The following is a 57,671-nucleotide window of genomic DNA, read 5'->3' on the forward strand; positions in this document are numbered from 1 at the left end:
AAATGTTAGCTACTTTTGATTAATCTTTTACTATGAAACTTAGGTTGTATCGTTTAAATATCCGTTAAGAAACTTCGTTGTTTGACCGTAAGGGAGTTTAAGAAGTTTTAGGATATTTAATAAGATATAATCTGTAGTTTTATTAAAAGATTAATTAAGTAGCGGTATTTCAATTATCTTCATTTTCGCTTAAACACCTTTTTTAAGAAATTAAGCCCTAACTAGTACAATAAATCAACTTATCATTTATGATTATGGACAAAAAAGAGATGTTAATTACTTGAAATTAACATCTCTTTGTCAACAGTCTGGGCACTCATTTTAATGAGTGCCATTTTTAACTTGATTACTAAATTCAGTTATCAACTATATTTCAAAAACTACTTTAAGAATCCTCTATAAGCCTTGAAAGTTTCATAGCAATCTACTTTACTTGCAAGTTCCATAGGTGCATGCATGCTTAAAAGAGCAACTCCGCAATCTACAACTTCTGCTCCGTAATTAGCTAGTATGTAGGCTATAGTTCCACCTCCACCTTGGTCTACCTTTCCAAGTTCTCCTACTTGCCATGTAACATCATTTCCATCAAAAGTATTTCTTATTTCAGATAAGAATTCTGCATTTGCATCATTACAACCAGATTTTCCTCTAGCTCCTGTATATTTAGCCACAACTACACCATGACCTATAAATGCTGCATTTCTCTTATCGACAACATCAGGGAAGTTTGGATCAAAACCACAAGTAACATCTGCAGATAATACCTTCGAATTAGCCAATGCTCTTCTTAATTTTAAATCATTATAATCTCCTTGAGCATTTATAATTTCTCCAACTACATTTTCAAAGAATCTAGATTGCATTCCTGTATTACCCATAGAACCAACCTCTTCTTTATCTACAAACAATCCAACAGCTGTATAATCAGGATTTTCAACTTCGAAAATACCTCTAAGCCCTGCGAATGTACAAACTCTATCATCATGTCCATAAGCTGCTATCATAGATCTATCAAGACCTACATCCCTTGACTTTCCAGCCGGAACTATTTCAATTTCAGCAGTTAAGAAATCTTCTTCCGTCATATTGTATTTCTCATTTAATAATTTTAATACATTCTTCTTAACAGCATCCTTTTCTTCATCTTTTAAAGGTATATGTCCTATTAAAACATTAAGCCCCTCACCCGTAATACCTTCAGCAAGTTTTTTACTCATTTGATCCTTAGCTAAATGTATTAAAAGATCACTTATGTATACTACAGGATCATTTTCATCATCACCAATGTTAACATCAACCTTATTTCCGTCCTTAGTATAAACAACACCATGCATACTTAAAGGAATAGATGTCCATTGGTACTTTTTGATTCCTCCATAGTAATGAGTCTTTAAGAGAGCTAAATTGCCATCTTCATAAAGTGGAAATGGTTTTAAATCTAGCCTTGGCGAATCTATATGAGATCCAACTATCTTCATACCCTTTTCTATTTCATTTTGTCCTATTACAAATAATGCTACACCTTTACCCTTGTTATTTGCATATATCTTAGCGCCTGCTTTAACATCATTAGATTTTAAAGCTTCTTCTAACGAAATATATCCTTGTTCTCTTGCCTTCTCAATTATATAATCTACACATCTTCTTTCAGTCTTTCCATTATCTAAAAAGTCCATATAATCTTTAGAGTAAGACATTACAGCTTCCATATCCCCATCTTTTAAATTTTTCCATGCATTTTTAAATTCATGAGTTAAATTCATATTTTCCACCTTCCATATAGTATAATTTTAACATATTATTTTTATTATATCACATTTTGTAACTCATTTTTCAGAAATATCAATTTATCAAACTTCTATATACTTATTCTATATGTCTTTAGTTTTTCCTATTAATAAATAAAAAATCGCATCTATAGATACGATTTTATAATTTTTTTATATTATTTTTATATGCAAATATAGCTGCTTGAGTTCTATCAGATACCTCAAGTTTTCTTAATATACTGGAAACATGATTTTTTACAGTTTTTTCACTTATATAAAGTTTTTCTGAAATTTCTTTATTGCTAAGACCATCCGCAATAAGAGACAATACTTCATATTCTCTTTTAGTCAAACTATCTAATCCCTCTTTAACAGCATTTCTATCTTTTCTTTTGTTTATCTCTCTTAATAATTCTCCTGCAAGATTTGGATGAACATAACTTCCACCATTATATACATTTATTATTGCAGCAACTAAACTTGATGATTCTGAATCTTTAAGCATATACCCATTAGCCCCAAGATTTAAAGTTTCTATAAGATACTCTCTTTCATCATATATAGTCAACATTATTACCTTACTAGATGAGTCCATGTCTTTCAATTTTCTTAAAGTCTCTATCCCATTCATATTAGGCATATTAATATCTAATAAAACTATGTCTATATCTTTCTTTCTATAATATTCCATAGCCTCATATCCATCGCAAGCTTTAGCTACAACCGTTATATCATCCTCAAGCTCTAATATTTTTGCAAGACCTTCTCTCATAAGAGAGTGATCATCCACTATCATAACTTTTATATTATCCCTCATCATTTACCTCCTTATTAGGAAAAGCAAATATAACCTTAGTTCCTTCCCCTATTTTACTGTCTATTTTTAATTGACCATCTAGTAAAGACGCTCTTTCTCTCATAAACCCTATTCCTAATGATCCTTTTATAATATTATCACAATCTACATTAAATCCTATTCCATCATCTAAAACAACACCAGCTACTCTTTTTTTATTTATATCTAATTTAATTCTAGCATTAGATGCTTTAGAGTGCTTACATATATTATTCAAAGATTCCTGTATAACTCTAAATGTAGTTATTCTAACCAAAGGATGCATTATTTTTGTATCATTGAGTACAATCAAATCTATATTTATATCATTTTCATACTCTATGTCTGATATAGCTCTTTCTATTGTTGGTATCAAACCTAAATCATCTAATGAAGTTGGACTTAAATCATACATAATTCTTCTTAACTCTCTAAGTGTAGTCCTAAGAATTTTCTTCATATTTTTTATTTCTTCTCTAGATAATTCTATATCTTTATCTAAAAGCTTATTCATTATTTCAGACTTTATTACTAAAGAAGCCATACTCTGTGCTGGACCATCGTGAATGTCTCTAACTATTCTTCTTCTTTCTTCTTCTTGTGATTTTATTATCTTCATTCCGATCTCAGCTTTAGCTTCCAACGAGGTCATCTTCTGAGATACATTTTGTAAATCTCCCATTAAAAAATCAACAACCGACTTCATCTTAGACATATATAGTTCGCCTTTTTCTAATATGTCATTCATCTTCTTAAGTCTTATCTCAAGATCATTTCTACTTTTTATTATGTTTTTTTCTTCTTCTCTTTTCAATGTCAGTTTTACCTGTATACTCTTAGCATCTTCATAAGCCTGTTTTATTCTCTCTTCTGTCTGATTGTGGAAATTCTTACTTATAAAAGCTAGTTTTTCTTTACTCTTTTTCTCCTCTTTTTCTAAGTATTCAACCTCATCTATTAAAAACTTAACTCTAATCCTGAAGTTTTCTAACTCTACTCTCATTTTTTCACATTCATTATGTACACTTTCATACATAGATAGAACTTCATCTTGACTATTCTTTATAGTGTCTATCACTTTATCGAATATTTCATTAAAATTGATGAACATATCTTCTCCATTCACAATAACTTACCTCTTTTTTTCATTTTTCGACAGCCTATTACATTATACTATATTTTTAGTCAATATAACACCTATTCAGCTCATATTCATATAAATTTTGCCATATTTATCATTTTCGATATCTACAAAAAATAAAAGATTACCATGTGGCAATCTTTATTTATAATCTAAAATTCAATAGTACTCATACTATTTTTTTCATTTTCATCAAGAATCTCTTCAAGATTTAATATTATTATCATTCTTGAATCAACTTTTCCAATACCTTCAATATATACTCTATCAAATCCTGCTACTATTTCTGGAGCCGGTTCTATATCCGTATCTTCCATAGATATCACCTGAGAAGCATCATCTACTAAAAAACCAAGCATTTTACCATTTATATTAGCTACAATTATTCTAGATACTTCACAAGATTCTATTTCTTCTGATAAGCCGAATCTCTTTTTTAAATTTATTATAGGAGTTACATCTCCCCTTATGTTTATAATTCCGTCTACAAAGTCAGGAGTATTTGGAACTTTAACAATTTCTTTAACCTCGCTGACTTCCTTAACCTTCATTATGTCTACTCCATACTCTTCATCGTTAAGCTTAAAAATAACATATTTCTTTTCAGCCATAAACATCCCCCTCTATTATATTAATCTACAACTTCTATACACTCTAACTTTTCTCTAAAATCTTTTCTGAAATTTTCTATATATTCTTTTCTTAAATCTTGTTGCTCTTTTTTTTCTTTTTCATTTAAACCGTCTGATTTAGCTTTTTTTGCTAAATAATTTATTCTATCAATCTTTTCTTTACATAACATATAAACACCTCTTTCTTACTAAAAGAATATTTTATTATTTTTAAAATCAATATTATTTTTATATTTCAATAAAAAATCATCTAAATTTTTATCTATTATATCTATTCCCTTTTCTATTTGTTCACAATTGGTAGATGCTATATTAATCCTAAAAAAACTATCTTCTATGGGATTATCAAAAAAATAATTTCCAGGCATAATAGAAACTCCATATGGTATCAAATAGTTTTTAAAATCAATTGAAGAGTATCCTTTTGGAAGAGACATAAAAAAGTTTATACCTCCTGTTGGCTTATTAAATTCTAATCTAGAAGATAACTTAGTCTCTACTAAATTAATCATACTATCAAACCTTATTTTATATGTTTGTTCTATATTTTTCAAATGATTTTTGAAATCATAATACTTCATATAATAGTACAGTGATTTCTGAACCAAGCTCGATGTAACTATATCACTTGAATATTTAGCCCATATTACCTTGTTCAAAATTCCTATAGGTATATCCATAAAACCGATTCTAAGACCTGGCATTAGTATTTTCGAAAAACTCTTAATATATATAACCCTATTATAATCGTCATACGATCTTAATGTATTGTTATCTTCTGAATAAAATTTAAAATCACTTAAAAAATCATCCTCTAATATATAAAAATCATATTCATTTGCAAGTTCTAAAAGTTTTTTCTTTTTCTGCTTAGAATATGATATTCCCGTTGGATTTTGATAATTTGGCATAACATATAATAACCTGGGTCTTATTTTTTCTAATTTCAACTTTAGAATACCAATATCAATTCCATCATCCAATAATGGAATTTGCATTACTTTTGCACCCTTGTTTTTAAATATTTCTAAAGCTCCACTGTACGTAGGCTCCTCGCAAAATATAACATCACCATAGTTAATGAGTGTTTTACAAATAATATCTATCCCTTGCTGTGCTCCAGATATTATTTGTATTGTAGATGAATCTGTATATATATTTAAACCTTTTAAATAATCGCATATCGAATTTCTAAGATTTAAATACCCAAGACCTTCATCATATTCAAATAAAGATGGACCTTCATTTTGAAGAGCCATATTTATAGCTTTTTTAAAATTATCAACAGGAAATATGTCTGTAGATGGGTTACCAACATCAAATCCTATAATTTTATCATCTACAATTGAAGATGTTTGATTATAATTTTTAATCTCTGTTGCATAACTTCCACTTCCTACTATTTTATATATATATCCTTCATTTTCTAATAGTTCATATGCTTTTACTACAGTAGACGTATTAATACCTAATAAATCTGAGATTTTCCTTATAGGTGGTAATTTTTCATTTTTTACTATTTTTTCACTCTCTATCATGTTTTTAATATTCCTATATATTTGAACATATTTTGGAATATTATTTATAATCATGTCGAACTTGTATTTTTCCATATATATCACCAATTTTATTATAACAAAAATTATTATATATGAATACTATAATTATGTGTGGCAAATTTTGAAGGCATGCATATATTACTATCATATACACTAACTAATTTAATAATATCAAAAAGTGTGTTGAATTACTTTTAATATTATTTATACTTTTTCATATTTAATTTACCAACCTAGCTATAAATATAGTATGGTTTGCCTTTAACAGCAGACTCCACAAGCATATTTATTAAGTTTATCTACTACTACAAAAAACATATTATACTTTAACTGGCTTTGTAAGAGACTTAATTATATTACAATCGGCATCTATTTCACTCATATTATTTTTATTATACATTCCTACTAAATAAGCTAAAACTAGACCATCACAAAAAAGTAAAACAAGTACAATTTGATGCACATACACAGTTTTTTCTTTAAAGTGCGAGTTAGAAAATAAACACTTTTTAATTGTATTTACAACCTTTGACCAAGGCTTAGTTTTTTTATGAAATAGTGTCATAACTAATTACATACATAGGTTTCCATTTTTGATTTAATTTAGATTAAATTAAATCTATTGATTTTACTATTTTTTTCATATGAATCATCTGTGATTTTATAGGATATAAATCAAATTTTAATTCATTTAGTATAATTAAGACCAAAAACAGTTATACATATCTCCTTGCATCTTTTGTGTATGACTTTAATTATAATTTTGATAAGAGGATATTTTAAATATAAACAGTATGATTAAAGTTACTGGTAATTGTAATTAAATACTAATTAATAGCATACTTTTTATGTCATAATCTAATATTAGCATTAATGAAATATTAAAAAATAAAAAAGGGGTACTTTTCATAAGAAAAGCTAACCCCTAGATAAAATTATACTATTTTTTACTTTTAAATCCACATTTAAATATGGAATTTATAAACATTTAATTATATATCTTCTATGGTGCTGGAATACGAACTTGGCGATCTTGTAATAATTTAAGTGTTATATATATAACCATTTTTTCTTCTATCTTGCAAAATTCTTTTTCTTCAAACGGAACTGTTCCACATTGTGGTTTATGACGCCCTATATATTCATCAAATTCTACTATTCTCGTTCTTATTAATTGGCAATAAGGTAAATTATTTAAATATTCAGAACTTTCTTGGTTGTATTCTGATAAATCTCCTGACAAAAGCTTATCTTTTTCTGCAAAATTATTTGGTAAATTATCTATTTTATGATATTCGAATTCCTCTAATTCACTAAATAGTACTGGTGCAGGTTCTATTCCATTAAATTCTACTTGTGTAGTACATTGGAAAGGTACATCTACTGTACAGTGCTTAATATCTCCACATATCCCTTCACTGTTTGAACAATTTCTAGTTGAATAATCAATATTCTTTCTAACAAAACCTTTTATAAATAATACATTTGTATTTTGAAGTAACATACATTGAGTTATTTTAACCTTTTTCTTGATATCTTTTATTTCTATTGCTTTTTCTGGAAGTTCTATATCAGACATAGCATTTATTTGTACTGTAAGTTCTGCTAAAATAACAGGAACCTTTGCAACTACATCTACTATAGGTGTTATTTCTGAAGGTATATTTGAACAACTTTCAACAGTTCCCCCGCAAACATCTACACAATATACATCTTTGCATTTATTTTTTTCCATCTATTAATTTCCCCCTATTTTTTATTATTTTATGAGGATTTCTTTTTCCTCAATACATAATATTAAGATTTCTAATTTATGTGATTATAATCGTTAAGAGGTATCAATACATCTCTTTCTTGTAAAATCTCTAATATAATATATACAACCATCTTTTCTTCCATTTTTTCAAATGAAATTTCATTTTTTCTTCTATATCGATTTATATATTCATCAATATTTACAACTCTTGCGCTTATCAAATTGCAATAAGATAGTCTGTTAAAACACTCTATGTTTTCTTGATTATATTTATATGAATAACTTGATATAAGACCGTCATTTTCAGTAAACGCGTTAGATATATCAGATACTTTGTGATATTCAAATTCATCCTTAATATTATAAATTATTTTTTTTGGTTCTATACCATTAAATTCTATAGAAGTATTACATTTAAAAGGTACATCTACTGTACAATGCTTAATGTCTCCGCATCCTCCTTCTTCATTTGAACAACATATAGTTGTATACTCTATATTTTTTCTAACATAACCACTTATAAATAACACGTTCGTTGTTTGAAGTAGCATGCACTGTGTTATCTTAATATTATTATCTATATTATTTATTTCCGCAGCATCATGTGGAAATTTAGTATCTGACATGATATTTATCTGCAATTCAAGTTGTGCTAGAACTACTGGCACTAAAGATATTGAGCCTTCTATTACATCTGTTTTTTCGTTTTTATACGGTTCTACATATGCTACACAAGATTCTACTCTTACGCAATTATTTTTATTTATTTTTATATCTATATAATCATAATTTGTCTCATCTTCTTTATCAACCGTTTCTTCAATATACTCATTTTGCATTTGTTCATTCTCTATATTATTATTATTTCTATTTAACTTTTCCTCCTCTTGTTTTTCTCCCTTTTCTACTTTTTCTTCAACATCATCATTATGTTCTTTATATTTATTTTGATATTCCTCAATATAATAGTCTAGTGAGTCTTTTCTATTTTTTGTATAAACTAACATAATCCGAGAAACCCCCTTTCATGAAGATTGAAAAACATACTAATATATTATATGTTTTTCAATCTTATTAAGTGAAGTTTTTGCCATATAACTGATACCATAAATTATTATATATTAGAAAAAATTCACACAATATATGAGTAAAGCATGCTAACTCTCTCCAATAAAGTTTTTTATGTAAAATTAAGAAATAAACATATAAAACATTACAAGATAAAAGACAAAAAATATATTAATGATTTAATAAATGATTATATATTTAGATATTGTAATCATAAATAACAACATGGTTCAAATAATAGATTAACGATATTTGAAAAGAGATGTTTATAAAAAATCGAATACGCATTCTAAAATACATACCCTTATGTTTTTAACAATGTCATATGCTCAGTTCTATAATATCAAAATAAAAGGACGGAATCCTTTAGAATATAGGATTCCGTCCTTAGATGCATATTAAATTTATATACCTAACTTTTAGTAGTTAGTTTATAAGAGTTACTTTATTTATCCTTCTTGAATAAATAATCTCTCATAAATCTCACAAGTTTCATTTGTGCATACATCTCCTACACAGTGAATGCATGTCACTGCTCTACACTTCTTCATCCCACTTTCATTTGTGTTATCTATTTCATTTATTTTAGTTTTAAATATATTTATATTCTCCATTTAACATACCCCCTTTATATCTTTGCAATTATATATTATCATTTTTTTAATTGTTTGTCAATTGAATCTTGCATTTTTTATTTTTCATTTTCAAGCTTTATTTGCTGTTTTATTTGTAATTTAAGAATAATTTCAAAGTATAACTTTCATTTTAATACCAACATAATTTTTTTATTAGGTCGCACACTCTTTGTGTCAACTGATATCAAGATAATACTGTGTAAATAAAAATTAAATTCATATACTTTTAAAATAAAATGGGTATAAACGTTAAATTTAAAGAATATATTTGAAGAGGAGGTGATAAATTGAAAGTCCCAAATCTCATATATTCAACAACTATACTTTTTATATCAAATTTTATAGTTAGAATAATAGGCTTTTTATATAAAATATTTCTATCAAAACAGATAGGTGCTAATGGTTTAGGTACTTTTCATATGATTTTTCATTTTTTGATGCTTTGTGTGTGCTTAACAACAACAGGTATACCAGTTGCACTAAATAGCCTTATTTCAAAAGAAAAAAAAATGAATAATAAACATAATATGAATTCACTTTTTATCTCTACACTATATCTGTCTTTTTTTATTTCTATATTAATATCATTAATAGTATTTTTTAATTCAAAATTTATAGGATTTAAATTATTACATTCTAACGATTCTCAAATGTTGATAATCTGTATACTGCCAGCTATATTGTTAATCACAGTATCAAATATACTAAGAAACTATTATTATGGCATAAAAAAAGTTCAAATTCCAGCCATAGGTCAAATATTAGAACAAGTAGGCAGAATATTATTTGTAATTATATTATTTTCATTTACAAAAAATAAATCTATTTATCCTCTTATAGCTCTAATAGGTATATCTGTGGGAGAATTAGTAAATATAATATTTATAATTGTAAACTTGTTTTTTGAACCCACGTTATCCAATACTTACTCTATCTCGCTTAATGATTTTAAAAATAGTATTAATAACATAACTAAGATGGCTATTCCTATAACGTTTAATAGGGTTTTTACAGTAGTAATTCAATCTATTAGTTCTATATTAATACCGAGCAGACTTGAACTAAGTGGTTTATCTCATTCTCAATCTCTATCTCTTTATGGGACTGTTACAGGTATGGTATTCCCTTTTTTATTTTTACCATTTACGTTAACATCAGCATTAGTTGTGAACCTGATTCCAAGTATTTCTCAAGAAATGCCGAATAAAAACTATAGCTTAATAAACAAAAAAATATTTTTTTCTATATTTTTGACTTCATGCATAGGATTTTCTTCAAGCCTAATATATTTTTTCTTTGGTGAGAAAATATGTATATTGATATTTGATAGTAAGCTTGCTGGAATATACTTAAAAGCTATCTCTATAAGTACTTTCTTCATGGTATTAAATCACACTCTATCAGGTATACTTCACTCTATTGAAAAAGAATACAATGCTACTATAAATAATATAATCGGATTATCTGTTCAGCTATTTTGTATATACTTTTTACTTCCTATTAACTCTATAAATGTATATGGATTTATATATGGATTTACCTTATCTGGAGTTATAATATTTATACTTCATGTAATTACACTTTATAAAACACAAAGAAGGTGGTACTAAAGCCACCTTCTTATTTATTTTGTTTTTATATTTTCAAAACCTACGAACGATATTCTAGGATAATTAAGCCCAAATGCATTATTTAGTTTGAAATTTTTCAATTCTTCTTTGTCATTACTAATAAATTTATATCTTATTATATCATTTTTAAAACTATTACTATCTATAATAGGTTCTCTCCATGTGTTTCCTCCATCAAATGAATTAGAGCTATATACTTTATTCATCTGAGCCCATACAGTCCATAATACATCCCGACATTTTATTATAGTTGGAAACGAGCAATTAGACTGTTCCGATAAAATAATTCCATTATTTTCTTCATTTATCCCTTTATTTAAATCCCTACTTGTATATCTAATAGTCAAATTCTCATTTATAAATTCGGACCATGTCATATGGTACAAGTTATTATCATCTTTTAATACATCTAAATATATTTTTTTGTTTTTTGTATTTGTTAATTTATGTGATTCAGTCCACTCTTTAGTGTTATAATTGAATTTATTATAAAATACTTCCTCTTTATCGTCTACTTTATTAAAATAGAAAATATTCAAATCATCTTTATATTTATTAACTATATAAGGATTTATAATTGGATATGATTTTATAAATTCAATATTAGAACTTCTCCATTCTTTTCCATTAAAGTAATGAGAAAGTATTGACCATATTCTATAATTTTTAACATCTCTTATATAATAAAAAACATGTATATCATCATCATTTTTTATTATATACGGATATTTAATAATATATTTTTCATTATCGTAATCAAATAATTTTTTATACTTTATATCTAGATTATTATCTGTATATAAATATAGTATTTCTCCATGCAAATTATTTGCTATTCCATAAATTTTATCATCTTTATCTACTTGGATATTAAATTGATTACTTATAATATCCGATACTATTTTTTTTAAGTCTAACCATCCTTTGTTATGTATAAATATTTTAACAACCAAATCGTTTTTATGAGTATAAAATACCAGCGTGTCCTTATTTGATTTTTTTATTATTGTCTCAACATGATTAATAAATGGCATACATACACCTCCTACTATTTATTATTAAAATTATATGTAGTTAGTCACTTATAATTTGTTAAATGCATATATTAAGTATGAAATAAAAACCATTTTAGGAAATATAGTAACGATGTAGATTCAAAATCATATACTAAAAGTAACAAGGTACTTATTTAGTTTTGTATACTTTTTAATAAAGAGGGGGTAAAAATAATATGTCATGTAAAACTTGTGGTACAAAAACTTATACTAAAGATGATCCTAAGGTACCAGTAGAAAAAACTTGTTGTTCAGCTAACACATCATGCACTACTCCATTTGAGTATGATCCAGAAAAAATAATATCAGAATGTATATTTGTAGAAAAAGTTTATGATTCAATAATAATAAATAAAGAAGTAGATGCAGTCCCAGCTACTATAACTTCTGATCCGATTACGATTCCTTCAGGATCAGAAATAGAAACACTTAATATAACTTGCTCTACTAGAGACGTTGTTGTAACTCCTATTGTTACAAAAATCAACGGAACAGATGTGTCCGCTTTTCCAACTCCAATACCAGGACCTGGCGGAATCGAGCAAATTGATTTATCTTTCATAGATACTTCAAAATGCGATTTAGAAAACAAAGGAACTCCTATTTATATAGCTCAAACATTAGATATAGCTGGACAAATAAACTTAGAAATAAATGGGGTAGTTAAATCTTGTTCTGAGCCAAGATTTTGTAAATTCAAAACTATAGCTTCTATAGATCTTGATCCTTTGTCAATATTAATAAATGCATTTGCTCAATTGTGTATTCCTTCAACAGCTTATGCTATGAAACCATCTTTAGCCGAATTTTGCTCAATTTCTTGTGAACTTGTTTTACCTAATGGATTAGATGATGTCTCTTTAATTCCAGTTCTAGGCTCTACAACTGAATTTACAGTTCAAATAGACGATGCATTTTTAATATTATGTATAACTTGTGAGAAGAAAATTAAAGTTCCTGTGCAACTTTGTGTTCTATCTACAGGATTCTGTGAGCCTCCAAAACAATTGGGATTATGTTCTGATTTCCCTCAACTATTTCCAGATCAAATCAATAAACCTATACTAGGTAGTAATGATAGTTATTCTGATTGTAACTGTAATCGCGACTAAGAAGAAGGCTTTCTAGCCTTCTTTTTTATTATAAATTAAAATATTTTTTCAAACTTTTTATAAATGATTCTTTTTCTTCTTCCTTATAATATGATCTAAAGTAATTGTTTTCAGCTATTTCTTTTTTTGTGATTTTTTCAACATCAAGTTGAGTTCCTGATTGTATACTTCCTTGTGTAATCTCTTGTTTTTCTTCTTCTATTATTTCTTTTTCATCACCTTTAGATATAACCCCTCTATCTATACATATAAATTTTATATCATTACTTTCTATAACCCCTAACGAATCTATATATTTATCTATATTCATATTTTTATATTTACTCCCTATATACTTTATATCTTGTATATCTGATAAGCTTATTCGTTTTTTCATATCCCATTTTAGTGTATCCATCATAGAATTTTGAATAGTTACTGTTTTATTTATATTCCATACTATAAATATAGTTTTATCAAATTCAAATATCTTAAAATCACATTTATGCTCAACTTTATCAAATGTATATTTTACCCAGCAAGAATTTTCTGAAATATTCTTAATATTTTTAGAGATATGATTTAATCTTTTTTTATCATTTTTAGACCTATATAATACATGAATATTATTTATCGAATCAACTAACATATTTTCAAATTCCATATCATCATTATTTGAATTTAGAATCAAAGGCTCTTGCCATTTTTTTAAGCTATTAGAATATACTCTTATATATGGTCTTTTTTCTAAGTTTTTGTATATTAAGAATATATCTCCTTTAGAATTGTAATCCACCATATAACTTAATCTATCATCGCGTGAAGCTTCTATATGAATATAATCTGTTTTCCATCTATTACCTTCCATATGACTATGAACTATTTTTGAATTTTTATCGCTTAGTTTTTCAAATGAATAAATCATATGCATTTTTCTTGCTATAATAAATAAATTAACTTTATTTATTTGATTTATCAAAGGTCTATAACTCTTCAAAATATTAATTTTAATTGTATTTCCAGAATAAATACAATGACATAATTTACCACAATTAGTGACGCCTAACAAATGAATATTGTCCTTAAAATCAATTGCTACATCATAAGCTTTTACATTTCTTAATATTTCCATATTATCTCGCGATTTTATATTCATTTTTTCACAATAAATATTCTCATTTTGTATATAAAATTTCAATAACTCTCCAGACTCTTTTCGTATTATATTTTTTTTACACATACTCAAATTCATCATCTTTCCCTCCCTTAAGATACCTATTATTATTAATATATATGCCTATTTAATATTATAAATACTAGTTAGAATCATAATTATTAATACAATAGAATAGAATATCATATAATATATAATAAATAAGGAGCGATTAATATGGCTGTGATAAGCGTTATTATTCCTACATTTAACTATTCAGAATTTATATGCGATGCAATAGAAAGCGTATTCAACCAAACATTCCAAGACATAGAAGTAATAGTTGTAGATGATGGTTCTACCGATAATACAAAAGATTTATTAATCAAATACAAGAATAAAATAAAGTATTACTACCAAAATCACAAAGGCCCTGCAAGTGCCAGAAATTTAGGTATTAAAAACTCTAACAGTTCATATATATGTTTTTTAGATTCAGATGATATTTTCATGCCTGACAAACTTCAGATTCAAATTGATACATTCAATTCTATTTCTAATAATAGTATAGCTCTTTTGTATTCCAATTTCACAGCTGTAAATAAAAAACTCAATCTAAACATACAACACTATCAATGTCCTAAATTCAAATCACATCAACATGAACTTAGACATCTAATAAATCACAACTTTATAAATACTTCTACTGTAATGATAAAAAAAGATTGCTTATATGAGGTTGGTTTATTTGATGAAAAATTTAAGTACTTAGAAGACTACGATTTATGGTTGAAGCTTGGATTTAAATATGAATTTTTCCATATACCCAAATATTTAGTTAAAACAAGATCTCACTCTAAAAATTACAGTAGACAAGTAAATAATCTAGTTAAGCTAGATTGTTTAAATGAAATAAGAAAAAAGGTTAATAAATATTAACCTTTTTTCTTATTTAACCATATACAACTTTTTATCTTTGAAATCAAATTAGTTTTTCCCTCCTTGCTTTTTATATCTTCATGTGCTTTTAAAAAATCATTAAATTTAGACTCGAGATTTTCATAATTTTCATTCATTTTGTCTAAAATTTCTATAAACTTAGTTTCCCTCTTTTTCATATACTCTATATCATTTTTAAGTCTTGTAATTTTATAAGAATAATGTTCTTTGTAATCACAAATAATAGATTCTTGATTATCAATAAATACTTCATCTATATTATTATTTAAATAATCTTTAATATCATTTGAATAATTTATTATACTATTTTTTATATTATTTATATCATCTATTCCTACAGCTTCTTCCTTTAAAGCATCTATGCTTTCGTATTTATAATTTATAGTTCTAAATAAATTCTTGTCTATCATCTTTTTCCGATTTATGCCTAATAGATCTACTTCTTCTTGTAAATACCTGTAGTACATATGTGTTTTAATACTTTTAAAATCTTTATATTTATTCCCGATATATATAATAGGTATTAATTTTTTATTATACTCTAAGTCTATATTATCTACAGAATACTCATCAATGTTTAATTTATAAAATTTATTATTTTGATTCCAAATTATTTTTATAACATCGTCAATTTGAATCAAGAATGCTTCAATTAACCCACCCAGTATTTTCTTTATACTTTCCCTTTTTTTAAATCCAAGTGTATATGTACGTCTTATATCCTTAACTAAATAATCAACTTTTATTCCATCAAACTCAAAGCTATATAAAGTTATATGAATACTACCTTTTGTATCACATAAAAGAGAAAATTCTTTTATAATCTCTTTATTATTGTTTATTTTCTCAGGTATACTCCAATTATTATATCTATTATTAAACATTTTATAAAATACATGATTTAGGTTATTTTTAGATCTATATACAAGATGAATATTTCCATTAATATCTATATCCGTTTCATAAAGTTTACCTTCATAATATTCGAAAAATTCCCCTACTTTGTATTTGTTTATTTTATTATCTATTATAAAATAATGTATAATCTCTAATACATCATTTTTATTAGTGTTCTTTTTTACAACTATTATATTTGTCATATCATCATGAACATAGATTCTTATATCCTTAAACTCTTTTATAGGAATATTGTATATATCTATCCTATTTTTTATATACATATCATTTTTATATCTTACATAGATTATTTCTCCAAAGAAATTTACAATTCCTATATTTATATTTCCTAAAGCATCCATACAAACAGAAAATTTGAATACATCATTAAAAAGTTCTTCAATATTATTATTAATTTTTTTATATAATATCCCCTTTTTCAAGTAAAAAAAGTTAAATACGTTATTAATACATGTCACATATTCATATTCTTTAGTAAAGAACATACCATAACCTCCTGACTCCTTCATTATATATATATTCAAAAAACTAAATTCAATTCTTTTAATTATTACTTATTGAAGTAATGTATCTCTTAATACATCTATATTATTTTCTTTACATAATATAACTCCACTATCAGTATTATTTGTTAATGAAATTTTAGATATTGATATAACTACTTTATAGATTACATTTTATATATCCTATAGCTTTTTTACAAAATTTGAAGAACACTATGAAATTGTTATGATATAATTTATAGAGGTGATTTATGTGAAAATATTAAGAAATGATTGGCAAAACTTATTAAAAGATGAGTTTGAAAAAGATTATTATTTGAAACTCAGAAGTTTTTTAATAAACGAATACAAAACAGAAACTATATATCCAGATATGTACGACATATTTAATGCCTTAAACTATACACAGTATAAAGATGTAAAAGTAGTAATACTTGGACAAGATCCATATCATGGTCCTAATCAAGCACACGGTCTAAGTTTTTCTGTAAAACCTGATGTAGCTATTCCACCATCACTTTTAAACATATATAAAGAGCTTAATAGTGATTTAGAATGTTATATTCCTAATAACGGATACTTAAAGAAATGGTCAGACCAAGGAGTTTTGCTTCTTAATGCTGTACTCACAGTCAAAGCAAATCAAGCAAATTCTCACAAGAATATAGGATGGGAATATTTTACTGATAAAATTATTAGTATCTTAAATAACAGAAAAAATCCTATTGTTTTCATATTGTGGGGAAAAAATGCTCAGTCCAAACTTAACATAATAAAAAATCCAAATCACTGCATAATAAAATCCGTTCACCCAAGTCCGCTATCTGCATATAGAGGTTTTTTTGGAAGTAAACCTTTCTCTAAGACTAATGATTTTCTTATATCAATAGGTGCTAACCCTATTAATTGGCAAATTGAAAATATATAGAACTTCATATTAAAATCAGTTGTGATATAACGGAAATTCTAAAAAATATAAATAAAAATCTCAATCGATCTATATGCTATGGATAAAAAAATAAATTCATTCATATAATATATTTATTTTTTTAATTACCATTTCAATTTTTAATTCCTTATATTTTTATTGTATTCAAAATAACCCAACAGTATATGATTTTTTACTTATCTATACTATTGGGTATTTTTATTTCAAACTATCAACATACTTTTTTAATTGTATAATTATATATATTTGTTATATATATTCTTTCTTATTCCATGTAACTTTATTTATTATTTTAAAGTAACTTTGTATTATCTTAACTACTTTATTAGATACATTTAAATCTTTATAATCAATTGGAACTATATCTTCATTCTCATTAAACATTTTAACAGTCATATCTATAGATGTAATTATTTCTTTATCCTGTATCCCTCCAAGCACTACACTTCCCTTATCCAAAACCTCTGGTCTTTCAGTACTAGTTCTTATTAAAACAGATGGAAACTTTAATATAGATGATTCCTCACTCAAAGTTCCACTATCTGATAATACACAGAATGCATTTTTTTGTAACTTACAGTAATCGAAAAATCCAAATGGCTTTAAATTTCTTACAAGAGGGTCAAATTTTATGTCTTTTTCTTCGATTTTTTTCCATGTTCTAGGATGTGTCGAAAATATTATAGGAATATTATATTTTTTTGCAACTTCATTAATTCCATTCATAAGTTTTAAAAAATTATCTTCTATATCTATATTTTCCTCTCTATGAGCACTTACTATAATGTATTTCTTCTGTTGTAGCTTTAGGTATTCTATTATATTTGATTGATCTATCTTTTCTTTATTTTTGTTCAAAACCTCAGACATAGGAGAACCTGTAACAAATATATGCTCTTTTTTAAAACCCTCGCTCAACAGATATCTTCTGCTATGCTCTGTATAAGTTAAATTGATATCACTTATATGATCTACTATTTTTCTATTTATCTCTTCTGGAACATTTTGATCAAAACATCTGTTTCCAGCCTCCATATGGAATATAGGTACTTTGAGTCTTTTTGCCGCTATTGAACTTAAAGCGCTATTTGTATCTCCAAGTATCAACAATGCATCGGGCTTTTCCTTTAATAACAGTTCATATGATTTAGCTATTATATTTCCTATAGTTTTTCCTAGATTATCTTCAACTGAATTCAAGTAATAATCCGGATTTCTTATATCTAAATTTTCAAAAAATATTTCATTTAGTGTATAATCCCAATTCTGACCTGTATGAACTAATATATGATTAAAATACTTATCACACTTTTTTATAACCTCTGACAATCTAATTATCTCCGGTCTAGTTCCTACTATTGTCATAACTTTTATTTTTTCCATTTTTACACCTCACAATAATAAGTATCTGGTTTTTTATTATCATATATTTGGCTAGCCCAAATAAGCAATATTAACTCATCATTTGATAAATTTTCTATACTGTGAGTGTAGCCTACAGGTATATCTACTACTTCAAACTTTTCATCACTTAGATAGTACTCTATTATTTCATCCGTATTTATATTTTTTAATTTTATTAATGCATATCCCTTTACAACACATATTTTTTCAACCTTAGTATTGTGATAGTGATTTCCTCTTATAAATTTTTGATTAGTAGTAGATACAGATATTTGACCAAACTGCTTTGACTTTATAAATTCACAAAATTTACCTCTATCATCTTTATGCTCTTTTAATTCGTATGAAAAATATTTAGAATCTAAAAAACTTATATAAGTAGCATAAAGCTTCTTCATAAAATCACTTTCCATATTTGGCATAATCAATGACTCTACATTTTTTCTTATTTTATATATACTATCTACAAGTTCTTTTATAGTTATTTTATACGTTGGTTTGACATTATAGTAAATATCATCACTTGATTCATATATATGCTTTAAAAACTCATCTACTACATCATCTATATATACAAGCTCAAGTTCTCTATTTTTATCAGATATGCTTATTTGCAAATCTTTGCTTATATTATTACAAAATGTTGCAACAGCAGAGTTATAGTTAGGTTTACTCCATTTACCAAATACATTACATAGCCTATATATATATACGTTTGCCCCTGTTTTTTCTCTATAATCTATAATAAGATTTTCTGCTTCTTTCTTGCTCATACCATATGGATTCTCCTGCGTAACTTGAATTGATGATGTTATAAGCATAGGTGTGTTCTTATTTAATTTTTTAAGAATTTCAATCATATTTTTAGTTAAATCTACATTCCCTGCTTGAAATTCTAATATATTTTTAGGTCTATTAATACCCGCTATATGATATATAAAGTCAGCTTTTTCAAGATATGCTTTTAACTTATCTTCAGCATCACCTTTCCCATATTTAAGTATATTTAAGCCCTTCGTCCTGTTCAGTGCTTCTAATAGATTTTTACCTATGAATCCGTTATACCCAGTTACTAAGATATTCTTCATAAAAACACCTCTTTAACCTTTTATTTGTTGCTTAATGTAATCAATCTTTAATAGAATCTGTTTAATTTGTTCAACATTCAACCTCATAGTATTTTCTGATGTATATTCTTTAACTTTCGATATATCTATTATATTATCCACTCTCATGTTCTTATCGTAATTTAAATCCCTACAATCTGCTGATATTTTAAAATAATCTTCTTTTTCCTGAGCTTTTAGCATCTCTTCTTTTCCTATTAATGTTTCATGTAATTTTTCTCCATGGCGTATACCTATAACTCTCAGGCTCACCCTAGAATTAAAAATCTGCTTAAGCGCTATAGCTAAATCATAAACTGTAGATGCAGGAGCTTTTTTAACTAATATATCTCCTTGTTCTCCATTTTCAAATGCATATAATACTAAATCAACAGCCTCATCAAGAGACATCAAAAACCTAGTCATATTAGGATCTGTTAAAGTCAAATCTTTATCTTGCTTTATATTATCTATAAAAAAAGGAATAACTGAGCCTCTTGATGCCATTACATTTCCATACCTAGTACAGCAAAATATAGTATTACCTTTACCTACCTCTCTAGCCTTTGCTGTTACCAATTTTTCCATCATACACTTTGATATCCCCATAGCATTTATAGGATACACCGCTTTATCAGTACTAAGTGCTATAACCTTTTTAACATTATTATTTATAGCTGCATTTAATACATTTTCAGCACCTAGTATATTTGTCCTTACAGCCTCTATAGGATTAAATTCGCAAGATGGAACTTGTTTAAGCGCTGCTGCATGAAATACATAATCCACATTTCTCATAGCAAAATCTATACTATCAAAATTTCTTATATCTCCAATAATAAATTTTATTTTATTATTTTTAAATTTTTTTCTCATATCATCTTGTTTTTTTTCATCTCTGCTAAATATTCTAATTTCTTTAATATCTGTATTCAAAAATCTATCTAAAACAGCATTCCCAAAAGAACCTGTACCACCTGTTATCAACAATATTTTGTTTGAAAACATATTTATCACCTTTCGTATGTTTGTCATTGAATAGATATAATATCTATAGTTTAAATTATGTAATGTCTGAGTTATCAGTTACAAAATAAAAACTCAAGTCACACTATTCTATAAATTTTCATGATATAATTTATTGAAGTTATATGTGCTCCAACATACAAAATGATTGAAACAGATTATTATTTAAAAAAGAAATATAACTAAAAATTTAAAATAAAATAATGAAATTAAAATATTCTTCACATAAATCATTTCACTTTTATAATATATGTTATAAAAGCATATAAGTTATAATGTAATCTAATAGATAGTTTTTATTTTTTAAAATTCTATTACCGTTTTAAAAAGGAGGTTTTTATGGCATCTATCACACTTAATCCATCTCAAGAAACATACGTAATATCTGCTTTTCCAGATACTAATTTCTCAAACAGTTCATCTTTTTATGTAGGTGTATTTCATACCAATGATAGTATACACAGAAGCTTATTACAATTCGATATAAGTTCTATTCCATTAATAAGCACTATAGCTTCATCTAAATTAAAATTATATGTATATAGAAACGATGTTCCTGAACTTTCAAAACCAATTCATATATTTAGACTTTTAAATTATTTTAATCAAAACACTGTGACTTATTCTAACCAGCCTTTAGTCCCATATGCATCAGAGGCTACGTTCACATTAACCTCAGGAACCGGATTTTATATAGAGTGGGATATAACAAATTTAGTGGCTGGTTGGCATAATGGTAGCATTCCAAATACAGGTATTATAATCAAAGGAGTAGAAGATACTCCTTCTCTAGTTGGATTTACGATCTCTAACTCTAGTGATTCTAGACAATGGCCTTTACTAGAAATAGAATATATTCCAGGAATTCTAAATACGTATGCAACAGAAACTGTGACTACCACAGATAATTTCACATACTCAATTCCTATATCTTTAATCTCAAGAATTGGATCATTTGGTATTAAAAATATAGGCTCTAATGATGCTGAAGTTGTCCTTCAACTTAGCCTAGATGGAATTACATGGTTTGATGATATATATCCATTTGTCAGTAATTCTGTTTTACCACCTGGAACTACTACTATTTTAACAACATCTGCTTATATGAATTATGCTAGAGTATCTTTTAAATCAAACTCAACAAATCAATCAACTCAACTAAATATATATCCCTCTACAAAGGAACCTTAAAAATGGTGTATAGACGAATCTATACACCATTTTTTATACTCTATTATTTATATTAATTTATTTCTTTATGCAGTATTTCAATACATTCAATATCTATTGTATCAAGCTGTTTTATTGATGTTAAAATATTATTTATAGCCATATCTTTAAATCCTTTTTTATAATAAAGTTTTGAAAGTTCTAGTAATATATTCTTTGATTGTATATAATTCAAAGAATTAATCAAAGATTCAAATAGATCAAACTCTTGAATAGTTAATATTTCACCTAATACATCTAATAATATTTTAAGTGCTTTTTCATGATTATCTTCATTTGACAATGAATTTTCTTGTATATTTATATATACGTTATATACTTGAGTATAAGTTTTTAATATCAATACATTATTAGCACGCTCTAACTTTTTTAATACATCACAACAATCTTTCTTTATAAGTTCAACTATAAAAATATATTTCAATGAATCTATATACATAACTGAATTCACACTGATATTTTCAAAGTATTCTCGTGCCTCTTCAAATTCTTTTCTATAAAACAATATTCTCCCTTTAAAATATAGCGCTTCATTATTATATACTTTAGAATTAATAATTTTATCTGAATACATATCAGCTTGGTCATACAATCCTTCTTTAAGTAAAATATCAGTTACCAATACAATATGAGATTCATTTTTTAAATCTAAATATTTTAATACATGAGATATAGCTTTTTCCTTATCTATATATAACTTATTAGTTATTTCTAATATTTTGTATAAAATATTGTGAAGGCTAGGATTTAATTCAAATGCTTTTTGAAAACAAATTAAAGCTCTATTAAAATCATCTAAAGTAAAATATATCTCCCCTAGTGCTTGATATGGTCTATATGTACCACATCCATCTAGAAATTCTAAATGAAACGGTGCATTTCCACATTCTATACATCTTGTAAAACTGTCAATACACAGAGTATACCTTTTGTATTTTAAATTTATCATACCTTTCATAAATTCAAGATCTGTAAATTTAGGGTATTTTTCCAATCCTTCATTTATACTCTTTAAAGCAAGTTCATCTCTTTTTAATTGATGTAAACACATTATGCGTCGGATTACAAGCTTAGATGCATATCCTGAGTTAAAGTCTAACTTTTTGTAAGCTGAATCAAATAATTCAAATGCCTTTTCATTATCCCCCATGGCAAAATATTCATTTCCTAGATTAAATAAATGAAAATTATTATTAGGGTTTTTCTCAAGTTCTTCTTTTATAATACCTATATTTCTCTGTCTCTTATTTTTATCTTTAGCTACATCATTTAAATACCCGTAATGAATAACTCTAATATCTTCTGATGAAAAATTTTTATATTCTATATCTCCACTAATACAGTCTATCTGCTCATGTATAGCACCAATAAACTTATATTTATTGATATTTTTAATCAATCTTAAATTCAAATTAGAAACTATATTTTCCCCTACTCGGTCACCAGCATAACTTAAAGTCTTAAAATAATGTCCATGTTTATTCGAAGTATTAACTATATCTATAAATTTCTCTTTATCATCACTTACAAACTCATCATCAGCATCCATCAATATAATCCAATCCTTAGTAGCATGGCTCAATGAAAAATTTCTAGCATTACTAAAATTATTATCCCACTCATAATGATATATTTTAGCACTGAATTCTTTAGCAATTCCTATTGTATTATCAATAGATCCTGTATCTACAATAATTATTTCATCAACTAAATCTTCAATACTAGATAAGCATCTATGTAAATATTTTTCTTCATTTTTCACAATCATACATAAGCTAATAGTTTTTTTTCTATCCATCTTAATTCCCCCCTTAGAAATTTGACTTTATTATATTAGTCTTATAATTTCCTATTCGTTATAAAAAAGTTCTTATTATATTTATCTACAATTTGAAAAGGAATATAATTTCCTATTCGTTATAAAAAATGGAGATAAAAATAATATTATTTTCATCTCCATGTTTTACTACAGTCTACACTCTCGCATTATAATGAGCTTCAAATGTACATGTAGCTCCACTAGTATCATAGTAAAGTCTTGTATATTTTAAATATTGTTGAGCTACAAGAACAGCTTTTTGCCCTGCTGCTACAGTTACAGTTCCAGATATATCATCTACAAAGTAAGTATCTGTGGTAGTAGGACTTATTTGTAGTTTTAAATCTATACTATTCGTTCCTGTATTTGTTACATAATAAGAATAAATGCCTTGTTCAGAAGTATCTTTTGCTAGAATAGCTGCTGCATCAGTAACTCCATCTATAGAAGTACTGTCTTCTGTAAATAAATAAGAAGATACTTTAACACTATCTGTTGCTCCTGATAAATCTCTTATATCCAAATCTGTTGCTGTTACTGTTACACTATCTGTTGTTCCTGATAATGCCCTTATATCAAACGCTGTTGCTGTTACTGTTACAACATCTGCTGATGTTAACGGTCTTATATCCAAATCTGTTGCTGTTACTGTTATACTATCTGTTGCTCCTGATAATGCTCTTATATCAAATGCTGTTGCTGTTACTGTTACAACATCTGCTGATGTTAACGGTCTTATATCCAAATCTGTTGCTGTTACTGTTATACTATCTGTTGCCCCTGATAATGCTCTTATATCAAACGCTGTCGCTGTTACCGTCACGCTATCTGTTGCCCCTGATAATGCTCTTATATCAAACGCTGTTGCTGTTACTGTTACACTATCTGTTGCCCCCGATAATGCTCTTATATCAAACGCTGTTGCTGTTACTGTTGCTTGAAGTTGAGATGCAACTCTATTAAATACCATATTATTAGCCATATTATCCCCCCTAATATATATATATTTCTTTTAACCTTTATTACTATATCATCCTATTCAATGATTTCTTTTTCTGTTACTTTTTATATACTTATAGTTTTTATATATTCATTCTCATCTATCAATTGAGCTCCCCTTAAAAAATTAAACCTATCAGTTGAATACATATTAATATCATTATAATTTATTCTATAATCTGGATTTTTTAAATAGTTTTTGATATCTTTAAAAAGTATATTAAATGCATTCTTTTTTATTATTGAGCAGTCACTATATAATATATCTATATATCTATTTTCCATATCATTATCTATAATACTGATTTCATTTTCTTCTAAATACATATAATGGGTTCTCTTTCCCACTATTTCTGCATTTGTATAATCAAAAGCATTCATCAAATCTCCTATAAACTCTTTAGCGTAATAATTTAAAAAATAGAATTTAGATATATAATTGTAATTTATGAAGTTAATATCAAAATCATTAATATAAATAAATCTTATATCAGTATAAAGCTTGAATTTACTCAAATCTACTTTTTTGTAAAAATCTATATTATTATAAACTACTATCAGTTCCTTTGTATCATAACTCTGTCTTAAATAATTATTTATCAATTTATCCAAATTAAAAGCAGAGTCTATATAACCTATAATAGATATCCCTCTATTATAAATTTTGTCATATTCAATATTTATCTTATCTAAAATATTACTTACTCTATGAGTATATGTATGATTATTAAAAACCTTCCTTTGTCCCTTAACAGATAATTTATCCCTATAATCTTTATTATTGAGTAATTTATTTAACCACTTCTTAGTTTCACTTTCATTACTTACTATATGAACTATATCATCTAACATCATTTTTAAACTTCTTGAATAAGTGCTTACTAAATTCACTCCACATGCTAATATTTCAAACACTCTCATAGAGTTCATAGTAGGGCTATCTCTTACAGTGTTTACATTTAATAATACATAATATTTTTTATACATTTTTATCATATCTTCATAACTAAGACTTGGTCTTATATATTTCACATACTCTTTAGGATATCTAAACTGCGAACTAAAACTTTTTTTGTAATTTCTATCGTATATATGAAGGTCATATTCAAATGCTGGTCTTAATATAGTCTTCATATCTTCTTTTCTTTGAGGAAATATATTTCCATACCACGCCCCGGCAAAAGCTACTTTTCCTATTTTTTCTTTATCTTTGTCTATAGGATTGTGTATCTTAATTTGAGCAGCATGTGGTAAAACAAACACCTTATCATTATTACACTTAATTTTGTAGTTTGGTATAGAATCAGAATCAGTCGTAAATATATAATCGAATAAATTAGCTGACCTTATAAAGCATTTAAAATTAACAGGATCTTCTTTGCTCCAAAATACAGTTGGGATACCTGCATCTTTACAAAATTTTGTTAATTTTCTAATTAAGTAGTTATTTTGAGTCAACTTTCCAGTCCACTGCCCTTTATTTCCCTCCCAAGCAGACTCTACTAACAATAAATCAGGTTTTTGGTTCTTTATAACTTTTTCATAATCATAAGTATTTATCAAAATAATATCAAATTCATACTTCAAGCATTCATAAGAAAAATCGTCTACTATACATGCTATTTTAAGATTTCTATTATCAATCTTAAACATATAACTCAACTCCTATCTACCATAGCTCACTTCATTTATCAGTATTATTTATCTTATCTAAGTATTTGCATAGCATAATATAATAAAAAGCAAACCTTATAATATTATATTAATTAAATTTGTTCACATTCATAAATTCACATATATCACACTAAAATAAATATATACATACTATATACAAAATAAAAAAATTCGCTTCATACAAAGAGAGGATGTTTCAAATGTCATATATTATATTGAACAAGAGAAAACCATCAAATTATACATTAATATTTGTAGATATACCTTCAGTTAAAACCGATATAATAAACGCTATGATAAATAGAACATATATTAACGACTATTTTGAAATACCATTTTCATATGATTTAAATCATGATTATATAGATAAAATAGAAGTAATAAGAGGTCATCATCATTTTGGAATGCATAAATATTTGAACAATAAAAATTACATGTATATAACAATGCTAACAGATCCCATAAAAAGAGTTATCTCTTCATACTATGATATTAAATCTAATAAAACATCTCCCTATTATTCTGATGTAAATAAAATAACACTCTACGATTATGTCTTAAATGATAAATTCAATGAAATTACATCTAATGTTCAAACAAAATATTTATGTGAAGATTATAGTGATAACTTAGAAAAAGCCAAGTACAATCTGCAAAATTATTTTTTAGCAGTAGGAACAGAAGATAGAATCCAGGAAATGATATCTATTTTGAAAACAAACTTAGGATGGAATGTTCCAAACAATAATTTTTATTCTCCTAAAAATTCTATCAATTATAATACTATTCCAAAGCGTATAATAGATATTATAAAAAGAAAAAATCAAAATGATATAGATTTATTTGAATTTGCAAAACAAATATCAAGTGAATATTCAAAAAAAAATAAAAATATAATAGTCAATATACCATTTAATATATCTAACTTAACTGATATGAATATGCCCTATCATAATTTTGGTATAAGAAAAGAATGTTTGACCAAAGAATGGATAGATTATAGAATAAACATATTTATGAATTACACATTAAAAAGTTTAAAAAATCAAACTAACCAAAATTTCAATGCATATATAAGATATGAGCCTTCAACAGAAGATTTAATAAAACAAGCTATTTCAAAATATCAACCATTACCAAATAATATACACTTCGTAACCACATACGAATACAATAATATGGTTTTTAAAATTATAAGAGGGTATAAATTTTTATATGAAATAACAATGTCAAGTGATGATATGTACCATAAGTCTTTTATACAACAAATGTTTGACTACACACCTAAACCTAATACAAAAATTTTGATATGTCAGAATGGCTATATATACGATTCTATTCAAAAAAGAATTGCACCTTATTTCAATCATTCTAGTTCATTTAACTGCTTAATATACTCTGTTATGGATTATTTGAATGGTAAAAGACATCCAATGGATGGATTTGAAAGTGCTATAAAACTTCCACACGAAATATTGAAAGACCCTAATTATATAAATCACTCTCATCAAAACAATGTAGCATTTGATTTTAATTTAGAAACTGAAATTTGGCCTAAAATAGATGGAGATGTATGGGTTAATAATAAGGGATATCTAGCATTGATGGGTCCTGAAATAAAAGATCAAGATAAGATTAATATGATACTCAAAGAATTTATAAAATACTAAAATCCCCTTTGTGAAAAAGGGGATTTTAGTATTTTATAAGTATTTGTATATACTATTCATAAATTCCTCAGCCCTATTATAATAAGTATGCTTTGAATAAACTTCCCTTTGACCCTCATTAGCTATATGATTTCTCTCTTTATCGTTGTTTAAATAGTATTTAACAATATCTAATGTTTCTTTTGCTGATTCACTCAAAGCCAGATGTTGTCTATCTTCAAATAAATTCAAAAGAGATTTTGTTCTAAAAGTCAAAAAGAAACTTGAACATCCCAAAACCTCAAAAGGTCTTCCTGTCGTTTTAGTACTTGATATATTATCCCATTCAAGTCCTAGCACTATCTTTGATGAACTATAAAGCAAAGGTATCTGCTCATATGGCAGATAGCCTTTTATATACTTAGAAGGAACTATTCCCTCCCATCCACTTCCCCAAATAGATATATTGTATCCGCTTTTTATAAGTGGAAGTACTATAGTATCTATACTTTTTCTTCTAAGCATTTCCTCTCCATCATTTTGTTTCCCCAAAACATTTTTCTTAGTATATTCATCATTAACAACTCCATCATGATAACTTGCCGCAATTGATATATCACTTATAAGCTTTTTATCAACTCCACAGTTTCTATGAATCATAGGATAACACCCATACCTAAGCAATGCTGCTCCCTTTCCTATTCTATTGTAATTTTGTATGCATTCTATAGCTGGCGTAAATATAAAGTCGAAATTTTTAGCCATTTTCATACTGTACTTTTGATGATAAGTTCTATCCTCAGTAGCCCAATATACGTTAAATATTCCCTTTAGATTACATATATCTCTTAAATCCTCTACATTAAGACCATTTATAATTTCTGGCCTTCCAACAGTAAAAATTACATCTGGTTTAACCTTATCTATCATATCTATCATAACTTTATATCTACCATCAGGCTTTATATTGTTCAAATCACAAACGCTAACATAATTGCCAACATCAGACAATGCTCTATAAAAACTCATATAAACAGGATAATCACAGAATGTTAAAATTCTCACTATATCTCCTCCTTTTTATACATATTCCTTTAATGCATTCATAAATTCCCCAGCTCTATGAAAATAAGTATGGTTTGCATACACTTCTTTTTGTCCTTCATTTGCAACATAAATTCTATCTTTATCATTGTTTAAATAATACTTAACTATATCTAATGTTTCATTTGAAGAACTTGAAAGTGCTAAATGAGTTCTATCTACAAATAAATTAGACAATGCCTTCGTTCTAAGACTTAAATAAAAGGCATTACTTCCAAGTACTTCAAAAGGTCTTCCTGTAGTCTTAGTACTTGATATATTATCCCATTCAAGTCCTAAGACTATCTTTGATGAACTATATAATGTTGAAATATTTTCATACGGATAATCCCCTTTAACAGATTCTCTAGGAACCATATTTTTCCATCCATTTCCCCAACATGATATTTTATATCCTGCTTCTATTAATGGATATACTATATTTTCAAAACTAAATTTTCTTTGATTGATTTCATTATCATTTTCTTGTTTGCTTATAACATTTTTTACATAGTTACAATTCATCCCAGGATAATAAGTAGCCGCTATAGTTATGTCGCTCAATAAATTAGGTACACTATTACACTTTCTATGTATACTAGGCAGACATCCATACATTAATAAAGATGACTCCTTCCCAATATTTTTATAATTTTGTACACATTCTATTGCTGGAGTGAATATATAATCGAAATACTTAGCTATTTCCATACTATATTTTTGGTGATAAGTTCTATCCTCAGTAGCCCAGTATACATTTAAAATACCTTTTTCCCTACAGATATTCTGTAAAAATTCAATAGGTATCCCATGCACAGTCTCCGGTCTTCCTATTGAAAATATAACATCTGGCTTTATTTTATCTATACAATTTAACATATGGTTAGGTCTATTTTTATAATCAACATTATTTAAATCTTGTATCACTACATAATTTCCAATATCTGATAAAGCTCTATAAAACATGCTGTAAACAGAATAACTGCAAAATGTTAGAATTTTCATAATTTCCCTCCTAGTTATAACTTTACTATCTTATTTAACATATTATGAGAAAAATGAAATTACTGTGAGGAAAATAAGTTTATACTTTTACACATATTTAACTTTTCGATTTTGTGCACTAAAAAAGAGGCTCATAAATGAGCCTCTTTAATCCATTGCGCCGTTCGCTTATTAAATTCACACCCGAGCTTCACCCAGGTGGGTGTCCTGTCGCCTGTATCTAACTTCCTCTTCTAGCAAGGCTTGTTATCCTCAGTCAAACACGAACTCCCGTATACTTCATGTAGGTTGAATTTACTAAGCCATCACGTACGCCTCAGAAGTTATCAAACAATATCTTGTTCTTGATATTATTATATACCAATCTATATATTTTTAAAAGTATTTTTGCTTTCCAAATTCTGATTTTTTTTATATTTTTTGTTTACTCTTCATCTGAACTTATCAAGTTTTGTAGGAAATTCATATTCTTCATATCTCCCAATGCTTCAGACTGCATAAGATCTTTTAACAACTCCATCTTTTTTTTCATATCCATAATTTTTGTTATACTTTCTTTTTTATTTTCTGGAAAAACTTCTATAATTTCTTTTATCATCATATTTCTTCTATCTTTATTATCCATGCTTCTAAAAAAATCAGGTTCTTCTATTCCTCTAGCTTCGTTTACTGAACTTAATTTTTTTATACCTCTTATTAAATCTAACATACTCTCAGCCTTGTTTATTATTAGCTTTTCATCCGATTTCATGTATTTTTTGCTTCTCATTAACATCTCTATTCCTCGTTCCAAACCTTTTTCATTTAATTCTCCTCCTCTAAAACTCTCAAAAATATCTTTTTCACTATTTAAAAGTTTGTCTCCATTAAGCGCAAGTACAGCCATAGCTATTATCATCTTATTATTCAATATAATTCCCTCCTCTACAAACAAATAGTACTCTTCACTTTATATCCTATGTATTTTAGTTAAAATGTGTTACTTATTTCTGTCCAATTTGCATATAGTATTTATAAAGGGGGTATTTAATATGAAAATAGATGAAAAAAAACTTAAAGAGGCTAACCTAGATAAAGAAAAAATAAAAAAAATGAAAGATAAGGTTAAAAAGGATTATGAAGGAAAAAGCGAAGATGAACTTATGGAAGAATTAAAGAAAATTTCAAAAAAAATAGATAATAAAGATAATATTTTAAAGAAATTAAAACCTTTATTGAATAAAAAGCAACAAGAAAAATTGGATAAAATAACCAAAGAATTAAACAAATAAAGAGCCCATATGGGCTCTTTATTTGCTTATTTAATCATATAACTTATTAAACTAGTTTTTCATGTATTCTTCTTAATACACAGTCCTTTATTTTACATCCTTTTTTTATCATATCTTCACACTCTGATCTTTTCTTTTGTACAAATTCACCATCATCAAGCCCACATAGATTAACCTTCACATTTAGTATTGCACCTTCAAGACCTGTATATAAAAGAAGGTTCCCTACACCTAAATCAGTTATAGCATTTTGATTTCCATAATCAACAAAATACTCCATAAGTTCAAGTGCATCTAGTGAGTTCTTAGCAGTTTCAAACGGAACATCTATAGACTGTATAGTAGCATCTTGTATAGCTTTTTTTCTTATACTTTTTTCCTCATCTGTTTCCTTTGGCAGTTTAAATGCTTTCATAACTTCATTAAAAGACTCTGTATCCCTATCTACAAGTTCTAAAAGATTATCCCTTATTAATCCTAGTTTTTTAAATTTTTCTTTAAACTCTTCTTTTATATTATCATCTAAAGCCTCAAATTTTTTCTTTCCAAAGCTTAAGTTTCCCATCATTCTTCCAAGACTTATTCCTATATTAGAAGCAAGGGCTGCAACAGATCCTCCACCAGGAGCTGGAGATGATGAATCAACTTCATTAGTAAAATCAACAACTTTCATATCTATAAGTTTCACTCTATTCACCCCTTTATTAATATACAATCTTTTTATTGTCTACAACTAATTTTCCTTCTTTATAAACACTATGAGTATGGTTGATTCCAAAATGATACATTATATAATCTACATTAGGAGCATCAAATATAACTAAATCTGCCTTTTTACCAACCTCTATTGATCCAACCTCATCCGCTTTATCAACTGCACAAGCCGCATTTATAGTCACAGCAGTTAATACTTCATTTGGAGTCATTTTAAGTGCTAATGATCCTAATTGCATTATAAGTTGTATATTTTCAGTTGGACAACTTCCTGGATTATAATCAGTAGATAAAGCAACCGGAACTCCATACTCTATCATCTTTCTAGCATCTGCATAATTTTTCATTAAACTAAATGATGTTCCAGGAAGAATATTTGCTATGACATTATTTTTAGCCATTAATTTCATGCCATCTTCACTAGCTGCCATTAGATGATCTGCAGATATAGCTCCTATCTCAGCTGCAAGTTCTGCTCCTCCTATTGATACTATTTCATCTGCGTGAATCTTAACTTTATATCCATATTCTTTAGCTTTATTTAATATCTTTCTAGTTTGATCTACCGAGAAAACTCCTTCTTCACAGAATACATCACAAAACTGAGCTAAATCTTTTACATTCGGAAGCATATCTATTATTATATCTACAAATTCATCTGGATTTTCTTTATACTCCTTAGGTACTGCATGAGCTCCTAAAAAGGTAGATACTATGTCTACAGGATGACTCTCATTTAATTTTTTATTTACTTTAAGCTGTTTTTTTTCTGTATCTAGTTCTAAACCGTATCCACTCTTTGATTCTACAGTAGTTACTCCGTATCCAAGCATTATATCAAGACTCTTCTTAGCTTTATCATAGAGCTGATCTAATGAAGCTTTTTTTGTAGATTTAACTGTACTAAGTATTCCTCCACCCTGTTTTAATATATCTATATATGGTACACCACTTATTTTTAAGCTAAATTCATTTTCACGTGACCCTCCATGAACCAAGTGAGTGTGAGGATCTATAAGGCCCGGAGTTACAGTAAGCCCCTTAGCATCATGTATATCAGTGCTATCTCCTATTAACCCCTCCATTATATGCCCTTGTCCTATATACGATATTTTCCCATCAGTTATAGCTATATATGCATTTTCAAGTATTTCAATATTATTCATTTCTTCTTTTATACGTGGTCTATTAGCCCCTCTCATAGTAGCCAATTGTCTTATGTTTTTTATAATCAAATCTGCTCTCATAATATCACCTACTCCATAAGTCCAGTTTCTAATATCTTATCCATTCCAAAGTTCTCAAGTCCTAGATAATAAGCTGCAGTATCAGCTAATGCCTCCATAGGAACTAAACCTACAATTTCGCTTCCCATAACATTTACACCATATCTTTTAGCTTCCATTCTAACTGTTTCAAACACTCTATACATACTAGTTTTAGTGTAATCTGTTAAATTCATAGTAACCTGAACTATGTTTCTCTCAGGTATCTCAACAGGACCAGCCTTACAGAATCTAAATCCTCCATTTGAATGTCTTATACATCTTGCTATCTTATTAGCTATTTCTATATCTGTAGTATCAAGATTTATATTGTAAGCTATAAGTGGCATTCTCGCTCCAACACCAGTAACTCCCGCAGTTGGATGTATCTTATTTTGTCCAAAATCTGGATGCCAATTAGGATCTTGTAATTTTTCACTCATTCCTTCAAATTGACCTTTCCTAACTGTTGCAAGATTTTCTCTATCAGGCTTTGTAGCGGCTTTTTCATATAAAAACACTGGTATTTGATGTTTTTCCCAAACATCCTTTGCACAAGAGTTTGCAAGTTCAACTGCTTCATCCATGCTCATTTCCTTAATTGGAATAAATGGAACTACATCACTTGCTCCCATTCTAGAATGTTGTCCTTCATGCTTAGTCATATCTATTACTTCAGCTGCTACACCGATAGCCTCTACAACTGCATTTTTTACAGCCTCAGGCTCTCCTATTACAGTAACAACTACTCTATTATAATCTTTATCAGCTTCATAATTTAAAAGCTTAACACCTTTTTTTCCTCTAAGAGGATTTACAATTTTCTCTATTTTATCTAAATCTCTACCTTCACTGAAGTTTGGAACACATTGAACTATTTTAGCCATAATTTATTCCTCCTATTATTTAAATTCTTTATCAACTAAACTTCTTACAAGTTCGTCACTAGCTATATAAGGTAGTGTTATATGATCTGTACCCTTATTGTTTTGGTTGTATTCAATACTTGTAGTTATAGAATTTTGATTTCTTGCCCATGATCTTCTTGCTACCCCACCCATAACATCCCATGGCATAGCAGCATTTAATATATCATCTACTCTCTTACTTCCATCAAGTACCATTCCAAATCCACCATTTATAGATTTCCCAATACCAACTCCACCACCATTATGCAGTGCTATAAGGCTCATACCCCTTGCAGCATTTCCTGCAAAACAATGAGTTGCCATATCAGCCATTATATTACTTCCATCTTTTATATTTGAAGTCTCTCTAAATGGAGAATCTGTTCCAGATACATCGTGATGATCTCTTCCAAGCATTACAGGTCCTATTTCACCATTTCTGACCATTTCATTGAACTTAAGCGCTATTTTAGTTCTTCCCATAGCATCTTGATATAATATTCTTGCCTGTGTTCCAACTACTAACTTATTATCATGTGCATCTTTTATCCATATATAGTTGTCTCTATCTTGATATCTTCTATCTGGATCTATACAATCCATAGCAGCCTTGTCAGTTTTTAATAAATCTTCTTCTTTACCACTTAAGCAAACCCATCTAAATGGTCCATATCCAAAGTCAAATAATTGAGGTCCTAATATGTCTTCTACATATGAAGGGAATATGAATCCATCTTTTTCATCTACTCCATTTTTAGATATTTCAACAGCTCCCGCATCATACACTGCCTTCATAAAGCTATTTCCATAATCAAAGAAATATGTTCCATTTTCGTGCAGCTTTTTAATAAGTTCAAAATGATGTTTTAAAGTTGAATCTACAAGTTCTATAAATTTACCCTTGTCTTTATCTAATAGTTCAGTTCTTTCTTCAAATGTAAGACCTTGAGGACAATATCCTCCATCATATACAGCATGGCATGATGTTTGGTCTGAGAGTAAATCTATTTTAACATCATTATCAACAGCATACTCTAAAAGATCTACTATATTTCCATGATATGCAATTGCACATTTTTCTTTTTTATCCATATATTCTTTAGCAACATCGAAAGCATCTTTAGCTGTTTTAACAACCTTGCTTACCCAGCCTTGTTCATATCTAGTTTCAATTCTTGAATAATCAACCTCAGCTATAATACCTACTCCATTAGCAATTTCAACAGCCTTCCCTTGTGCTCCACTCATTCCTCCAAGACCCGATGTTACGAATAATTTTCCTCTTAAATCACTTTTTTCATCAAGTCCTAATATTAATCTTCCAGCATTTAATAAAGTAGAATAAGTTCCATGTACTATACCTTGAGGTCCAATATACATCCATCCTCCTGCTGTCATTTGTCCATAGTTAGCAACACCTAATGCCATTGCTCTGTGCCAATTTTGCTGGTCATCAAACATACCAATCATAAGAGCATTAGTAATTATAACTCTTGGAGCTTTAGGATTTGATCTAAAAAGACCTACAGGGTGTCCAGATTGAATAACAAGAGTTTGATCAACCGTAAGTTCTTCAAGATATTTCATTATAAGTTTATACTGCATCCAGTTTTGACAAACTTGTCCTGTTTCTCCATAAGTAACAAGTTCATAAGGATATAAAGCTATATCAAAATCTAAATTATTATCTATCATTACCTGAAAGGCTTTACCTTCAATACACTTTCCTTTATATTCGTCTATAGATTTAGCCTTTATATTCCCATTTGGTCTAAATCTATACCCATATATTCTTCCCCTAGTTAAAAGCTCGTCTAAAAATTCAGGAGCTAATTTTTCATGTAAATTTTCCGGTATATAACGAAGAGCATTTTTTAAAGCAAGCTCAGTTTCTGCTTTGTTTAAAGTAAATTCTCTCTTCGGCGCCCTTCTTATATTAGGCATAAATTCAGGCACTTCATAAAGTACGTCATCAAGCTTTATCGTCATCCCATTAAAAATATCAATATTAGATATCATAAAAAACTCCCCCTTATAATTTTTTATACTTTAATCTAAAAATTCGCTTTATGTTATAGCATATCTCATGTCTCCAATAAGTTCATTATAAATATCTTCAAACTAAATTATATGAATTTATCGTCTATAAAACGTCTAATTTATCACATGAACTATATTTTTCCATATAATATTATTGTAATAGTCAAAAACTAAATTCGACCAAGAAGGTGATTTAAATGAATATTTGTGTAATAGGTGCTGGTTACGTAGGTCTCATAACCTCTGTTTCATTTGCTAAAATGGGAAACAATGTAATCTGTGTTGAAAAAAATATAGAAAAGGTTGATAGTTTAAATAATGCAATCCCAACTATATATGAAGAAGGTTTAGATGATTTACTAATTGATTGCCTAGAAAATAAAGCTATAAGCTTTACAAATGAATTAGGTGACAGCGTTAAAAAATCTGACATTATATTCATAGCTGTGGGAACTCCATCTCTTGACAACGGAGAAGTGGATATGAGTCAAGTATATGAATGTATAAATGAAATATCTAAATATATAAATAGATATAAAGTAATAGTAAATAAAAGTACAGTTCCTGTTGGTAGTCAAAATTATGTGAAAAATTTATTAACTAAAAATGGTGTACCTCGTGATAATTTTGATGTAATATCTAATCCTGAGTTTTTAAGAGAAGGAAAGGCTTTGTATGATTTCTTTTATGGAGATAAAATAGTAATAGGATATGAATCTCAAAAATCTAAAAATATAATGAACTTATTATATAAACCATTCAATATACCAATTATATTTACAAATCCAGAAACTGCTGAGCTTATAAAGTATACCTCAAATGCCTTTTTATCTACTAAAATCTCATTTATAAATGAGATTGCTAATTTATGTAACAAGGTAGGTGCTGATGTAGATACAGTAGCTCTAGCACTAGGTCTTGATAAAAGAATATCTCCAGAATTTCTAAAACCAGGAATAGGCTATGGTGGATCATGTTTTCCAAAGGATACTATTGGACTTATTTCAATAGGAGAAAAATATGACTGTCCATTTGAAATAGTTAAAAGTGCAGTTAGCGTAAACAATAAACAAAGAATTATTCCAGTTGATATATTACTTGAAGAATACGATGATATAAAAGATAAGACTATAACTCTCTTAGGACTTACATTCAAAAGCGGAACAGATGATATAAGAGAATCTCCATCTTTATATATAATAGAAGAACTTTTAAAAAAAGGTGCCTCAATAAATGCATACGACCCTATGGTATCAGATGAAATAAAAGAGATATATCCAAATATAAATTATTTTGATAATATTAAAGATTCTTTATTAGAATCAGAATGTATTATTATATGTACAGATTGGGAAGAATTTAAAGGTATAGATTTAGACTTTGTTAAAGATAATATGAAGGAAGCTTTTATAATAGATGGAAGAAATATGTTAAGCTTAGATGAAGCTAAAAAAAGAAATATAACGTATTACTCAATAGGAAAAGGACATACAAAAGGCTGTTGATTATCAACAGCCTTTTTTTATTTATATTTTTTTTGCACATAATCGAATAGTTTCAATAATCTATTAGCAATTACATCCCAATTATGATTCTTTTCAACAAACTCTCTTCCAGCTCTACCCATCTCAATAGACTTTTCTTCATTTTCTATTAAATATTTTATATACTTGCTAAATTCATCTGGATTTGTATAATCATCAATTGCAAATCCATTAACACCTTGATCTATTACTTCTGCATTTCCACCTCTGTTAGTAGTTATTATAGGAAGTGCACTTGCCATAGCTTCATAGTGTACTCTCGCAAGAGGTTCTTGCCATTGAGATGTACAAACGAATAAATCCCCCATATTGTAATATTTAGGTATTTCATCAGGAGTTAAAAATCCTGTAAATGCTATATTATCCTCAAGTTCTTGAGCCTCAATCTGAAGTTTTTTTACATAGTCATCAGTAGCATTATTCCCATACCACTTACTTCCAACAAATATAAGTTTAGTATCTGGATAATCTTTTAGTACATTTTTCATAGCATTGATTAAAATATGAGGGCCCTTTTTCTTAGATAATCTTCCAACATATATAATAACCTTTGATTGGTACTTTACTCCATATTTTTTTCTCATATCCATTCTATCTTTTAAAACATCTTCACTCCAAAACGGCTTTATAAGATCTAAATCAACTGCCGAATAGACAGGGTTCATCTTTCCCTTAGCATTTGGATATAAACTTTCAACTCCATTAGCTATAAATTCACTTACAGTACATATAAACTCCACTCTATCTATGCACTCCTTGGCTCTTTTAGAATCTATTTTTTTAGGTAAAAACATTTCATTATGAAGGCTTAAACTAAAAGGTGTCTTAGGTAAATCATTGCTAAGAACACGCACCCACTTAGGTCTATTAAACACATGTACAAGATCAAATTCATCGGTAAGATTTTCTTTTACATTGTTTACATACTCCGCTTTTGTTCTTCCATGAACTCTTATATGAGTTATGTTATCAATTTCTTCTCTATCTGGTAAATTAGTATTACTTACGCTAAATACAGTTATATCATGATGCTTGGATAGAATAGGAAGTAAATTAGTTATATATATTTGAATAGCTCCACTGAGTATAGGTGGTACTGGTAGTTTTTCCGTACACACAAATGCAATTTTCATAAATATCTCCTTCCTAGAAAAAATCTTTTAATAAACTCACCTTGCTAAGCTCTAATTTAGCTATTGATTCTATCTTATTAGCACCAACATTCTTATTTTTCTTATACAAGTTCTTGACATCCCCGAAAAACCAATGAGGATATAATAAATCTATCTTTAATAATTCTAACATTTCAGGAGATAGCTTGTTGTACTCTTCATAATATGATAAAGTTGTCTTTATTATATTTTCTTTCCATACTCCTCCCTTTTGCATCTTCTTACCTATTATTTTTCTAAGGTCTCTTATAACTAAATCATAAGTTACTCCATCAAGATCTATCACATAAGGACCATTATTTGAATAAATAACATTCCCAACCCCATAATCCTGATGACATAAATTAAATTTATGAAGCTCATTGTCGCAAATATTAAAATAAGATGATTTTTCAATCATATCTATACTAATATCAGCAAGCTCTATTATAGAATCTATATTGTCAAAATATGCTTTATGAGATGCATTATTTAAATTATTAGAAGCCTCATCCTTCCATTTTAGCATTCTCTTTTTCATAGATTCATACTGATTTTTCCACTCTCCTATTTTTGATGATACTTTAGCTTCTTCAGGAGGTATATAACCTATAGAATCAATATGAAACTTAGCAAGAGCCTGCATTGCAATTCTAAAATCTTCAGCCTTTCCAAAGTTCAGATCTTTTGACTCTATCCATTCATATACTACAAATAACTGTTCGTTATATTCAGTCAAAGGCTCTCCATCATTGTTTAAATATATACTCGGAACATGTCCCCCTTTATTTCGTATATATACTTGTGCATTAACTGAGAATAAAGCTCTTTCCTTACTGTGTCTAAGTCTTTTAAGGCATACTGTTTTCCCATTATAGTCAAACTTCCAAATAGTCTTAAGTCCACTATTTTGAATTATTTTAAATTCATCTACTTCCATCCCATAAGTTAGTAAAACATCCTTAGCTAGTTGATTTAAAATCGACATATATATTCCTCCCCTTACCTTGGAATAATCTCTTCAAAATTATTTATAATATGTTCTACTGATTTTTCAATAGATATCATTTCCTTTAATCTCTTAACATACTTTTGCTCTGTCCAAGTCTTTTCTCTTTTTTCATAATATTTACTCATTATTCCTACAAATAAATGAGGGAATGTTAGTGTAGGTTTTAATAAATTCCATTGATAATCTTCAAGAGGATTTTGCTCATTGTACCACTTTACTATTTTCTTTGTGAGTTCCAATTCCCATCCATCATTTTTTCTCTTCATTATCTTATTTAATATCTTTCTAATATCTCTAAGAGGTATATCAATAGTCAAAGAATCCGTATCTAATATATATAATTTCCCGGAGTTCTCCAATATACAGTTGCCAGCTGTAAAGTCTTGATGGCAAAGACCTCCATTTTCATCTATTTCTTTCACCCAATCACTGTAAGATTGCTGATAAAATCCATCTATTGAACTCTTTATTCTTTCATAAAAATGAGTATATTCCTTAAGTATAATGTTCCCAAACTCGGAATGTTCCTCTTTATTAAGTTCCTCATCATAGTATTTTTCTAATTTATTCATATCTTTTTCGTACTTCTCTATCCAAAGCCCAAGATGAGTTCTAACCTTATAATCTTCTCTAGGCTTAAATCCTCTAGATGCCTTATGAAATCTTGCAAGCTCGTGTATTATTCTTTTAACATTTTCATCACTTGAATAATCAAGAGTAGAGCCATCAATAGCTTCACTTAATACAAAGCAAATATCATCCTTTATAACATAATCATCTCCTGATTTGGTCTTTATTATCTTAGGTATATAAACTCCATTACTATTCAAATGATTAACTGCATCTATAATAAAATCTAGTGTTTTATATGAAAAAGACTGCTTCTTAAGTATTTTATAACCCTTATCAGTATTAATCCACCAAACACCTTTCTTACCTTTATAAGATTCTAATTTTATTCCTTTAACAGCTATATCATATTCCTTCAAAACAGGAGTTATATCTTCACCTTTTGCTGGCATATTCTCTCCTCCTTCAATCTCATAAATTTCTAACAGATAAAATTAATGGGGGCTTTCGCCCCCTCCTTTTTATAAAGTTAAACTTAGTTTTTAAAAGTCAATTTCTTCTTCCTCTTCTTCAAATTCTTCAAATTCCTCTTGGTTTGCCCAACTTATTTTAACAGAATAGGATCCTTCTACTTCATTATTTTCATATTTCACCTTGTATACTAATTCTTTATCACCAGGAAGTACTACTTTTTCGCCTTCTATTTCAAGTATTTCTTTCATTAGTTTTGAATAATTTTCCTTCAAGAATGCATATAAATCTTGTTTGCTTCCTATATATTTTTCTTGATATTTCACTTTATAATTCCCCCTCCGTATGATTATTTAAAGTTTGTAACCTAACTTCTCTATATTATATTCTGTATATAAAATTTTGTTACTTATAATAAATAAAAATTTTTGATGTATTTTATTTGTTCATGTATACCTTTTTCTATATCAAATTCACATTTATATCCTAAAAACTTCCTTATCTTGCTTATATCAGAGTAAGTATCCTTTACATCTCCTTTTTCAAAATCCAAGTAATTTATATTAGCTTTTTTATCTATAAGTTTTTCTATTATTTTTACTAGATCTATAAGCTTTATTGGACTTTGACTCCCAACATTAAATATATCTGATTTAATATCTGAATATGCAGCTTTTATATTGGCATCCACTATATCATCTACATATGTGAAGTCCCTTCCCTGATTACCATCTCCATATATGCATATTGGTTTATCATTTAATATATTTTTTATAAATGTGCTAATAGCCATCTCTGGTCTTTGTCTTGGTCCATAAACTGTAAAATATCTAAGAGATATAACTGGTAATCCGTAATTTTTGCTATAAAGATCACATAAATTTTCTGCCGCAAGCTTAGTAACTCCATATGGAGAGTAAGGCTTTGTTATTTGTGTTTCCTTCATAGGTACAGTATTTATATTTCCATACACCGAGGATGATGAAGCATAAACTATCTTTTTTATATCAAATTCTTTAGATTCCTCTAAAAGTTTTTGAGTTGCAGATATGTTATTATATATATACTCTTCAAAATCATATCCCCAACTTCCTCTTACTCCAGGTTGACCTGCCTGATGAAATACATAATCTACATCTAAATACTTTTTTAAATCACAGATTACTAAATTTTCACTTACCAAAGTGAATTTATCATTTAAAATCAAGTTTTTTAAATTAAATTCTTTTATATCTTTAGAATAATAATCAGTAAAAGAATCTATTCCTATAACCTCAAATCCTTCATCTAATAGTCTTTCACTTAAAGTGGAACCTATAAATCCTGCACATCCAGTTACAAGTGCTTTCAAAATATCAACCCCCTCAAATTAAGCATTTAGTATACTTATATGATTTTAATTAAAGCTAAGTTCTAAAAAAAATATTGATTTTAATATCACATTTCTATCTCACCTTGAATAATATATATAAGTATAGAGAAGGAGGGGGTATTATGGATAATAAGTATAAGAAAGATAAACGTGTAACAACTATTATCACTAATACAGTTTGCGGTAAAAAGACGCAATTATGTCAAAATACTATAAGCTTGGATATTGATGATATTGTACTACCTACTCAAATTTTAGGTTCAGCTATTAGAAATGCTCATATTGAAGAGACTAAAATCGTTGATATATCAAATGATTTTATGTTAGTAAACGTTATTGGAGAATTTGAAGTTCATGTTTGGTATGAAGAAAACGACAATACAAATGTAGTGAAAAGTTTCGAAAATTTCTCGCAAAATGTATCTATACCAGTGTTTGAAGGTGTAGATTACTACAGCAAAAAAATACTGTGTAAACTTTCTAAAAAACCAGTATCTCTAGGTGCAATGATTATAAATAAGAGTGGATGCCCTACTATTTCTGTAGAAGTAGAGTATGAGATTAAAATGGAAATCACAGGAGAAGCTCGTATTAACGTTTTATGTTATTTAGAAGAAAAAGAATGTGAACCTAATACTAGAAAATTAGATTTTTGCTTTGATGACGACGATGATGATCACGATGACTAACCATTAAGAGCATGTAATATTACATGCTCTCTTTTATTCTTTCACTACAAAAATAATTATTTTTATAATAGTAGTATAAATTTTCTATTTTACATTCTAGTCCACTTCTATTTTTAAGTAGTGCAAACTCAATTTTTCTAGGATATTGATTCTTAAGTTCATGATATTTTCTTATTTTTTCAATATCAGTTCCATTTTTAAACTGTTCAGATATATTCTTAAACTGCAAATATGCAGCTACATCTGCTATATCCTCTATATCATATATATCCTTAAAGCTATTATAGTTTGCCTGTTTAAAATATGAATCTCTGCTTTGAGATGACATACATATTATAGCTATACCTAGATTTTTTACCATATCCTTTAGCTGACTTAAATTACAATCATTTTTTTCTTTATCGGTAATTTTAGTATCTAAAGACCTAATAGCTTGTATATAGTCTATTATTACAATAGGCTTAGCTTTTTTTATTTTTATATGATTTTCTATTCTATCTTTTATCTGATTTATTGAAAATTTAAAATCACATTCAATAATATCTATTCTTCGAGAAACTTCTTCTTTATATATATCAACTACTTTTTCTAACGCTTCTCTATCAATTTCATCATAACTTATATCGAGTGAATCTAATTTTTTATATTTTCTAGGATTTAATAAAAATAGTTTTCTACATAAACTTATATCTGTAAGTTCTCTTTGCTTCATTTGATATGAAAAAAATAAAACCTCATGTCCTTGCCTACATATATTGTCTCCTATTTGATTTAAAAAGTCTGTCTTTCCAAAACTAGGCATAGCACCTATAACATAAAGTTGATTAGATATTCCCCCACCTATTAATTTATCTATATTCTCAATTCCTGTTGAAACTTTAAATTTGCCTCTATATTCATTAGTATTATTCAAAATCTCATTTAAATAAGAATTTACATTTTCATAATTATTTTTAAAACGTCTACCCATATATCCCCCTTAAATACACTCTAATTTTTTAAAGCTACATTATTTTCTTTTATATGATTTATATTGAAATTAAGTCCTTTAAGCTTATAAAATAATATATCCTGCTTAATATTATCTGAATTCTTATTAAATATATATTCTATCTTTTCATAAATGATTCTCTTTTTAGTATTACTCTGCTTGTTGAATATATATTTTCTGAGTTTATTATGGGTGAATACATATTTATTTTTACCGCTATTTACATCTTCTTTTATAATATTTTTTACTTCTAATTCATCTAAATAATCTATTAACTCAAGCTGAGATTTACCCGTTATAAGCTTTAATATATTTATATTAAAACCTTCTAAAAATATAGATGCTATATCAAGTATTTTAATTGATTCGCAAGATAAATCACTTAAAACGCTCTTTAGCATTTGGATACATTTATCAGACATTGTATCTTTATTTTGATTGTCTATATTATCTATAATTTCATTAATAAAGAATATATTTCCTTCACTTTCTTTATACACTTTATCTGATATGTTTTTGTCAAATTTACATTTAGAGATTTTTAATTTACATATTTCGTATACCTGCCTTTGATCAAATCTCTTAAGCTGTATATTTATCAATTTCTCATTTTTAATCATAAAATTCTTAAATCTATCTATATTATATTCATAAGAAGTTCGAGCAGTCGCTATTAAATTTATATCGTCTTGTCTTATAAGTAGACTCTTTAGTAAATTTATACTGGTCTTATCCATCCAATGTATATCATCTACTAATATCACAATTTTTTTGTTTTTAGATACCTTTTCAACTATATTTACTATAGTATTTTTTATTAATTCAAGTTTCAATAAATCTAATTTTTCATATTTGTCGTGGTTCATATCAAATATAGGAAATATAGTGTCTATATTTTTTTTCCAAGACTTCGGTATATTTATATTTTGATCTTTTATTATCTTATTCAAATTTATAAGTATATCATTCCATGGCTTTAATAAGCTTTCTCGTTCCCCTTCATAGCAAGTTATATCTATTATATAAGATTTTTTTTTGTTAACATTATTTATAAACTCATCTTTAATCTTTGTTTTTCCTATTCCAAATTCACCTGTTATAAGTATTGATTTTGAATCTTCTCCTTTTATAAATTTATTGTAATTATCAAGTATATACTTTATTTCTTCCTCTCTATAATAAAATAAGCTCTCTTTTTTAAATTCTATTTGGCTTATATTTTTTTCATTTAATATTTTTTTATACAAATTATAAGTCTTATCATCTGGTTTTATTCCAAGCTCTAAATCTAGCATTTTCTCTAACCTATAGTATAAGTTTATTGCCTTATAAAAAAATCCCTGCTCGTAATATATATTCATCAAAGCCCTGTAGGCTCTTTCATCAAATTCATCCTCATTCATAAATGCTTTTGCACATACTAAAGCTTCTTCGTACTTTCTTTTTTTCATCAACAATTTAGTCTTATTATATAATCTATCTATATTCATATCTTTATATTTTTGTCTTTTACTATTTATCCACCAATTAAAATTTTCATTATTTTTTAATATAAGTCCTTTTAAAAATTCGCACTTCCCATTTTCAAAATATATATCTTCTTTATTTAAAAAATCATTTAAATCTGTTTTTATATGTGTCTGTGGATTTATACTAACAGTGCTTTTTTTAGGGGATATTATTATATCCATATTAAATACTTTTCTTATTTGATACATTGCATTTCTAAGGTTTTTCTTAGCAGTACTCTCCTTTGAATCCTCCCATAAAAGGTTGACAAGCTCATCTCGGGTAGCTTCTTCGTTTATTACTAAATAATAAAAGAGTGCCTCCGTTTTTTTATAAGGAAAACAAATAATATCATTATTCTTAGATACACTATGATTATTAAAAAATTTTATATTTATAATATCCATAACTATAACCCTCTTTTTATTAATTATATTTTATAAGTTCTGTATTTTTAAACAATAAATGGTATAGATTTAAAACTATACCATTCATTATATTTAATAAAACATCTTAATTAAGTTTTCCTATCTTTTCTTCTATTTTATCAACTATTATATTTGAGATTATCAAATCTTCACATTTGTTTATTTCTTTATACATTATTATATCTTCTTCTATAGTCTTAGTCTTTTCTCTTATAAGTTCATAAGCTATATTAGTTCCAGTTCCAAGACTTTTGTTCTCATTAAGGTCTATTCCTTGTGCTGCTCCTAGCATTTCCATAGCAAGTACCTTTCTTACATTTTCCATTACTTCTCTAGCCTTTCTAGCTGCTATAGTACCCATAGATACATGATCCTCTTGATTTGCTGATGATGGTATAGAATCAACACTTGCTGGATGTGCTAATACCTTATTCTCAGAAACAAGTGAAGCAGCAGAATATTGAACTATCATAAATCCAGAATTTAGTCCTCCCTTTTTAGTTAAAAATGCAGGAAGTCCTCCTAATGTAGGATTTACAAGTCTTTCAAGCCTTCTCTCTGACACATTTGCAATCTCAGCTAAAGCTATAGCTAAAAAATCAAAGCTTAAAGCCATAGGTTGTCCATGGAAATTCCCTCCTGATATAACTTCCTCTACCTCAGGGAATATAAGAGGGTTATCAGTTGCAGCATTTATTTCAATCTCTACTCTTTTCTTTATATAATTAATAGCATCCTTACTAGCTCCATGAATCTGAGGAGTACATCTTAATGTATATGCATCTTGAACTCTAATTTCTCCTTGAGTTGTAGTCATCTTACTATTTTCTAGTATATTTAAAATATTTTTAGCTGCATTTATTTGACCTTCATGACCCCTAACTTCATGTACCTTTTTATCAAAAGCTGTAACTATTCCATTAAGAGCTTCCATAGTAAGTGCTGCAGCGATATCTGCAGTTTTTAATAAATTAACTGCATCATATACTGTTAATGCTCCAACAGCAGTCATTACCTGAGTTCCATTTATAAGTGCAAGACCTTCTTTTGATGTCAGTTCCACAGGTTTTATATCAACTTTGTTTAAAGCATCTATACCGTTTATTTTTTCTCCTTTATATATAGCTTCTCCTTCACCAATCATAACTAAAACCATATGAGAAAGTGGTGCTAAATCTCCGGATGCACCAAGTGATCCTTTTTGTGGTATTAATGGATGAACTCCTTCGTTTAACATTTTAATAAGAGTATTTAAAGTATTTAATCTTATTCCTGAATATCCCTTAGCTAGATTGTTTATTCTAAGAAGCATTATGCTTCTCGAAACCTCTTCATCAAAGTATTCTCCTACCCCACAAGAATGACTTATTATTAGATTTCTTTGTAATGTTTTAGTCTCTTCTTTACTTATAACAACGTCAGAAAATTTGCCAAATCCTGTAGTTATTCCATAAACTATCTTTTCCTCATCAACAAACTTATCAACTATATTTCTAGCTTTTATAACTTTTTCCTCTGATTCTTTAGTAAGTTCTACCTTGTATCCATTTCTAGCTACATTGATAACATCTTCAATAGTTAAACTCTTCCCGTCTATATATATCTTATTCAAAGTAATACCCCCCTTTTTGAAATTATCTAAAAATTCATTTTGTTTATAATTTATTCTATATTCGTAATCATTTTCCCTTTATCTTTTTGATATATTTTGCAAAATATTTATGGTTTTTACATTTTATGTAAATCAACACACATCGCTGTATCACTTTATTTGAGCACAGTGGTGCATTTTTTAAACCTCTTATTCGACATTAAATTATGGGTTTTAAATAAAAAAAATGTACAAAAAAAATAGGTCATATATGACCTATTTTTTAAGAACACTTTGTCTTTCTACAAGACTATACGGAAGAAGAATTTTCTTATCTTCTAATCCCTCACCATTTATCATCTTAACTATCATTCTAATAGATACAGCTCCCATATCATATATAGGCTGTTTAATAGTAGTAAGTGCTGGTCTATATAAAGATGCTAATTTAATATCATTATAGCCTGATACAGATATATCTTCTGGCACCTTATACCCAGCATCTAATATACAATTTATAACCCCTACTGCTATTTCATCATGAGATGCAAATACTGCATCTGGTATATCCTTTGCTTCAATAAGCTCACTCATAAGATAATATCCAGATTCACTAGTTGCATCTCCTTCTTTTACAAGATTTTCATCAATTTCTATATCAGATTCTTCTAATGCTTTTTCATATCCTCTATATCTATCTGAATCCATTATACTATCTTGTACAGATGATTTCATAAATGCTATTTTTTTATTACCGTTTTCTATTAGGTATTTTGTCATATCATATGATGCTTCAAAATTGTTAATACTTACAGAATAGACATCAAATTCACTTGCATTCTTACTTATGTATACAGCTGGTATATTTGCTTTTTCTATTACATCTACATGGTCTTGATTCATCTTCCATGATACAAATATTATACCTGCCACCTGCTTTGATTTTAAAAGATTAATATATTTTAATTCTTCATCAGGTTCTCCATAACTATTACATAAAACAATATCATAATTATATATCTTACCCACTTCTTCTATTCCATTAAGTAATTCTCCCATAAAAAAATCAGATATATCCGGTACTATTACTCCTATCAACTGACTTTTCTTGGTTACTAAGCTTCTAGCTAGTGGATTTGGAACATATCCCGTTTCTTCTATTATTTTTAATACTCTTTGTCTTATTTCATTGCTTACAGGCTTCGAATTGTTGATTACCCTCGAAACTGTCGATATAGAAACTCCTGCTTTTCTAGCTACATCCTTTATAGTAATCATTGTATCACTTCCTCTCATACTTTAAATTTTTTCCTTATTTAAAGTTTATATTCTCTATATTTATTAAATGTTAATTATACCACTTATTTATGTAAAAAACAAAGAGCTAGATTTTAATCTAACTCTTTGCTTGTATTTTTAATATTAATGACAATCAAACTCGTTGCAAGAACAAAGTATTAATATTAATATTAAGAATGGGATCCAATCACATATATCAAGATCATCTAAACAATCTTGGAATATTAAGAATAAGAAGAATAACGCTATAATCCACCAACCATCAAAGTCTTTAAAACAACCCATAATCTTACCCCCTTATAATTTTGAAGGAATATCCTTCTTGATATATACTATGATTTTAGTTATTGATTTGTTATTAATTTATTGTTGATTTTTTTCTAAATATTAGCAACATTCAAACTCATTGCAAGAACAAAGTATCATTACTAATATTAAGAACGGAATCCAGTCACATATATCTACGTCTTGAATTGTATCTTGGAACAATACAAATAAAAAGAATAACGCTATAATCCACCAACCATCAAAATCTCTTAAGCAACCCATAATATTACCTCCTTAATAATCTAAAATTAATTTGAAGGTTTTGCCTTCTTAATATATACTATGAATTTGCCTTATAATTTGTTAACAGCAGTTAAATTCATCACCTGCACACAATATTAACACTAATATTAAGAACGGAATCCAATCGCATATATCAAGATCTTGTATACAATCTTGGAACAATACAAATAAGAAAAATAAAGCTATAATCCACCAACCATCAAAATCATTAAAACAACCCATAATGTAACCTCCTTGTTTTTTTGAAGGTTATACCTTCTCATACATACTATGTACGTTAAGTTAATTTGGTTAATACATATACATGAAAATTTTGTTTTTATGTATATTCCCTTTATAATGGCAACGAATCTTAGATAACTATGTTACTCAAAAAAAGGAAAAAAGCTAGTTAAAAACTAGCTTTTTAGCACCCAAATCCACCGTCACAACAGCAAAGTAATATGATACCTATTAGTATTATAAATAAGAAGTTATTGTCATCGCCACATCCACCGAAAAAGTCAAAATCACAACAACAGAATAATACTAATAATAGTAGTATCCATATAAACCCACCATCGTCGTCGCATCCACCAAATAATCCACCTCTAAATAAATTCATCTTTTCACTCATTTTATTACCTCCCATAAATTAATATTCAAAGGTTATTTCCTTCTCATTTATGTTATGAGGTTTTATCTAATTGTGTTACTCTTATAAGAATCTTTTTTAATTTTTTTTGTATTTCATTTTTAGATAGTTTATTGTATGTATTATAGTCACTTATGTCTTGTTTTAGTTTGTGCTTATTATTTAATTTATTAATTATAGCTGTTTTTAATTTTTCTAACGAAATCATTTTATAATCAATATATGTTTCAAGAGATTTATTATTTTTAATACTTGACATACCACTTTTCAGATTGTCTATTCGTTTTATGTATTCGCTAACATTATTTTGCGTAATGTAATTTTTATTAAAATCTTCAACTATAAAATTAGTTTCTCTTATATATGGGTTTATATTGTTAACATCATTTATCAATTTATTCTGATAGATAGTTAGATTCACACAAAAAAACAATGAGTACAATATAAATATAGCTATAAATTTTCTCATATATTTCCTCCTTAGTATTACTTTAATTATATTTATATTCATATTTGTACAAGTTATTACACTTATTTAACTTAATATAAAGCAAAACATCCTTTAAAAGCTGTTAATTGCTTATCTTTAAAGTTAAAAAAATTTAGTTTTAAAGTTTTTAGCTTCCAAATAAAAAAATATATTGAAAAATTTTTAAACATGTAATAAACTACTATTAAAAATATTAGTTTATTATTGTTTAGGAGGTAACAAATATGTTTGAAAAAATAAAAGAGATAATAGCAGATCAATTAGGTGTAGATGATATAGATTCTATAACACCAACAACTTCTTTAGTTAATGACTTAGAAGCTGATTCTCTTGATGCTGTTGAAATAATGATGGCTCTTGAAGATGAGTTCGATATTGAAATTCCAGATGAGCAAGCTGAAAACTTCAAGAATATAGGAGATATATGTGCATATATCGAAAATAATAAATAAAAAAGATAAGAGGCTATCTCAAAATAGAAAGTAATTTCTATATAGAGATAGCCTGTTGTTTTATTCTATATATTAATCTTATATTTTCTCCAGTTCGTCTGTTAAAACATGAGCTAACATGTTTTGTCAATATAAAAATTGGCTTATGCCAATTTTCTAGTATTTTTAAATAATATATTTATAAGAATTACTAGCAAAATGATCTATTCGATATCATAATAGTAAAATTTTTCAATTTAGTCATTGACATTTCCATAGTAATTGATTATAATTATTTTTAAAATTAAATATTTTTAAGTAACTCTTATCAAGAGTGGCGGAGGGATCAGGCCCTATGAAGCCCAGCAACAGCTAGTATTTACTAGAAATGTGCTAATTCCTGCAGTAATATTACTGAGAGATGAGGGAATAAAATAGTTGTACATAACTATTCTAATCTAACAACCAATTCTCAAAGACTGTAGAAATGGTTGTTTTTTTTATTCTTCTCATTTTAAAATTAAAATTTTAAAAGGAGGATTAATTATGAAAGAAAAAAATTTAAATTTTGAAACACTCTGTGTACAAGGAGGATACAATCCAAAACCAGGAGAACCTAGAATATTACCTATAATACAAAGTACAACATACAAATACGAAGATCCGGACCATGTTGCCGCCTTGTTCGATTTAAAGGAAGAAGGTCATATGTACTCTAGAATAAGTAACCCAACAGTTTGTGCATTTGAAGAAAAAATATCACTTCTAGAAGGTGGTGTTGGTGCGGTAGCTGTGTCATCTGGTCAAAGCGCTACAGCTTTATCTATTTTAAATATATGTACAAATGGCGATCATATTTTGGCTTCATCTACTTTATATGGCGGAACCTTCACTCTTATTTCTTCAACTCTTAAAAAATTCGGAATAGAAGTTACATTTGTTGATCCTAGTTTATCTAAAGAAAAAATACTAGAATATGCAAAAGAAAACACAAAATTAGTTTTTGGCGAAAGTATTGGAAATCCTGGACTTAACATTCTAGATTTTGATAAGTTCTCAGAGGTAGCTAAAACAATAAAAGTTCCTTTTATTGTAGACAATACTCTAATAACGCCATATCTTCTAAAACCACTTGAACTCGGTGCTAATATAGTAATTCATTCAGCTACTAAGTATATCGATGGTCATGCTTCAAGTATTGGAGGAATAATTGTAGATGGAGGAAACTTCGATTGGACTAGTGGTAAATTTGATGAATTAGTATTACCTGACCCAACCTATAACGGAATTAGTTATGTAGAAAAATTTAAAAATCTAGCTTATATAACTAAGCTTAGAGTTCAACTTCTTAGAGATTTAGGAAATTGTTTAAGTCCTTTTAATTCTTTTTTATTTAACTTTGGGGTTGAAACACTCCACCTTAGAATGGAACGTCATAGTGAAAATGCATTAAAGTTGGCTACTTTTTTAGAAAAACATAAAAATGTAAAATGGGTTAACTACCCTTATCTTAAAAGTAGTAAAACTTATGATAATGCAAAAAAATATCTTAAAAAAGGAGCAAGTGGGATCCTAACATTTGGTATTGAAGGTGGAATTGAAACTGCTAAATCCTTTATTAAAAATTTAAAAGTTGCTTCACTAGTCGTTCATGTAGCAGATACTAGAACTAGTGTACTTCACCCTGCCAGCACAACTCATCGCCAATTAAGCGAAAAAGATCAATTAAATGCAGGTGTTACACCTGATTTAATTAGAGTTTCAGTAGGAATTGAAAGTATCGATGATATAATAGATGATTTTAACAATGCTTTAAATAATATATAATTCGAGGTGATATTAATGGTTTCAGTAGCTGTTTTAGGAAATGGAGTTGTAGGCTCTGGTGTTTGTGAGCTTATTAATAAAAATGATAATAATATAAAACTATCAAAAGTTTTAGTTAAAAATATAGATAAACATAGAAGTGATAAAAATTATAGTATTATAACAGATAAAATCGAAGATATTTTTTCTAAAGATATAGATATAGTAGTAGAACTAATTGGAGGTATACACCCAGCTTATGAATATATAAAAACAGCTTTAAAAAATAAGAAACATGTTATTACAGCAAATAAAGATCTAATTTCAAAATACGGAGAAGAACTTTTAGAACTTGCTTATACAAATAGTGTAAAACTTTATTTTGAAGCAAGTGTTGGAGGAGGTATTCCTATAATCAAAAACATTAAAAATTACTTAATAAGTAATGAAATTAAAAGTATAAAAGGTATACTAAATGGAACAACAAATTTCATTTTAACAAAAATGAATAAAGAAAAAACGTCTTATGAAAATGCCTTAAAATCAGCCCAAGAGCTTGGATTTGCAGAATTTGATCCTTCTTCAGACATTAATGGATACGATAGCGCAAGAAAACTTTCAATTCTTTCTACAATAGCTTACAAGAAAAAAGTTTGCTGGGAAAATTTTAAAGTTGAAGGAATTCAGGATATAACTGAAAGTGATATAAAAAAAGCAAATGAATTAGGAGGAGTTATTAAACTTTTGGGTATTAGTAATTTTGAAGATGGTAAGGTTTATGCAAGCGTTAGACCAGTTATAGTGAATAAAGATTCTGAGTTTGCAAAAATAAATGATGAATATAACTCTATCATAGTAGAAGGCGATAGCGTTGGTAAACTTACATTCAATGGCAAAGGCGCCGGAAAACTTCCAACAGCTACTGCAGTATACTCAGATATAATAGACTCTATACAAAACAAAGAAAATTCTTTTTTATTTAACTATGAAAAAGCTTCGCTTGAAAGTAATTCTAATACAAAATGTGATTGGTATATAAAAATCAACTATAAAAAATCACATATAATCTTAAATGAATTAACTGAACATTTCAAAAATTTAGATTTAGAAATCAATAAAAAAACTAATCAAATCCTTGTAATGGCTAAATCTGAATGCGAAAAATATATAAATGAAATATCAGACAGATTACTTCAATTAGAAGATGTTGATTCTATAAACTCTTTAATGGTTTTAAATAATTAAAGGAGGGATATGAAATGCCTCTTTTAATATCACAAAATGCTTCTTTATACAATGCTTTGACTTATGAAGGTGTATGTTTAATAGATAAGTGTAAATTTAATAAAAATATAAAGCCATTAAAGATTCTTATTTTAAACTTAATGCCTACGAAATTAGAAACTGAAATTCAACTACTTAGAGTCCTAGGATTTAGTAATCACTATATAGAAATAACATTTTTAACAACTAAAACATATACATCTAAAAATACCTCTAAAGATCATTTAGGTATGTTTTATAAGACTTTTGGCGAAATAAAAGACGAATATTTTGATGGTATGATTATAACTGGAGCGCCAGTTGAACATTTAGATTTTGAGGATGTTATATACTGGAATGAGCTTAAAAGTATAATGGATTATTCATCTAAAAATATAAAATCTACTTTCCATATATGCTGGGCAGCTCAAGCAGGGCTTTACCATCATTATGGAATAAAAAAATATAATCTAGATAAAAAGATTTTTGGTGTTTTTTCCCATAAGTTAAATATTCAAAATTCAAAATTATTAAATGGATTTGATGATGAATTTTTTGCTCCACATTCAAGGTATTCATTTATCAAAAAAGATGATTTTAAAAATTTAGATAATCTTCAAATATTATCTGAATCAGATGAAGCTGGAATATATATAGTAAAATCTAAAGATTTAAAAAATATATTCGTAACTGGTCATTCAGAGTATGATTCTTATACTCTAGGTAAGGAGTATAAAAGAGATATTGATAAAAATATAGCCGTTCAAATTCCTAAAAACTATTTTTTGGATGATGATCCAAATAATAAGCCTATTGTGAAATGGAGGGGTCATTCTAATTTATTGTTTTATAATTGGATAAAAATATTGACTTCTCTATAAGTAAAAATAAGAGGGATACCCCTCTTATTTTTCTTCATAAAACTTAACATTCTTAATTACTATATCAACACTTCCATCCGGATTCTTTTTCATTTGATATTTGAGATAGTCATCAAATTCGTCCATACTACCTTTTATTTCAAATCCAGTATCCGTTTTTATACTTTTCTTTTTAAGCTTTTTTTCAACCCATTTTTTATCTATTGAAAAATTATTCTCTTCTATTCCGTCTTCAAACATCTGCTCTTTAAACCCATACTTTAAATCATCATCTTCTACTGTTTTTTCTATGAATTCTTCTATATCTACTACTTCTTTTTCTTTTAATGTATAAAGCAAATTCTCTCTCATAACTCTAGCAGTATCTATATCATCATAAAAACTATTTGCTATCCATTTTTCAGTTGAATCTCTAAATATTTTAGTTTTATCTTTATCATCAAATACAATACTGCAATCAAATAATTTTTTTACAAAGAAACTTTCATCCCTATAAGCTGATTTAGCTGCTTTTTTATCTAAAATTTCTAAATGATATTCATCATTAACACCACTCAAGCCTACTATTGCAGCAGCTTTTATCTTTTGGGAAGAACTTAAAAGACCAACTTCATGAGGAACTAAATTTATCTTTAATCTTTCTTCTACTACCTCAATTGAGTGAGTATAAGACTTCTTGTATTCAAGCGGAAGTATTTCAACATAAGTATCCTCTTTTATAGAATATAAACATATAGCTAAATCACATGATTCTGTAGATGAATCTGTTTTCATTTTATCAAATATATATTGAGCAATCTCTTTTGAATTATCTACAAATGTATTATTATCATATATTATTGCTTCACATAGATCTTTCAATTTATTCTCATTTTCATTGAATGTAGCCTTTTTAAAATCATCATCTCTTAATACTTTTTTAGTATGCTTTTGTAAAAGATCTTCTATCTCCTTTGTCATCATTCCCTCAAAATCATTTAAAACAGGCATATCAGAATTTTTATCTAATACATGTATTATAAACTTGTGTATTATCATTATTTCTCCCCCTTTAGTTTTTCTATTAATTGTTTCATATCGTCTGGAAGATCAGCTTTAAAATTAAGTTTTTCTTTAGTTCTAGGTTGACTAAATTCTAATTCATATGCATGAAGAGCTTGTCTTTTTATTAAGTTTTCATCAACATATCCATAAAGTTCATCCCCTATTATTCCATATCCTAAATGGCTTAAGTGTACTCTTATTTGATGGGTTCTTCCAGTTTCAAGTAATACTTCTACTATTGTAGCATCTTCTAATCTTTCTATGACTTTAAAATGAGATACTGACTTTTGACCTCTTTCATCTACTATTCTTTTTATACTGTCTTCTGCCTCTCTATATATGGGTTTATCTATAGTACCGAAATCTTCTTTTATTAAACCTTTTACTATTGCTATATACTTTTTAGTAACATGATTATCTTTCATATCTTGAGATAATAAGTGATGCGCATATGCATTCTTTGCAACTATTAATAATCCAGATGTGTTCATATCTAATCTATTTACAAATCTTATTCTAGGATCCTCATCCTTGTCCTTTAAATAAAACATAATCCCATTCGCAATAGTTTTATCAGGATGACTCTTTGTTGGATGAACAACCATGTACGGAGGTTTGTTTATCATCATAATGTCAAAGTCTTCATACTGTACATGTGTATTTAAATTTTGAGGTTCAAAATGATTACTTTCTTCGTCTATTTTAACTTCTATCAAATCACCTACTTTAGTTTCATAAGAAAGAGTTTGATATTTTGAATTAACTAGTATATTTCTATCTTTTTTCATCTTATTTATAAACCTAACAGACATATTCAGTTTATCTAACAAAATCTTTTTTAATGTAAGTTCTTTATCTTGTACCTGATATTCTATCAAGTTGTATCTTTGTTTTTTCTTATCTAACAAATTATTACCTCCTAATTATAATAGTCAATAAAAGTATTATATTATTTATATTTTTAATAGGCAAGTTATTAGATTAATGTAATTGTGTTATAATATGTTTAGGATTAACGAAAGGGAGATTTTATATGAAAAAAATTATAAATATAACTGCTAATTTATCTGTCATCTC

The 57,671-nt window shown here is 27.4% G+C and carries 56 protein-coding genes, 1 other RNA gene and 1 riboswitch (1 of these 58 running past the window's edge); of the genes, 14 read left to right on the plus strand and 43 right to left on the minus strand.

The genetic code is table 11. The features are described 5' to 3' along the window. Positions 1 to 380 precede the first annotated feature (380 nt). The 10 genes from Tmeso_RS11780 to Tmeso_RS16475 all read right to left on the minus strand — a co-directional run bounded on the left by Tmeso_RS11780 (position 381) and on the right by Tmeso_RS16475 (position 9,374). Positions 381 to 1,763, minus strand: coding sequence for an aminopeptidase (locus Tmeso_RS11780; RefSeq protein WP_099191440.1), 1,383 nt, complete (start codon positions 1,761 to 1,763; stop codon positions 381 to 383). Between the two features lie 166 nt (positions 1,764 to 1,929). Continuing rightward, positions 1,930 to 2,586 carry a response regulator transcription factor gene (locus tag Tmeso_RS11785; protein WP_330400350.1) on the minus strand — a complete coding sequence of 219 codons (657 nt, stop codon included), beginning with the start codon at positions 2,584 to 2,586 and terminating at the stop codon, positions 1,930 to 1,932. Further along, entirely contained in the window at positions 2,576 to 3,730 is a 1,155-nt protein-coding gene (locus tag Tmeso_RS11790) for a sensor histidine kinase (protein WP_099191444.1), read from the minus strand. Before Tmeso_RS11790 ends, Tmeso_RS11785 begins: the two co-directional genes overlap by 11 nt. 167 nt (positions 3,731 to 3,897) lie before the next feature. Beyond that, positions 3,898 to 4,356: a chemotaxis protein CheW gene (locus Tmeso_RS11795; protein WP_099191446.1), complete on the minus strand. Its 459-nt coding sequence runs from the start codon at positions 4,354 to 4,356 to the stop codon at positions 3,898 to 3,900. A gap of 20 nt (positions 4,357 to 4,376) precedes the next feature. Then, positions 4,377 to 4,547, minus strand: a complete 171-nt coding sequence (locus Tmeso_RS11800) for a DUF896 domain-containing protein (RefSeq protein WP_099191449.1) — start codon at positions 4,545 to 4,547, stop codon at positions 4,377 to 4,379. Between the two features lie 18 nt (positions 4,548 to 4,565). Continuing rightward, positions 4,566 to 5,990 carry a MocR-like pyridoxine biosynthesis transcription factor PdxR gene (pdxR, locus tag Tmeso_RS11805; protein WP_099191451.1) on the minus strand — a complete coding sequence of 475 codons (1,425 nt, stop codon included), beginning with the start codon at positions 5,988 to 5,990 and terminating at the stop codon, positions 4,566 to 4,568. Between the two features lie 265 nt (positions 5,991 to 6,255). Beyond that, complete coding sequence (locus tag Tmeso_RS11810; RefSeq protein WP_099191453.1) at positions 6,256 to 6,501, minus strand: hypothetical protein; 246 nt, start codon at positions 6,499 to 6,501, stop codon at positions 6,256 to 6,258. 438 nt (positions 6,502 to 6,939) lie between these two features. Further along, positions 6,940 to 7,671, minus strand: coding sequence for a CsxC family protein (locus tag Tmeso_RS11815; protein ID WP_099191455.1), 732 nt, complete (start codon positions 7,669 to 7,671; stop codon positions 6,940 to 6,942). A 71-nt stretch (positions 7,672 to 7,742) separates the two neighbouring features. Further along, positions 7,743 to 8,699 (minus strand): CsxC family protein, encoded by a 957-nt coding sequence (locus Tmeso_RS11820; RefSeq protein ID WP_099191457.1) that lies wholly within the window; start codon positions 8,697 to 8,699, stop codon positions 7,743 to 7,745. A 510-nt stretch (positions 8,700 to 9,209) separates the two neighbouring features. Beyond that, the gene (locus tag Tmeso_RS16475) at positions 9,210 to 9,374 is read right to left on the minus strand and encodes a hypothetical protein (RefSeq protein ID WP_187296338.1); all 165 of its coding nucleotides are present in this window, start codon (positions 9,372 to 9,374) and stop codon (positions 9,210 to 9,212) included. Positions 9,375 to 9,682: 308 nt separating this feature from the next. Here Tmeso_RS16475 and Tmeso_RS11825 point away from each other — a divergent pair, with 308 nt between their 5' ends. Next, positions 9,683 to 11,005: a polysaccharide biosynthesis protein gene (locus tag Tmeso_RS11825; RefSeq protein WP_099191459.1), complete on the plus strand. Its 1,323-nt coding sequence runs from the start codon at positions 9,683 to 9,685 to the stop codon at positions 11,003 to 11,005. Between the two features lie 14 nt (positions 11,006 to 11,019). Here Tmeso_RS11825 and Tmeso_RS11830 read toward each other — a convergent pair whose 3' ends face one another. Then, positions 11,020 to 12,060 (minus strand): hypothetical protein, encoded by a 1,041-nt coding sequence (locus Tmeso_RS11830; protein WP_099191461.1) that lies wholly within the window; start codon positions 12,058 to 12,060, stop codon positions 11,020 to 11,022. A 197-nt stretch (positions 12,061 to 12,257) separates the two neighbouring features. On the opposite strand from Tmeso_RS11830, the gene Tmeso_RS11835 reads away from it, so the two are divergent. Further along, positions 12,258 to 13,193 carry a hypothetical protein gene (locus Tmeso_RS11835; RefSeq protein WP_099191463.1) on the plus strand — a complete coding sequence of 312 codons (936 nt, stop codon included), beginning with the start codon at positions 12,258 to 12,260 and terminating at the stop codon, positions 13,191 to 13,193. 28 nt (positions 13,194 to 13,221) lie between these two features. On the opposite strand, the gene Tmeso_RS11840 is transcribed toward Tmeso_RS11835, so the two are convergent. Further along, a complete protein-coding gene (locus Tmeso_RS11840) occupies positions 13,222 to 14,424 on the minus strand; it encodes a hypothetical protein (RefSeq protein ID WP_099191466.1) in 1,203 nt (400 codons plus the stop codon). A gap of 138 nt (positions 14,425 to 14,562) precedes the next feature. Between Tmeso_RS11840 and Tmeso_RS11845 the strand changes: the two genes are divergently transcribed. Further along, entirely contained in the window at positions 14,563 to 15,264 is a 702-nt protein-coding gene (locus Tmeso_RS11845; protein ID WP_099191468.1) for a glycosyltransferase, read from the plus strand. Here the strand turns inward: Tmeso_RS11845 and Tmeso_RS11850 are convergent. After that, positions 15,261 to 16,688 carry a hypothetical protein gene (locus Tmeso_RS11850; RefSeq protein ID WP_099191471.1) on the minus strand — a complete coding sequence of 476 codons (1,428 nt, stop codon included), beginning with the start codon at positions 16,686 to 16,688 and terminating at the stop codon, positions 15,261 to 15,263. The genes Tmeso_RS11845 and Tmeso_RS11850 overlap by 4 nt on opposite strands. Positions 16,689 to 16,959: 271 nt before the next feature. Here Tmeso_RS11850 and Tmeso_RS11855 point away from each other — a divergent pair, with 271 nt between their 5' ends. After that, entirely contained in the window at positions 16,960 to 17,634 is a 675-nt protein-coding gene (locus tag Tmeso_RS11855; protein ID WP_099191473.1) for a uracil-DNA glycosylase, read from the plus strand. 270 nt (positions 17,635 to 17,904) lie between these two features. On the opposite strand, the gene wecB is transcribed toward Tmeso_RS11855, so the two are convergent. Genes wecB through Tmeso_RS11870 form a run of 3 tightly spaced genes read right to left on the minus strand, consistent with a single transcriptional unit; the run spans position 17,905 to position 21,173 of the window. Next, complete coding sequence (wecB, locus tag Tmeso_RS11860) at positions 17,905 to 19,038, minus strand: non-hydrolyzing UDP-N-acetylglucosamine 2-epimerase (RefSeq protein WP_099191475.1); 1,134 nt, start codon at positions 19,036 to 19,038, stop codon at positions 17,905 to 17,907. A gap of 2 nt (positions 19,039 to 19,040) precedes the next feature. After that, the gene (locus Tmeso_RS11865; RefSeq protein WP_099191477.1) at positions 19,041 to 20,147 is read right to left on the minus strand and encodes a polysaccharide biosynthesis C-terminal domain-containing protein; all 1,107 of its coding nucleotides are present in this window, start codon (positions 20,145 to 20,147) and stop codon (positions 19,041 to 19,043) included. 12 nt (positions 20,148 to 20,159) lie between these two features. Continuing rightward, positions 20,160 to 21,173, minus strand: coding sequence for a polysaccharide biosynthesis protein (locus Tmeso_RS11870; RefSeq protein WP_099191479.1), 1,014 nt, complete (start codon positions 21,171 to 21,173; stop codon positions 20,160 to 20,162). 357 nt (positions 21,174 to 21,530) lie between these two features. Between Tmeso_RS11870 and Tmeso_RS11875 the strand changes: the two genes are divergently transcribed. Then, the gene (locus Tmeso_RS11875) at positions 21,531 to 22,382 is read left to right on the plus strand and encodes a DNRLRE domain-containing protein (protein ID WP_099191481.1); all 852 of its coding nucleotides are present in this window, start codon (positions 21,531 to 21,533) and stop codon (positions 22,380 to 22,382) included. Positions 22,383 to 22,434: 52 nt separating this feature from the next. Here Tmeso_RS11875 and Tmeso_RS11880 read toward each other — a convergent pair whose 3' ends face one another. The 3 genes from Tmeso_RS11880 to Tmeso_RS11890 form a co-directional block, all read right to left on the minus strand. Beyond that, positions 22,435 to 24,219, minus strand: a complete 1,785-nt coding sequence (locus tag Tmeso_RS11880; RefSeq protein ID WP_099191483.1) for a glycosyltransferase — start codon at positions 24,217 to 24,219, stop codon at positions 22,435 to 22,437. Positions 24,220 to 24,394: 175 nt separating this feature from the next. Further along, complete coding sequence (locus tag Tmeso_RS16230; protein ID WP_145993159.1) at positions 24,395 to 25,222, minus strand: DUF6385 domain-containing protein; 828 nt, start codon at positions 25,220 to 25,222, stop codon at positions 24,395 to 24,397. Positions 25,223 to 25,305: 83 nt separating this feature from the next. Beyond that, the gene (locus Tmeso_RS11890) at positions 25,306 to 26,892 is read right to left on the minus strand and encodes a CgeB family protein (protein ID WP_099191485.1); all 1,587 of its coding nucleotides are present in this window, start codon (positions 26,890 to 26,892) and stop codon (positions 25,306 to 25,308) included. A gap of 221 nt (positions 26,893 to 27,113) precedes the next feature. On the opposite strand from Tmeso_RS11890, the gene Tmeso_RS11895 reads away from it, so the two are divergent. Continuing rightward, a complete protein-coding gene (locus tag Tmeso_RS11895; RefSeq protein ID WP_099191486.1) occupies positions 27,114 to 28,583 on the plus strand; it encodes a sulfotransferase family 2 domain-containing protein in 1,470 nt (489 codons plus the stop codon). A gap of 33 nt (positions 28,584 to 28,616) precedes the next feature. Here Tmeso_RS11895 and Tmeso_RS11900 read toward each other — a convergent pair whose 3' ends face one another. From Tmeso_RS11900 to Tmeso_RS11915, 4 genes are all read right to left on the minus strand, one after another. After that, the gene (locus Tmeso_RS11900; protein WP_099191487.1) at positions 28,617 to 29,627 is read right to left on the minus strand and encodes a CgeB family protein; all 1,011 of its coding nucleotides are present in this window, start codon (positions 29,625 to 29,627) and stop codon (positions 28,617 to 28,619) included. A 15-nt stretch (positions 29,628 to 29,642) separates the two neighbouring features. Then, complete coding sequence (locus Tmeso_RS11905; protein ID WP_099191488.1) at positions 29,643 to 30,650, minus strand: CgeB family protein; 1,008 nt, start codon at positions 30,648 to 30,650, stop codon at positions 29,643 to 29,645. A 145-nt stretch (positions 30,651 to 30,795) separates the two neighbouring features. Further along, positions 30,796 to 30,976: non-coding RNA, 6S RNA (gene ssrS / locus Tmeso_RS11910), on the minus strand. A gap of 98 nt (positions 30,977 to 31,074) precedes the next feature. Continuing rightward, on the minus strand, positions 31,075 to 31,560 hold the full coding sequence (locus Tmeso_RS11915; RefSeq protein WP_099191489.1) for a hypothetical protein: 486 nt from the start codon (positions 31,558 to 31,560) through the stop codon (positions 31,075 to 31,077). Positions 31,561 to 31,681: 121 nt separating this feature from the next. On the opposite strand from Tmeso_RS11915, the gene Tmeso_RS11920 reads away from it, so the two are divergent. Further along, positions 31,682 to 31,921, plus strand: a complete 240-nt coding sequence (locus tag Tmeso_RS11920) for a hypothetical protein (protein ID WP_099191490.1) — start codon at positions 31,682 to 31,684, stop codon at positions 31,919 to 31,921. Between the two features lie 46 nt (positions 31,922 to 31,967). Here Tmeso_RS11920 and Tmeso_RS11925 read toward each other — a convergent pair whose 3' ends face one another. The 4 genes from Tmeso_RS11925 to Tmeso_RS11940 are packed head-to-tail and all read right to left on the minus strand — an operon-like array spanning position 31,968 to position 36,827. After that, positions 31,968 to 32,609, minus strand: a complete 642-nt coding sequence (locus Tmeso_RS11925; protein WP_099191491.1) for a cyclodeaminase/cyclohydrolase family protein — start codon at positions 32,607 to 32,609, stop codon at positions 31,968 to 31,970. 16 nt (positions 32,610 to 32,625) lie between these two features. Continuing rightward, on the minus strand, positions 32,626 to 33,882 hold the full coding sequence (hutI, locus tag Tmeso_RS11930; protein WP_099191492.1) for an imidazolonepropionase: 1,257 nt from the start codon (positions 33,880 to 33,882) through the stop codon (positions 32,626 to 32,628). Positions 33,883 to 33,890: 8 nt separating this feature from the next. Beyond that, positions 33,891 to 34,787 carry a glutamate formimidoyltransferase gene (gene ftcD / locus Tmeso_RS11935; protein WP_099191493.1) on the minus strand — a complete coding sequence of 299 codons (897 nt, stop codon included), beginning with the start codon at positions 34,785 to 34,787 and terminating at the stop codon, positions 33,891 to 33,893. Between the two features lie 15 nt (positions 34,788 to 34,802). Further along, the gene (locus Tmeso_RS11940; RefSeq protein WP_099191494.1) at positions 34,803 to 36,827 is read right to left on the minus strand and encodes a urocanate hydratase; all 2,025 of its coding nucleotides are present in this window, start codon (positions 36,825 to 36,827) and stop codon (positions 34,803 to 34,805) included. A 218-nt stretch (positions 36,828 to 37,045) separates the two neighbouring features. On the opposite strand from Tmeso_RS11940, the gene Tmeso_RS11945 reads away from it, so the two are divergent. Beyond that, positions 37,046 to 38,353 (plus strand): UDP-glucose dehydrogenase family protein, encoded by a 1,308-nt coding sequence (locus tag Tmeso_RS11945; RefSeq protein ID WP_099191496.1) that lies wholly within the window; start codon positions 37,046 to 37,048, stop codon positions 38,351 to 38,353. A gap of 17 nt (positions 38,354 to 38,370) precedes the next feature. Here the strand turns inward: Tmeso_RS11945 and Tmeso_RS11950 are convergent, their stop codons facing one another. The 5 genes from Tmeso_RS11950 to Tmeso_RS11970 all read right to left on the minus strand — a co-directional run bounded on the left by Tmeso_RS11950 (position 38,371) and on the right by Tmeso_RS11970 (position 42,947). Further along, positions 38,371 to 39,525, minus strand: coding sequence for a glycosyltransferase family 4 protein (locus tag Tmeso_RS11950; RefSeq protein WP_099191498.1), 1,155 nt, complete (start codon positions 39,523 to 39,525; stop codon positions 38,371 to 38,373). Between the two features lie 13 nt (positions 39,526 to 39,538). Then, positions 39,539 to 40,531 carry a CotS family spore coat protein gene (locus Tmeso_RS11955; protein ID WP_099191500.1) on the minus strand — a complete coding sequence of 331 codons (993 nt, stop codon included), beginning with the start codon at positions 40,529 to 40,531 and terminating at the stop codon, positions 39,539 to 39,541. 14 nt (positions 40,532 to 40,545) lie between these two features. Next, positions 40,546 to 41,577 (minus strand): CotS family spore coat protein, encoded by a 1,032-nt coding sequence (locus Tmeso_RS11960; RefSeq protein ID WP_099191503.1) that lies wholly within the window; start codon positions 41,575 to 41,577, stop codon positions 40,546 to 40,548. A gap of 90 nt (positions 41,578 to 41,667) precedes the next feature. Beyond that, on the minus strand, positions 41,668 to 41,922 hold the full coding sequence (locus tag Tmeso_RS11965; protein WP_099191505.1) for a transcription initiation factor IIE: 255 nt from the start codon (positions 41,920 to 41,922) through the stop codon (positions 41,668 to 41,670). An 83-nt stretch (positions 41,923 to 42,005) separates the two neighbouring features. Further along, positions 42,006 to 42,947: an NAD-dependent epimerase/dehydratase family protein gene (locus Tmeso_RS11970; protein WP_099191507.1), complete on the minus strand. Its 942-nt coding sequence runs from the start codon at positions 42,945 to 42,947 to the stop codon at positions 42,006 to 42,008. Between the two features lie 143 nt (positions 42,948 to 43,090). Here Tmeso_RS11970 and cotE point away from each other — a divergent pair, with 143 nt between their 5' ends. Then, positions 43,091 to 43,657: an outer spore coat protein CotE gene (gene cotE, locus Tmeso_RS11975; RefSeq protein ID WP_099191509.1), complete on the plus strand. Its 567-nt coding sequence runs from the start codon at positions 43,091 to 43,093 to the stop codon at positions 43,655 to 43,657. A 19-nt stretch (positions 43,658 to 43,676) separates the two neighbouring features. Here the strand turns inward: cotE and Tmeso_RS11980 are convergent, their stop codons facing one another. The 9 genes from Tmeso_RS11980 to Tmeso_RS12015 all read right to left on the minus strand — a co-directional run bounded on the left by Tmeso_RS11980 (position 43,677) and on the right by Tmeso_RS12015 (position 51,148). Next, the gene (locus Tmeso_RS11980; protein ID WP_099191512.1) at positions 43,677 to 44,627 is read right to left on the minus strand and encodes a DnaB-like helicase C-terminal domain-containing protein; all 951 of its coding nucleotides are present in this window, start codon (positions 44,625 to 44,627) and stop codon (positions 43,677 to 43,679) included. Positions 44,628 to 44,647: 20 nt separating this feature from the next. Further along, on the minus strand, positions 44,648 to 46,564 hold the full coding sequence (locus tag Tmeso_RS11985) for an AAA family ATPase (protein WP_099191514.1): 1,917 nt from the start codon (positions 46,562 to 46,564) through the stop codon (positions 44,648 to 44,650). Positions 46,565 to 46,670: 106 nt separating this feature from the next. Further along, complete coding sequence (hutH, locus tag Tmeso_RS11990; protein WP_099191516.1) at positions 46,671 to 48,197, minus strand: histidine ammonia-lyase; 1,527 nt, start codon at positions 48,195 to 48,197, stop codon at positions 46,671 to 46,673. 255 nt (positions 48,198 to 48,452) lie between these two features. Further along, positions 48,453 to 49,454 carry a LacI family DNA-binding transcriptional regulator gene (locus tag Tmeso_RS11995; protein WP_278281459.1) on the minus strand — a complete coding sequence of 334 codons (1,002 nt, stop codon included), beginning with the start codon at positions 49,452 to 49,454 and terminating at the stop codon, positions 48,453 to 48,455. Between the two features lie 144 nt (positions 49,455 to 49,598). Then, the gene (locus tag Tmeso_RS16480) at positions 49,599 to 49,760 is read right to left on the minus strand and encodes a hypothetical protein (protein ID WP_099191519.1); all 162 of its coding nucleotides are present in this window, start codon (positions 49,758 to 49,760) and stop codon (positions 49,599 to 49,601) included. A gap of 102 nt (positions 49,761 to 49,862) precedes the next feature. Beyond that, entirely contained in the window at positions 49,863 to 50,024 is a 162-nt protein-coding gene (locus Tmeso_RS16485) for a hypothetical protein (protein ID WP_187296339.1), read from the minus strand. Positions 50,025 to 50,105: 81 nt separating this feature from the next. Next, a complete protein-coding gene (locus Tmeso_RS16490) occupies positions 50,106 to 50,267 on the minus strand; it encodes a hypothetical protein (RefSeq protein ID WP_099191521.1) in 162 nt (53 codons plus the stop codon). Positions 50,268 to 50,451: 184 nt separating this feature from the next. Beyond that, entirely contained in the window at positions 50,452 to 50,661 is a 210-nt protein-coding gene (locus Tmeso_RS12010) for a chorion class high-cysteine HCB protein 13 (protein WP_242967919.1), read from the minus strand. Between the two features lie 52 nt (positions 50,662 to 50,713). Then, entirely contained in the window at positions 50,714 to 51,148 is a 435-nt protein-coding gene (locus Tmeso_RS12015; RefSeq protein ID WP_099191522.1) for a hypothetical protein, read from the minus strand. A 245-nt stretch (positions 51,149 to 51,393) separates the two neighbouring features. Here Tmeso_RS12015 and acpP point away from each other — a divergent pair, with 245 nt between their 5' ends. From acpP to Tmeso_RS12035, 4 genes are all read left to right on the plus strand, one after another. Beyond that, complete coding sequence (gene acpP / locus Tmeso_RS12020) at positions 51,394 to 51,621, plus strand: acyl carrier protein (RefSeq protein ID WP_099191524.1); 228 nt, start codon at positions 51,394 to 51,396, stop codon at positions 51,619 to 51,621. Between the two features lie 301 nt (positions 51,622 to 51,922). After that, positions 51,923 to 52,028: riboswitch (SAM riboswitch) on the plus strand. Between the two features lie 118 nt (positions 52,029 to 52,146). Next, entirely contained in the window at positions 52,147 to 53,427 is a 1,281-nt protein-coding gene (locus Tmeso_RS12025; RefSeq protein ID WP_099191525.1) for an O-acetylhomoserine aminocarboxypropyltransferase/cysteine synthase family protein, read from the plus strand. A gap of 15 nt (positions 53,428 to 53,442) precedes the next feature. Then, positions 53,443 to 54,651 carry a homoserine dehydrogenase gene (locus Tmeso_RS12030; protein ID WP_099191526.1) on the plus strand — a complete coding sequence of 403 codons (1,209 nt, stop codon included), beginning with the start codon at positions 53,443 to 53,445 and terminating at the stop codon, positions 54,649 to 54,651. A gap of 14 nt (positions 54,652 to 54,665) precedes the next feature. Beyond that, entirely contained in the window at positions 54,666 to 55,550 is an 885-nt protein-coding gene (locus Tmeso_RS12035; protein ID WP_099191528.1) for a homoserine O-succinyltransferase, read from the plus strand. 24 nt (positions 55,551 to 55,574) lie between these two features. On the opposite strand, the gene Tmeso_RS12040 is transcribed toward Tmeso_RS12035, so the two are convergent. Together Tmeso_RS12040 and Tmeso_RS12045 are read right to left on the minus strand one after the other, a co-directional pair. Continuing rightward, positions 55,575 to 56,588, minus strand: a complete 1,014-nt coding sequence (locus tag Tmeso_RS12040; RefSeq protein ID WP_099191529.1) for a nucleoid-associated protein — start codon at positions 56,586 to 56,588, stop codon at positions 55,575 to 55,577. Continuing rightward, entirely contained in the window at positions 56,588 to 57,502 is a 915-nt protein-coding gene (locus Tmeso_RS12045) for an RluA family pseudouridine synthase (protein WP_099191531.1), read from the minus strand. The genes Tmeso_RS12040 and Tmeso_RS12045 overlap by 1 nt, the downstream gene beginning before the upstream one ends. 125 nt (positions 57,503 to 57,627) lie before the next feature. On the opposite strand from Tmeso_RS12045, the gene Tmeso_RS12050 reads away from it, so the two are divergent. Next, positions 57,628 to 57,671, plus strand: the 5' portion of a protein-coding gene (locus Tmeso_RS12050; protein ID WP_099191533.1) for an NAD(+)/NADH kinase. Its footprint extends 757 nt past the window's final position; the window shows 44 of its 801 coding nt (coding positions 1-44); the start codon lies at positions 57,628 to 57,630; its stop codon lies beyond the right edge, outside the window.

The sequence above is a fragment of the Tepidibacter mesophilus genome (assembly GCF_002724055.1).
Classification (GTDB): domain Bacteria; phylum Bacillota; class Clostridia; order Peptostreptococcales; family Peptostreptococcaceae; genus Tepidibacter_A; species Tepidibacter_A mesophilus.

Coding starts and splice junctions, on each gene's coding strand:
- Tmeso_RS11795 (WP_099191446.1), bottom strand. CDS start 4,356: ATGGCTGAAAAGAAATATGTTATTTTTAAGCTTAACGATGAAGAGTAT.
- cotE (WP_099191509.1), top strand. CDS start 43,091: ATGGATAATAAGTATAAGAAAGATAAACGTGTAACAACTATTATCACT.
- Tmeso_RS11800 (WP_099191449.1), bottom strand. CDS start 4,547: ATGTTATGTAAAGAAAAGATTGATAGAATAAATTATTTAGCAAAAAAA.
- Tmeso_RS11995 (WP_278281459.1), bottom strand. CDS start 49,454: ATGATTACTATAAAGGATGTAGCTAGAAAAGCAGGAGTTTCTATATCG.
- Tmeso_RS11820 (WP_099191457.1), bottom strand. CDS start 8,699: ATGTTAGTTTATACAAAAAATAGAAAAGACTCACTAGACTATTATATT.
- Tmeso_RS11880 (WP_099191483.1), bottom strand. CDS start 24,219: ATGGATAGAAAAAAAACTATTAGCTTATGTATGATTGTGAAAAATGAA.
- Tmeso_RS11865 (WP_099191477.1), bottom strand. CDS start 20,147: ATGAAGAATATCTTAGTAACTGGGTATAACGGATTCATAGGTAAAAAT.
- Tmeso_RS11810 (WP_099191453.1), bottom strand. CDS start 6,501: ATGACACTATTTCATAAAAAAACTAAGCCTTGGTCAAAGGTTGTAAAT.
- Tmeso_RS11920 (WP_099191490.1), top strand. CDS start 31,682: ATGAAAATAGATGAAAAAAAACTTAAAGAGGCTAACCTAGATAAAGAA.
- Tmeso_RS12010 (WP_242967919.1), bottom strand. CDS start 50,661: ATGAGTGAAAAGATGAATTTATTTAGAGGTGGATTATTTGGTGGATGC.
- Tmeso_RS11985 (WP_099191514.1), bottom strand. CDS start 46,564: ATGGATATTATAAATATAAAATTTTTTAATAATCATAGTGTATCTAAG.
- Tmeso_RS12040 (WP_099191529.1), bottom strand. CDS start 56,588: ATGATAATACACAAGTTTATAATACATGTATTAGATAAAAATTCTGAT.
- Tmeso_RS11945 (WP_099191496.1), top strand. CDS start 37,046: ATGAATATTTGTGTAATAGGTGCTGGTTACGTAGGTCTCATAACCTCT.
- Tmeso_RS11830 (WP_099191461.1), bottom strand. CDS start 12,060: ATGCCATTTATTAATCATGTTGAGACAATAATAAAAAAATCAAATAAG.
- Tmeso_RS11895 (WP_099191486.1), top strand. CDS start 27,114: ATGTCATATATTATATTGAACAAGAGAAAACCATCAAATTATACATTA.
- Tmeso_RS12030 (WP_099191526.1), top strand. CDS start 53,443: ATGGTTTCAGTAGCTGTTTTAGGAAATGGAGTTGTAGGCTCTGGTGTT.
- Tmeso_RS11890 (WP_099191485.1), bottom strand. CDS start 26,892: ATGTTTAAGATTGATAATAGAAATCTTAAAATAGCATGTATAGTAGAC.
- ftcD (WP_099191493.1), bottom strand. CDS start 34,787: ATGGCTAAAATAGTTCAATGTGTTCCAAACTTCAGTGAAGGTAGAGAT.
- Tmeso_RS11875 (WP_099191481.1), top strand. CDS start 21,531: ATGGCATCTATCACACTTAATCCATCTCAAGAAACATACGTAATATCT.
- Tmeso_RS11815 (WP_099191455.1), bottom strand. CDS start 7,671: ATGGAAAAAAATAAATGCAAAGATGTATATTGTGTAGATGTTTGCGGG.
- Tmeso_RS11780 (WP_099191440.1), bottom strand. CDS start 1,763: ATGAATTTAACTCATGAATTTAAAAATGCATGGAAAAATTTAAAAGAT.
- Tmeso_RS16485 (WP_187296339.1), bottom strand. CDS start 50,024: ATGGGTTGCTTAAGAGATTTTGATGGTTGGTGGATTATAGCGTTATTC.
- Tmeso_RS11785 (WP_330400350.1), bottom strand. CDS start 2,586: ATGAGGGATAATATAAAAGTTATGATAGTGGATGATCACTCTCTTATG.
- Tmeso_RS11950 (WP_099191498.1), bottom strand. CDS start 39,525: ATGAAAATTGCATTTGTGTGTACGGAAAAACTACCAGTACCACCTATA.
- Tmeso_RS12035 (WP_099191528.1), top strand. CDS start 54,666: ATGCCTCTTTTAATATCACAAAATGCTTCTTTATACAATGCTTTGACT.
- Tmeso_RS11850 (WP_099191471.1), bottom strand. CDS start 16,688: ATGTTCTTTACTAAAGAATATGAATATGTGACATGTATTAATAACGTA.
- Tmeso_RS16490 (WP_099191521.1), bottom strand. CDS start 50,267: ATGGGTTGTTTTAATGATTTTGATGGTTGGTGGATTATAGCTTTATTT.
- hutI (WP_099191492.1), bottom strand. CDS start 33,882: ATGAGAGCAGATTTGATTATAAAAAACATAAGACAATTGGCTACTATG.
- Tmeso_RS11940 (WP_099191494.1), bottom strand. CDS start 36,827: ATGATATCTAATATTGATATTTTTAATGGGATGACGATAAAGCTTGAT.
- Tmeso_RS12025 (WP_099191525.1), top strand. CDS start 52,147: ATGAAAGAAAAAAATTTAAATTTTGAAACACTCTGTGTACAAGGAGGA.
- Tmeso_RS11845 (WP_099191468.1), top strand. CDS start 14,563: ATGGCTGTGATAAGCGTTATTATTCCTACATTTAACTATTCAGAATTT.
- pdxR (WP_099191451.1), bottom strand. CDS start 5,990: ATGGAAAAATACAAGTTCGACATGATTATAAATAATATTCCAAAATAT.
- Tmeso_RS11870 (WP_099191479.1), bottom strand. CDS start 21,173: ATGTTTTCAAACAAAATATTGTTGATAACAGGTGGTACAGGTTCTTTT.
- wecB (WP_099191475.1), bottom strand. CDS start 19,038: ATGGAAAAAATAAAAGTTATGACAATAGTAGGAACTAGACCGGAGATA.
- Tmeso_RS11960 (WP_099191503.1), bottom strand. CDS start 41,577: ATGCCAGCAAAAGGTGAAGATATAACTCCTGTTTTGAAGGAATATGAT.
- Tmeso_RS12015 (WP_099191522.1), bottom strand. CDS start 51,148: ATGAGAAAATTTATAGCTATATTTATATTGTACTCATTGTTTTTTTGT.
- acpP (WP_099191524.1), top strand. CDS start 51,394: ATGTTTGAAAAAATAAAAGAGATAATAGCAGATCAATTAGGTGTAGAT.
- Tmeso_RS11905 (WP_099191488.1), bottom strand. CDS start 30,650: ATGAAAATTCTAACATTTTGCAGTTATTCTGTTTACAGCATGTTTTAT.
- Tmeso_RS16230 (WP_145993159.1), bottom strand. CDS start 25,222: ATGGCTAATAATATGGTATTTAATAGAGTTGCATCTCAACTTCAAGCA.
- Tmeso_RS11840 (WP_099191466.1), bottom strand. CDS start 14,424: ATGAATTTGAGTATGTGTAAAAAAAATATAATACGAAAAGAGTCTGGA.
- Tmeso_RS11955 (WP_099191500.1), bottom strand. CDS start 40,531: ATGTCGATTTTAAATCAACTAGCTAAGGATGTTTTACTAACTTATGGG.
- Tmeso_RS11835 (WP_099191463.1), top strand. CDS start 12,258: ATGTCATGTAAAACTTGTGGTACAAAAACTTATACTAAAGATGATCCT.
- Tmeso_RS16475 (WP_187296338.1), bottom strand. CDS start 9,374: ATGGAGAATATAAATATATTTAAAACTAAAATAAATGAAATAGATAAC.
- Tmeso_RS11980 (WP_099191512.1), bottom strand. CDS start 44,627: ATGGGTAGACGTTTTAAAAATAATTATGAAAATGTAAATTCTTATTTA.
- Tmeso_RS16480 (WP_099191519.1), bottom strand. CDS start 49,760: ATGGGTTGTTTTAAAGACTTTGATGGTTGGTGGATTATAGCGTTATTC.